The sequence below is a fragment of the Mesorhizobium sp. CA8 genome (assembly GCF_020164955.1).
Classification (GTDB): domain Bacteria; phylum Pseudomonadota; class Alphaproteobacteria; order Rhizobiales; family Rhizobiaceae; genus Mesorhizobium.
Map to the genome: position 1 here is coordinate 1 of NZ_JAIUHG010000005.1, position 54,716 is coordinate 54,716.

Annotated in this window: 64 protein-coding genes, 1 tRNA gene and 1 pseudogene (1 of these 66 running past the window's edge); 32 read left to right on the forward strand and 34 right to left on the reverse strand. The window is 62.2% G+C overall.

Features of this window, described 5'->3' with window-relative positions:
• The first annotated feature begins 664 nt into the window (after positions 1–664).
• The 15 genes from LB553_RS07130 (at position 665) to LB553_RS07200 (ending at position 12,943) form a co-directional block, all read left to right on the forward strand.
• Positions 665–1,918 carry a tyrosine-type recombinase/integrase gene (locus LB553_RS07130; protein ID WP_224511886.1) on the forward strand — a complete coding sequence of 418 codons (1,254 nt, stop codon included), beginning with the start codon at positions 665–667 and terminating at the stop codon, positions 1,916–1,918.
• On the forward strand, positions 1,915–2,895 hold the full coding sequence (locus LB553_RS07135) for a hypothetical protein (protein WP_224511887.1): 981 nt from the start codon (positions 1,915–1,917) through the stop codon (positions 2,893–2,895). Before LB553_RS07130 ends, LB553_RS07135 begins: the two co-directional genes overlap by 4 nt.
• A 78-nt stretch (positions 2,896–2,973) precedes the next feature.
• Entirely contained in the window at positions 2,974–3,180 is a 207-nt protein-coding gene (locus LB553_RS07140) for a hypothetical protein (protein WP_224511889.1), read from the forward strand.
• Positions 3,180–3,374, forward strand: a complete 195-nt coding sequence (locus LB553_RS07145; protein WP_224511892.1) for a hypothetical protein — start codon at positions 3,180–3,182, stop codon at positions 3,372–3,374. The genes LB553_RS07140 and LB553_RS07145 overlap by 1 nt, the downstream gene beginning before the upstream one ends.
• Positions 3,371–3,715: an HNH endonuclease gene (locus tag LB553_RS07150; protein WP_224511894.1), complete on the forward strand. Its 345-nt coding sequence runs from the start codon at positions 3,371–3,373 to the stop codon at positions 3,713–3,715. The genes LB553_RS07145 and LB553_RS07150 overlap by 4 nt, the downstream gene beginning before the upstream one ends.
• Entirely contained in the window at positions 3,712–4,233 is a 522-nt protein-coding gene (locus tag LB553_RS07155; RefSeq protein ID WP_224511896.1) for a hypothetical protein, read from the forward strand. Before LB553_RS07150 ends, LB553_RS07155 begins: the two co-directional genes overlap by 4 nt.
• A gap of 166 nt (positions 4,234–4,399) precedes the next feature.
• Positions 4,400–4,921 carry a hypothetical protein gene (locus LB553_RS07160; RefSeq protein ID WP_224511897.1) on the forward strand — a complete coding sequence of 174 codons (522 nt, stop codon included), beginning with the start codon at positions 4,400–4,402 and terminating at the stop codon, positions 4,919–4,921.
• Positions 4,922–5,079: 158 nt separating this feature from the next.
• The gene (locus LB553_RS07165) at positions 5,080–6,036 is read left to right on the forward strand and encodes a hypothetical protein (RefSeq protein WP_224511899.1); all 957 of its coding nucleotides are present in this window, start codon (positions 5,080–5,082) and stop codon (positions 6,034–6,036) included.
• Positions 6,037–6,538: 502 nt separating this feature from the next.
• Positions 6,539–7,012, forward strand: a complete 474-nt coding sequence (locus LB553_RS07170; RefSeq protein ID WP_224511900.1) for a hypothetical protein — start codon at positions 6,539–6,541, stop codon at positions 7,010–7,012.
• A 13-nt stretch (positions 7,013–7,025) separates the two neighbouring features.
• Positions 7,026–7,445, forward strand: coding sequence for a hypothetical protein (locus LB553_RS07175; RefSeq protein WP_224511902.1), 420 nt, complete (start codon positions 7,026–7,028; stop codon positions 7,443–7,445).
• Complete coding sequence (locus LB553_RS07180; protein ID WP_224511904.1) at positions 7,445–7,783, forward strand: hypothetical protein; 339 nt, start codon at positions 7,445–7,447, stop codon at positions 7,781–7,783. The genes LB553_RS07175 and LB553_RS07180 overlap by 1 nt, the downstream gene beginning before the upstream one ends.
• Complete coding sequence (locus LB553_RS07185) at positions 7,776–10,556, forward strand: hypothetical protein (protein WP_224511906.1); 2,781 nt, start codon at positions 7,776–7,778, stop codon at positions 10,554–10,556. The genes LB553_RS07180 and LB553_RS07185 overlap by 8 nt, the downstream gene beginning before the upstream one ends.
• Entirely contained in the window at positions 10,553–10,861 is a 309-nt protein-coding gene (locus tag LB553_RS07190) for a hypothetical protein (protein WP_224511908.1), read from the forward strand. Before LB553_RS07185 ends, LB553_RS07190 begins: the two co-directional genes overlap by 4 nt.
• The gene (locus LB553_RS07195) at positions 10,861–11,616 is read left to right on the forward strand and encodes a hypothetical protein (protein WP_224511910.1); all 756 of its coding nucleotides are present in this window, start codon (positions 10,861–10,863) and stop codon (positions 11,614–11,616) included. The genes LB553_RS07190 and LB553_RS07195 overlap by 1 nt, the downstream gene beginning before the upstream one ends.
• Positions 11,617–11,620: 4 nt before the next feature.
• Positions 11,621–12,943 carry a hypothetical protein gene (locus tag LB553_RS07200; protein WP_224511912.1) on the forward strand — a complete coding sequence of 441 codons (1,323 nt, stop codon included), beginning with the start codon at positions 11,621–11,623 and terminating at the stop codon, positions 12,941–12,943.
• A 38-nt stretch (positions 12,944–12,981) separates the two neighbouring features.
• Here the strand turns inward: LB553_RS07200 and LB553_RS07205 are convergent, their stop codons facing one another.
• The 3 genes from LB553_RS07205 to LB553_RS30670 are packed head-to-tail and all read right to left on the reverse strand — an operon-like array spanning position 12,982 to position 13,759.
• Entirely contained in the window at positions 12,982–13,140 is a 159-nt protein-coding gene (locus LB553_RS07205; protein WP_224511914.1) for a hypothetical protein, read from the reverse strand.
• Between the two features lie 56 nt (positions 13,141–13,196).
• Entirely contained in the window at positions 13,197–13,373 is a 177-nt protein-coding gene (locus LB553_RS07210; RefSeq protein WP_224511916.1) for a hypothetical protein, read from the reverse strand.
• Positions 13,373–13,759 (reverse strand): helix-turn-helix domain-containing protein, encoded by a 387-nt coding sequence (locus tag LB553_RS30670; RefSeq protein WP_224511918.1) that lies wholly within the window; start codon positions 13,757–13,759, stop codon positions 13,373–13,375. Before LB553_RS30670 ends, LB553_RS07210 begins: the two co-directional genes overlap by 1 nt.
• Between LB553_RS30670 and LB553_RS07220 the strand changes: the two genes are divergently transcribed.
• Together LB553_RS07220 and LB553_RS07225 are read left to right on the forward strand one after the other, a co-directional pair.
• Positions 13,743–14,219, forward strand: coding sequence for a hypothetical protein (locus LB553_RS07220; protein WP_224511919.1), 477 nt, complete (start codon positions 13,743–13,745; stop codon positions 14,217–14,219). The two genes, LB553_RS30670 and LB553_RS07220, sit on opposite strands and share 17 nt — an antisense overlap.
• Positions 14,216–14,473 carry a hypothetical protein gene (locus LB553_RS07225; RefSeq protein ID WP_224511921.1) on the forward strand — a complete coding sequence of 86 codons (258 nt, stop codon included), beginning with the start codon at positions 14,216–14,218 and terminating at the stop codon, positions 14,471–14,473. The genes LB553_RS07220 and LB553_RS07225 overlap by 4 nt, the downstream gene beginning before the upstream one ends.
• A 146-nt stretch (positions 14,474–14,619) precedes the next feature.
• On the opposite strand, the gene LB553_RS07230 is transcribed toward LB553_RS07225, so the two are convergent.
• Positions 14,620–14,695, reverse strand: a tRNA-Lys gene (locus LB553_RS07230).
• A 312-nt stretch (positions 14,696–15,007) separates the two neighbouring features.
• On the opposite strand from LB553_RS07230, the gene LB553_RS07235 reads away from it, so the two are divergent.
• Positions 15,008–15,463 carry a BA14K family protein gene (locus LB553_RS07235; RefSeq protein ID WP_224511922.1) on the forward strand — a complete coding sequence of 152 codons (456 nt, stop codon included), beginning with the start codon at positions 15,008–15,010 and terminating at the stop codon, positions 15,461–15,463.
• A gap of 100 nt (positions 15,464–15,563) precedes the next feature.
• Here the strand turns inward: LB553_RS07235 and LB553_RS07240 are convergent, their stop codons facing one another.
• The 16 genes from LB553_RS07240 to LB553_RS07315 form a co-directional block, all read right to left on the reverse strand.
• On the reverse strand, positions 15,564–16,040 hold the full coding sequence (locus tag LB553_RS07240; RefSeq protein ID WP_224511925.1) for a DUF6882 domain-containing protein: 477 nt from the start codon (positions 16,038–16,040) through the stop codon (positions 15,564–15,566).
• 25 nt (positions 16,041–16,065) lie between these two features.
• Entirely contained in the window at positions 16,066–17,559 is a 1,494-nt protein-coding gene (glpK, locus tag LB553_RS07245) for a glycerol kinase GlpK (protein WP_224511927.1), read from the reverse strand.
• An 88-nt stretch (positions 17,560–17,647) separates the two neighbouring features.
• Complete coding sequence (locus tag LB553_RS07250) at positions 17,648–19,372, reverse strand: ABC transporter substrate-binding protein (protein ID WP_224511929.1); 1,725 nt, start codon at positions 19,370–19,372, stop codon at positions 17,648–17,650.
• Between the two features lie 75 nt (positions 19,373–19,447).
• Positions 19,448–19,735: a DUF2160 domain-containing protein gene (locus LB553_RS07255; protein WP_224511930.1), complete on the reverse strand. Its 288-nt coding sequence runs from the start codon at positions 19,733–19,735 to the stop codon at positions 19,448–19,450.
• 3 nt (positions 19,736–19,738) lie between these two features.
• On the reverse strand, positions 19,739–20,647 hold the full coding sequence (locus LB553_RS07260; protein ID WP_224511931.1) for a carbohydrate ABC transporter permease: 909 nt from the start codon (positions 20,645–20,647) through the stop codon (positions 19,739–19,741).
• Between the two features lies 1 nt (position 20,648).
• Positions 20,649–21,515: a carbohydrate ABC transporter permease gene (locus LB553_RS07265; protein ID WP_224511933.1), complete on the reverse strand. Its 867-nt coding sequence runs from the start codon at positions 21,513–21,515 to the stop codon at positions 20,649–20,651.
• Positions 21,516–22,583: an ABC transporter ATP-binding protein gene (locus tag LB553_RS07270; protein ID WP_224511935.1), complete on the reverse strand. Its 1,068-nt coding sequence runs from the start codon at positions 22,581–22,583 to the stop codon at positions 21,516–21,518.
• Positions 22,584–22,593: 10 nt separating this feature from the next.
• Positions 22,594–23,673 (reverse strand): ABC transporter ATP-binding protein, encoded by a 1,080-nt coding sequence (locus tag LB553_RS07275; RefSeq protein WP_224511937.1) that lies wholly within the window; start codon positions 23,671–23,673, stop codon positions 22,594–22,596.
• Positions 23,674–23,712: 39 nt separating this feature from the next.
• Positions 23,713–25,239, reverse strand: coding sequence for a glycerol-3-phosphate dehydrogenase (gene glpD, locus LB553_RS07280; RefSeq protein WP_224511938.1), 1,527 nt, complete (start codon positions 25,237–25,239; stop codon positions 23,713–23,715).
• A gap of 126 nt (positions 25,240–25,365) precedes the next feature.
• Positions 25,366–26,133, reverse strand: coding sequence for a DeoR/GlpR family DNA-binding transcription regulator (locus tag LB553_RS07285; RefSeq protein ID WP_224511940.1), 768 nt, complete (start codon positions 26,131–26,133; stop codon positions 25,366–25,368).
• Positions 26,134–26,258: 125 nt separating this feature from the next.
• Positions 26,259–27,671, reverse strand: coding sequence for a pyridoxal phosphate-dependent decarboxylase family protein (locus LB553_RS07290; protein ID WP_224511941.1), 1,413 nt, complete (start codon positions 27,669–27,671; stop codon positions 26,259–26,261).
• A 59-nt stretch (positions 27,672–27,730) separates the two neighbouring features.
• Positions 27,731–28,462, reverse strand: a complete 732-nt coding sequence (locus LB553_RS07295; RefSeq protein WP_224511942.1) for a peptidase — start codon at positions 28,460–28,462, stop codon at positions 27,731–27,733.
• A gap of 133 nt (positions 28,463–28,595) precedes the next feature.
• Positions 28,596–29,390 carry a transglutaminase family protein gene (locus LB553_RS07300; protein WP_224511943.1) on the reverse strand — a complete coding sequence of 265 codons (795 nt, stop codon included), beginning with the start codon at positions 29,388–29,390 and terminating at the stop codon, positions 28,596–28,598.
• Positions 29,391–29,411: 21 nt separating this feature from the next.
• Entirely contained in the window at positions 29,412–30,353 is a 942-nt protein-coding gene (locus LB553_RS07305) for an alpha-E domain-containing protein (RefSeq protein WP_224511944.1), read from the reverse strand.
• An 88-nt stretch (positions 30,354–30,441) separates the two neighbouring features.
• Complete coding sequence (locus LB553_RS07310; RefSeq protein ID WP_224511945.1) at positions 30,442–31,854, reverse strand: circularly permuted type 2 ATP-grasp protein; 1,413 nt, start codon at positions 31,852–31,854, stop codon at positions 30,442–30,444.
• A 169-nt stretch (positions 31,855–32,023) separates the two neighbouring features.
• Complete coding sequence (locus LB553_RS07315) at positions 32,024–32,260, reverse strand: Lrp/AsnC ligand binding domain-containing protein (protein ID WP_040995065.1); 237 nt, start codon at positions 32,258–32,260, stop codon at positions 32,024–32,026.
• A gap of 211 nt (positions 32,261–32,471) precedes the next feature.
• On the opposite strand from LB553_RS07315, the gene LB553_RS07320 reads away from it, so the two are divergent.
• Entirely contained in the window at positions 32,472–32,891 is a 420-nt protein-coding gene (locus LB553_RS07320) for a DUF4864 domain-containing protein (protein ID WP_224511946.1), read from the forward strand.
• Positions 32,892–32,952: 61 nt separating this feature from the next.
• Here LB553_RS07320 and tgt read toward each other — a convergent pair whose 3' ends face one another.
• From tgt to coaD, 7 genes are all read right to left on the reverse strand, one after another.
• Positions 32,953–34,083, reverse strand: coding sequence for a tRNA guanosine(34) transglycosylase Tgt (gene tgt, locus LB553_RS07325; RefSeq protein WP_224511947.1), 1,131 nt, complete (start codon positions 34,081–34,083; stop codon positions 32,953–32,955).
• Positions 34,076–34,345 carry a hypothetical protein gene (locus LB553_RS07330; RefSeq protein WP_224511948.1) on the reverse strand — a complete coding sequence of 90 codons (270 nt, stop codon included), beginning with the start codon at positions 34,343–34,345 and terminating at the stop codon, positions 34,076–34,078. Before LB553_RS07330 ends, tgt begins: the two co-directional genes overlap by 8 nt.
• Positions 34,338–35,423, reverse strand: coding sequence for a tRNA preQ1(34) S-adenosylmethionine ribosyltransferase-isomerase QueA (queA, locus tag LB553_RS07335; protein ID WP_224511949.1), 1,086 nt, complete (start codon positions 35,421–35,423; stop codon positions 34,338–34,340). The genes LB553_RS07330 and queA overlap by 8 nt, the downstream gene beginning before the upstream one ends.
• A complete protein-coding gene (locus LB553_RS07340) occupies positions 35,423–35,872 on the reverse strand; it encodes a DMT family transporter (RefSeq protein WP_224511950.1) in 450 nt (149 codons plus the stop codon). Before LB553_RS07340 ends, queA begins: the two co-directional genes overlap by 1 nt.
• 10 nt (positions 35,873–35,882) lie before the next feature.
• Complete coding sequence (locus tag LB553_RS07345) at positions 35,883–36,395, reverse strand: peptidylprolyl isomerase (protein ID WP_224511951.1); 513 nt, start codon at positions 36,393–36,395, stop codon at positions 35,883–35,885.
• 30 nt (positions 36,396–36,425) lie between these two features.
• A complete protein-coding gene (locus LB553_RS07350; RefSeq protein WP_224512277.1) occupies positions 36,426–36,956 on the reverse strand; it encodes a peptidylprolyl isomerase in 531 nt (176 codons plus the stop codon).
• A gap of 78 nt (positions 36,957–37,034) precedes the next feature.
• Positions 37,035–37,535: a pantetheine-phosphate adenylyltransferase gene (gene coaD / locus LB553_RS07355; RefSeq protein WP_224511954.1), complete on the reverse strand. Its 501-nt coding sequence runs from the start codon at positions 37,533–37,535 to the stop codon at positions 37,035–37,037.
• A gap of 291 nt (positions 37,536–37,826) precedes the next feature.
• Between coaD and LB553_RS07360 the strand changes: the two genes are divergently transcribed.
• Positions 37,827–37,979 (forward strand): hypothetical protein, encoded by a 153-nt coding sequence (locus LB553_RS07360; RefSeq protein ID WP_095765297.1) that lies wholly within the window; start codon positions 37,827–37,829, stop codon positions 37,977–37,979.
• Positions 37,980–38,030: 51 nt separating this feature from the next.
• On the opposite strand, the gene gyrA is transcribed toward LB553_RS07360, so the two are convergent.
• On the reverse strand, positions 38,031–40,817 hold the full coding sequence (gene gyrA, locus LB553_RS07365) for a DNA gyrase subunit A (protein WP_224511956.1): 2,787 nt from the start codon (positions 40,815–40,817) through the stop codon (positions 38,031–38,033).
• A 163-nt stretch (positions 40,818–40,980) separates the two neighbouring features.
• On the reverse strand, positions 40,981–41,811 hold the full coding sequence (locus tag LB553_RS07370) for a helix-turn-helix transcriptional regulator (RefSeq protein WP_224511958.1): 831 nt from the start codon (positions 41,809–41,811) through the stop codon (positions 40,981–40,983).
• An 85-nt stretch (positions 41,812–41,896) separates the two neighbouring features.
• Here LB553_RS07370 and LB553_RS07375 point away from each other — a divergent pair, with 85 nt between their 5' ends.
• The 3 genes and pseudogenes from LB553_RS07375 to LB553_RS07385 all read left to right on the forward strand — a co-directional run bounded on the left by LB553_RS07375 (position 41,897) and on the right by LB553_RS07385 (position 43,558).
• Positions 41,897–42,427 (forward strand): hypothetical protein, encoded by a 531-nt coding sequence (locus LB553_RS07375; protein WP_224511960.1) that lies wholly within the window; start codon positions 41,897–41,899, stop codon positions 42,425–42,427.
• A gap of 32 nt (positions 42,428–42,459) precedes the next feature.
• A pseudogene (locus LB553_RS07380) lies at positions 42,460–42,836 on the forward strand (VOC family protein).
• Positions 42,837–42,928: 92 nt separating this feature from the next.
• Entirely contained in the window at positions 42,929–43,558 is a 630-nt protein-coding gene (locus LB553_RS07385) for a MarC family protein (protein WP_224511961.1), read from the forward strand.
• Positions 43,559–43,642: 84 nt separating this feature from the next.
• On the opposite strand, the gene LB553_RS07390 is transcribed toward LB553_RS07385, so the two are convergent.
• From LB553_RS07390 to LB553_RS07400, 3 genes are read right to left on the reverse strand one after another with little or no spacing between them, the layout of a single operon-like run.
• Positions 43,643–44,068 carry an OsmC family protein gene (locus LB553_RS07390; RefSeq protein ID WP_224511964.1) on the reverse strand — a complete coding sequence of 142 codons (426 nt, stop codon included), beginning with the start codon at positions 44,066–44,068 and terminating at the stop codon, positions 43,643–43,645.
• 28 nt (positions 44,069–44,096) lie between these two features.
• Positions 44,097–44,492: a DUF2306 domain-containing protein gene (locus tag LB553_RS07395; protein ID WP_224511966.1), complete on the reverse strand. Its 396-nt coding sequence runs from the start codon at positions 44,490–44,492 to the stop codon at positions 44,097–44,099.
• 33 nt (positions 44,493–44,525) lie between these two features.
• Positions 44,526–45,047: a single-stranded DNA-binding protein gene (locus LB553_RS07400; RefSeq protein ID WP_224511968.1), complete on the reverse strand. Its 522-nt coding sequence runs from the start codon at positions 45,045–45,047 to the stop codon at positions 44,526–44,528.
• 236 nt (positions 45,048–45,283) lie between these two features.
• On the opposite strand from LB553_RS07400, the gene LB553_RS07405 reads away from it, so the two are divergent.
• The 9 genes from LB553_RS07405 (at position 45,284) to LB553_RS07445 (ending at position 53,875) form a co-directional block, all read left to right on the forward strand.
• Positions 45,284–45,598 (forward strand): ArsR/SmtB family transcription factor, encoded by a 315-nt coding sequence (locus LB553_RS07405; protein ID WP_224511970.1) that lies wholly within the window; start codon positions 45,284–45,286, stop codon positions 45,596–45,598.
• Positions 45,595–46,071: an SRPBCC family protein gene (locus LB553_RS07410; RefSeq protein ID WP_224511972.1), complete on the forward strand. Its 477-nt coding sequence runs from the start codon at positions 45,595–45,597 to the stop codon at positions 46,069–46,071. The genes LB553_RS07405 and LB553_RS07410 overlap by 4 nt, the downstream gene beginning before the upstream one ends.
• 26 nt (positions 46,072–46,097) lie before the next feature.
• On the forward strand, positions 46,098–46,700 hold the full coding sequence (locus LB553_RS07415) for an ATP-dependent Clp protease proteolytic subunit (RefSeq protein WP_412033299.1): 603 nt from the start codon (positions 46,098–46,100) through the stop codon (positions 46,698–46,700).
• Positions 46,701–46,775: 75 nt separating this feature from the next.
• On the forward strand, positions 46,776–47,057 hold the full coding sequence (locus LB553_RS07420) for a hypothetical protein (RefSeq protein WP_224511974.1): 282 nt from the start codon (positions 46,776–46,778) through the stop codon (positions 47,055–47,057).
• Between the two features lie 816 nt (positions 47,058–47,873).
• Positions 47,874–50,795, forward strand: coding sequence for an excinuclease ABC subunit UvrA (gene uvrA / locus LB553_RS07425; RefSeq protein WP_224511976.1), 2,922 nt, complete (start codon positions 47,874–47,876; stop codon positions 50,793–50,795).
• A gap of 28 nt (positions 50,796–50,823) precedes the next feature.
• On the forward strand, positions 50,824–51,288 hold the full coding sequence (locus tag LB553_RS07430; protein ID WP_224511978.1) for a GNAT family N-acetyltransferase: 465 nt from the start codon (positions 50,824–50,826) through the stop codon (positions 51,286–51,288).
• Positions 51,289–51,314: 26 nt separating this feature from the next.
• On the forward strand, positions 51,315–52,118 hold the full coding sequence (locus LB553_RS07435) for a DUF72 domain-containing protein (RefSeq protein ID WP_224511980.1): 804 nt from the start codon (positions 51,315–51,317) through the stop codon (positions 52,116–52,118).
• 216 nt (positions 52,119–52,334) lie between these two features.
• Positions 52,335–52,592, forward strand: coding sequence for a hypothetical protein (locus LB553_RS07440; protein WP_224511982.1), 258 nt, complete (start codon positions 52,335–52,337; stop codon positions 52,590–52,592).
• 137 nt (positions 52,593–52,729) lie between these two features.
• Positions 52,730–53,875, forward strand: a complete 1,146-nt coding sequence (locus LB553_RS07445) for a GGDEF domain-containing protein (RefSeq protein WP_224511984.1) — start codon at positions 52,730–52,732, stop codon at positions 53,873–53,875.
• A gap of 17 nt (positions 53,876–53,892) precedes the next feature.
• On the opposite strand, the gene LB553_RS07450 is transcribed toward LB553_RS07445, so the two are convergent.
• The gene (locus LB553_RS07450; RefSeq protein ID WP_224511986.1) at positions 53,893–54,069 is read right to left on the reverse strand and encodes a hypothetical protein; all 177 of its coding nucleotides are present in this window, start codon (positions 54,067–54,069) and stop codon (positions 53,893–53,895) included.
• A 266-nt stretch (positions 54,070–54,335) separates the two neighbouring features.
• Positions 54,336–54,716 carry the 3' portion of an urea ABC transporter ATP-binding subunit UrtE gene (gene urtE / locus LB553_RS07455; protein WP_041000655.1) on the reverse strand. It continues 315 nt past the right edge of the window, so only the last 381 of its 696 coding nucleotides appear in the window; the start codon falls outside the window, past its right edge; it ends in the stop codon at positions 54,336–54,338.

The following is a 54,716-nucleotide window of genomic DNA, read 5'->3' on the forward strand; positions in this document are numbered from 1 at the left end:
TCCATGAAGAACCTGGCCCATAGCGCATCCTTTGATTCGGAGGATAAGGATGCCCCATCAAAGCCTGGGATCAAACAGTTAGGGTAAGGCAGCTCGAGCGAATCTTCATCAGCCGCTTTCTGGCTTCTGCCACACGCTTCTGTTCCAACCTTATGCGGTCGCACAGCGCAAGGTTGATCCCTACGCCGCAGTCCTCTTCCAGCATTTCCTTTGCGTGATTGAGAGAAGTCTCTGCGCGCTTTACGCTCTGCCTGGCCCTGGCCAGTTCCAAGTTCCGTACGTCCACTGTATCCGCATCCCAGATTGCGGTCCCTTCAACAACGAAACAGCCGCGCGCAAGTTTTTGTTCCGATTGCCGGGGACGCAGACGACATGTCCTGCTTCGATCGCCTGTATGGAAAGCGTCGGCAGGTTTTCTCTGGCATCTATTTGGGTGTTGAAATTTGGTGAGCGCGATGGGATTCGAACCCATGACCTACTGATTAAAAGTTCATTCTGGAGCATTTCGGCAACCTCTTGATCCTGTTCGATATTCCTCGTGTCCGCGCATTAAGCTGTTGATTCCTAATGGACATGTTTTGACAAATCATGACGCCGTGCGACAATGCCAGCATATAAACGTTCGTCGATTTGGCGGACACAGTGCGGACACGAGAACCGGGCAATGTCTCTGAAGCTCACCGATACCATCGTCGACAAACTCCCCCTTCCTTCGGCCGGCAACAAGATCACTTACGACGATGACGTCAAGGGCTTTGGCGTCCGCGTCACGGCAGCCGGCGCGCGCTCGTTCATCCTGAACTATCGCACGCGTAGTGGTCTGGAGCGTCGTTACACGATCGGCTCCCGCCCCGATTGGAAAACCGGTCCAGCCCGCGAAGAGGCTAAGAACCTCAAGAAGCAGATCGACGTCGGCGCCGATCCCATGGGTGCAGTTGCCGCCGCGCGCGATGCAAAGACCGTTGCCGATCTCTGCGACCGCTTCGAAAAGGAACACCTCACCAAAAAACGGGACTCGACTGCTCGGGATTACAAAGCCCTGATCAAGAACCACATCCTGCCGGCCCTCAAAAACAAGAAGGTGGCAGAGGTCGAGTTCACCGATATCGACGGTCTGCACCGGAAGATTTCAAAGACCGCTCCTTATCTGGCAAACCGGACTATCGCGGTCCTCTCAAAGATGTTCGGCCTTGCCATCAAATGGCGGTGGCGGACAGACAACCCGGCCAAAGGCATCGAACGCAATGACGAGCAGAAGCGCCACCGCTATCTGTCGCCGGCCGAGCTAGCGAGGCTGACTGAGGCGCTGATCACGCTGGAGGATCAACAGGCGGCAAACATCTTCCGGCTGTTGCTGCTCACCGGTGCGCGCCGTGGAGAGGTTCAGGCGGCGAAATGGGACCAGTTCGACCTTGCTGCCGGGGTATGGACTAAGCCGAGCTCGACCACCAAGCAAAAGACCATGCATCGTGTCCCGCTGTCTGCCCCCGCCCGCTTGCTGCTCACCGAGCTTCGCGGAAAGGCCAAGGATGATGCGGTGTATGTGTTCCCTGGCCGTGGTGCCGACCACCGCGTCGAAATCAAGAACGAATGGCGGGAAGCATGCATCGCCGCCGGCATCGTCACCGCCACGGCCATCGCCGATGGCAAGGGCGGGGAAAAGGTCGTGTTGACGCCATCAGCCCGCATTCATGACCTACGCCACACATATGCCTCTGTGCTGGCCAGCGCCGGCCTTTCCCTGCCGATCATCGGGGCACTGCTCGGACACTCACAGCCGGCCACCACGGCCCGCTATAGCCACCTTATGGACGATCCATTGCGGCAGGCGACAGAGCGCGCAGGATCGATTGTGATGGCCAAGGACGGCGACGACGGCGCCGAGGTCAGGCCCTTGAATGGCGTGGCTGCACGATGAAACCGCCCTTTCCGCTCGGAAGCTCATCGCCGGCTGACATTCACGCGAAGTGGCGGGAGCGGGTCCGAAGCAGCACGGTTGAACCCGATGAGCCGATGGAACAGCAAAGGGCGACGTTTCTCCGCGACCCGTCGATAGCGGAGATCCACCGTCGCAGTCCGCCCTCCGATCCGACAGAAGGCGATGAACGCCTGAACCAAATACTGGGCATGCTTAGCGCGGATGACACGGCCGGCGCCGGTTCGCCTCTCATATTCATGGTCAAGTTTCTTGAGATCGTTGACCATTTCGTCGATGGCTCAGCCCGCGAGGATTTCCGCGTCTCGCGAATGGCCGCTGCACTCGACGATATCTCGGAAGGTGCGGGGCTGCTCGCGCCCTTGCTCCGAGGGGTGGTCGAACAGCTTGATGCTATCGGCAAAGAGGTGGGCGGACCGCTTGATGAATTTGTGAATCTGTCCATCGGCAGTGACATCGATGATCTATTGCATCGAATTTCTCTGTCGGCCGGCGCTGCCAGGGGAGCCATAGTTCGAAAATATGGATCAGGCGACCCGGACTTGCCAGACAGGGGTTCGGGCGGCGGTCGCGGGATTCATGCGAGCTTATATGGGTCGCCAAAACAGAAGTTCATTCGTCATCTGGCTTTTCTCTGGCACGTGGAGGCGGGCAAGCCGCTGACGAGCACGAACACTGGACCGTTCGCTGCGTTTGTACGATTGGCCTATGCATTCGCCACAGGAAAGGACGACGAAAAGGCCCTGAAAGACGATATCGGATTGGCTGTCAACGCCATGAAGAACAGGGGGCGAATTGCCGCTAGGGCTTCTGAGCATTTCCGGAAATCGATGGAGCTTCGCGCTGCCGGAAATTTAGCCGAAGCAGACTTCATGGCTAGGCGCGCAGAGCGGTTACAGAACCGCTTGGCAATCCCACGATTTGAACGCAAAGCAAAAAGAACAACCCTCGCAAAATAGGCAGGGTTGTTCGGACGACCCGATGCTTGGCGGTAAATAGGTTCTCGCTGTCACCTCACCGAAAGGAGTGTCAGCGAAATGAGCCTACTTGACGAATACCTAGACCGCCCTGCCCTCGCGAAGGAATTGCGGGTCAGCGAGCGCACCTTGATCCGGTGGCAGCGTCTTCCCGACGGCCTTCCCTATGTCGAACTCGGCGGCCGCATTTTCTACCGCGTGCCGTCGGTCAAGGCATGGATCGAGGCGCTGGAGCGCAGGCCGAACCCTCGCCGGAGGGCCGCGTGATGACCAACAGCGGCATTGACCATCAGGACAACCCGAAAATTCAGGAAGCGGCCGAGTACCTGGCTGGCCCTTATCAACGCGAAGGTGGCCGCGCCGCTGTCCCGGAACTCCGGTCCCGGTTCGGCATTTCCGCCGCCGAGGCGATTGAGGCGATCAGGATTGCCCAAGCCATCAAGATGGCGAGGGCGACATGATGCAGACGCCTCTTGAAATGCGAAACCTCGCCGCCGGCCAGGGCAACGAGGTTTCAGATGTTCAGAACATTCCAAGCAGCAAGGAACATCAGCCTAGCGAAAAACGGCTAACCCCGCAAGCGCGATGGCAGGCCCGGAACCCGCTGAAACGCTGGTGCCACACCGCAACGGCTTCGGCCATGAAACGCGGAATTCTGGTGCGCCAGCCTTGTCAGAATTGCGGCGCCGAAAAGACAGACGCACATCACCGAGACCATCGTTTTCCTCTGTCTTGTGAGTTTTTGTGCCGGCGCTGTCATAAGGCCGAGGAACGGCGGCTGAGGCGCGAGGTGGCCGAATGAGCGCCCGAAGCTTCACCAAGGTATCGCCGGCCGTCTGGCGCTCCCGGAGGTTTATCAGCTTGCCGGACGAGGCGAAGGTAGGATTTCTGTATCTCCTCACCAATGCCCATGTGACGAGTGCGGGGGTTTACGAACTCCCGCCGGGGTATGCTTGCGCGGACCTCGGCTGGACTGATGCGGCGTATGAGAGCGTACTTCGCGAGCTGGTCGAGGTTGAGTTGATCGACCGCGACGGCGATGTGATCCTAATAGAACGCTGGTTCAAGCATAACCCGCCGACCAATGACGATCACGCCATAGGCACGCGCCGCCGGCTCCAGGCGATCGAGAGCGACCGGTTGCGAGAGAAGGCCGTCGTTGGCTTCGATGAGGTCAACGCGGCCCGCATCGAACGGGAAGCACAGAAGGCAGCGGACAAGTCCGCAAAGGCCGCTGGAATGTCCAGATCGGTAGCTGAGACCATCGGAACGACTTCGCGTCTGATGGGCACTCGACTGATGCGGCGGGGTGGACAATGACACCCTGTAGACACCCTGTAGTGACCCTGTGCACACCCTCTGTAGGGGTAGTTTTACACCCTGTCACAGGGTGTGCACACACCAAGACCAAGACCAAGACCTCAGACCGAGACCTGAGACCGGCGAAAACTTCGAGCGCCGAAAACGTCACCAACGCCGCATGGCTTTGGAGGAAGAGGAGTCCAGATCTAACCGCTGGCGCTCTTCCTCGACGGCGGCGCCCATGACGCTCCCGGTCGATCTTGCCGAGCCGGCCAGGCGTCTTCGGCGCGTCCGCGCGGCTCTCTCTGAAGGCAGGCCGATCGATCCCGAGGATGCCGGCCCACTCATTGCCGCCATCGATTCCCAACTGATCGGCGGCTCGTTCGAAGCTGAGTTCGGATTGTCGGCACCTGGGCGCGGCAAACGGAACGCTCGACGCGCGCTCCTGATCGAGGAACGCGACGATGCGCTGCGCAGCATGGCGGAGCAGATCGGCACGGAAATCGGCGATGCCAATAGCGAAGGTGTCTGGGACGTTTTCGAAGCGCTGCAAGCTTTCGCCGATTACAGATGGCCTGCCCTCCGAGACGCTGCCACTTGCCCACCCGAACTGGATGAGGCCGACGCGCTGGCCTGGACGATCCTTCAGGGCAATGGCGGCAAGCCGCCGTCCCGCCGCTGGCTGGCTGAGTTCTTCCGGCAATAGGTCACGCGGAAATCGGATTTCGGCGTGAGGCCACTTTTCAGGGTCGCGTAAACTGCCTCCAACTCAAAGGAGCACCTATGGACGACGATCTGCTTTTCTTCAACGCCAGCGACGGACCGATTTACGATCGGCTTCCCGGGCCAGGCCGCGCGAAACTCTTGGCGATGATCGAGGCCAAAGACGAGGCCCATGCGGTCCTGTCGCTTATGGGCGATAAGGTGGACGAGGCGCGGCGCCAGCTTGATGAGGCCGAACGAGACCACAGGCGGCTCGAACTGGCCATGCAGCAGGGAATGCTGCGCAAGGAAGAACACTCGGACAATGGTCGCCTAGTCCACAGCGGACCGGACGTTGAGCGATTGGCGGCGGCCAAGGCCAAGGTAGACAAGGCTCAGGCCGAGTTGAAGCGCCTCAGTGATCTGCACGCGAAAAAGCAGACGCCATGGCGGGAGCTTGCCGCGATGGTCGCGCGGCTGGAACGCTACGTTCGAGATTCCGGCAGTTCTCGCCTCACTGCGGCCGAACCTATGACGTTCAAGCTGAAGACCGGCGACAAGCTGCTTGGCGACCTCAAAGCCATTCGTGCGACAATCTCAAAACTGAAGGCCGATCGCCGCGACGTGCTGACGGCGCCTGTCCCCTCCAGCGAAGCCAAGGCATTCGCCCGCGCCTGGGTGCAAGCCGAGGCAGAGAAGGCCAAGCCCCGGCTCTATGGCATCCTCGACGGCGGCGCGCAGGCTGGCCTCGAATTTCCAGTGGAGCCGATACACGTAAATGCAAGCGTCATCATAGACGGCGGATCACATGGACAGGCGCGAGGCACAGGCGGCGCCGTCAGTGCTGTAGCGCTGCAATGCTGGATGAACCCGGATGCCATGATCGCCGCGCTCGAACGCGACATCGCGGCAATCGCCGATGACTCCCGGGCACTTGATCCGGCCGAGCGTGCCTATCGCGACAATGAGCTTGCAGGCCAGTTGCTCGAAGCAGAGCGCACCGAAGAGGCGATGGTCGAGGCCGCGCTATCGGAACGGCTTGAGGTGAAGCGCAGACCGGATGCAGATCCCCGCGCCATCCTCTGCCTTGCCGACGATCTCCCCGAGCTTCGGGATTAAGTTTCAACATGAGCATGGTGGTTAGTTCCTTCGCTATGCGGCCGGACGGCGGAAGCTGCCCGGCTTCACCGTCATTGCCTGCGTGGTTCGTCATAGCGCGTGGGCATCGCAGGCAGGATAGCGCTCGGTGCCGCCGTCCTGCCTGCACCTCCTATTGTCGACGCGTTGCCACTCCTCATCGCATCGGCAGGGCCGGATGTTTCACAGCGGTTTCATCCGGCCCACTCATTGCCACCGTGTCGGCGAAGATCGGCATGCTGGTAAGGGCTGGGTATATCTTCGCGGGTGCACCCAGCCCGCTCCATTCGAATGCCCCGGGTAAGGCAGCGACGGCTGTCTGCCTTGGTGCTAGGGCCGGGCACGCTGTTGGGCTCGGCCCGCTCCATCATCTCGAAACTTTGGGTCCTGGTCAGGCGATACATGCAATGCGGGACGGCTTAGCGCTCGCTCCCCCTAGCTACAGGATTCAGCGCTGCTCCACCACAGGGGGGCGGCCATGGGCATGACCAAGCAGATTTATTCTATCTCTGCGCTTGCTGTTGAACTCGGCCGCGACCGCCGCACGGTTGCCGGCGCGTTGGATAGAGTCGTCCCCGACGGCATGGTGAAGGGCGGTCATCGCGGCTGGTATCTGCAAACGGCGCTGAAGGCGTTGAAGGCCGAGCCGCCAAGGCAATTCGACCCTTCCGATGGTCCGCTCGGCACCATGCTCGACAGGCTGGAAAGCTGGCGCGAAATTTACTCGGGCAAGCCTTTAGACCTCAGCATAGAGGAAATGGCCGAGATCATCGGTCATCCCGCGTCCTCGGTACTGACCTGGCTGCGCGCCGGCTGTCCCTATGCGAAGCGCGGTGATTTCGAGACTGGCGACGGCTTCAAGCTTCGGGCGCCCTGGGTCGTCGACTGGCTGTGCTCAACCTCATTCATTGCCCGCAAATCGGGCGACGTGGCCAGCGCCGCAAAGCTCCAACTTTGAAAGGATTTCCGTCGTGACCATCCCGACAACTTTCCCCGCACACTGGCGCGCCGCTATCGAGCGTGGCGACGCCTCCGGCTTCACCAACCGTGAGGACATGATCGCATTCTTCACCGCGACCGATGTCCACGAAACCTTCATGAAATTCACCGGTGACGAGAAAGATCACGTCGTCGAGATGCGTAGCCAATATCACGACGAGTCGCTCGATGCCCGCCTGCGCCTCCACGCGAAGGACCGCGAGGCGGCAAAGGCTGTCATTGCGCGCAACAGGGCCAATTTCGGGACTGGCAACGCTCCCGCCGCCATCCCTCCCGCCGCCAAGGCTCCGGAAAAGCCAAAGGCCAATCCCTGGACGAAGGTGGTCGAGCACTTCAATGCAGATTTCGCGGCCGACATCTACGCCAAGCGGGCAAAAGCCAGAGGTGTCTGATGGACTGGCAAGCGCTCCTCTATAACCCGGTCTACTCGTCTCTCGGCGTGCCGGCGACACTGACGCTGTGCGGGGGCTTTCCGATCAACCTGACTGTGCTCGACAAGACGGCGCCGAAGACAATCAGCTTCAAGGGCGTCGACGTGCTCGACATCGGGCCGGCCGCCGCCGTTCGGGCCACTGACCTCGCCGACATCGATCCCGCCGACTTACGCGACGCCGAACTGACGATGAATGGGCGCTGCTGGCGCGTGGTCTCTCATCAGCCGTCCCCGGCACCGACTGGCGAGGGACAAGGCGAAATTCTCCTCCTGCTCTCGGATGACCTCCATGGCTAAAAATACGATCACGCAACGAATTGCGCTTGATGGCGGCGAGGCCATCAAAGACCAGTTGAAAGCCATGGGCGCCGCCGGCGAAAAGGCTTTCAAGGATCTTCAGAAAGCAGCAGCCGGTGCCGAATTCCAAAAATTCACCGCCTCGTTAAGCAAGGCGCGAACCGACCTCGTCGCCTTCGGCCAGAACATTGCGATCCTGGGCACAGCAATAACGGCTGCCGTGGGCGGTGCCGGCGCGGCAGTCCTGGAACTCGCATCGTCGGCCGGCGAGGCCGCAGACCAGGCCGGCAAGGCTGCGCAATCGGCCGGTGTCACGACCCAGGCTTACACCGAATTGGCCTTTGCCGCGAAGATGTCGAACCTCGAACAGGCCGACCTTGACGCCGGCATGGCCCGCCTGAACAAGACGCTCGGCGCCGCGGCTAATGGCTCGAAGGCGGCCGTCGACCTGTTCAAGCAACTCGGCGTTTCAATCCGAGATTCTACAGGCCATCTTCGCTCACCCGATGCCGTTCTGCTCGACCTGGCCGACGCCTTCAGCAAGCTCCCCGATGGTGCGTTGAAGTCGAGCCTGGCAATCCAACTCTTCGGCAAAGCCGGCGCCAAACTGCTGCCATTTTTGAACGAGGGCAAGAAGGGGTTGATAGACCTCGGCGCCGAGGCGAAGGCGCTCGGCGTGACGTTCACCGATGCCCAAGCGAAGATCGGCGACAACCTCGGCGATGCACTGGATAGTGTTGGCGCCGCCGCGCGCGGTGTGAAACTGCAGCTCGGCCTGATCTTTGCGCCGGCCATCACCCAGGCAGCGACCGCATTGACGGAGCGCATCAAGCAGCTTCGCCCCGCCATCCAGGGCTTTGCCCAGGACATCGCCGACAAGGCGCTGCCGGTCATGCTCGACTTCGTCAATGCCCTCACCGGCAACGACGCCGACGTTTCGAACAAGTGGGTGCTGGATTGGCGAGACGGCGCCATCGCCTTCGGTCAATCGATGCAGGAGGCCGCGACCATAGTCATCGCGGCGATCGACAAGTTGCGGGCCGGCCTCGATCTCACTGCTACTGCCTTGAACGACGTGTTCGGCACGAGCATTTCCGGCGACGCAATCGGCCTGGTGCTGATCGCCGGGCAGATCACCGGCGGCTTCAAGGCGCTCTATAGTTCGGTCATTGCCGCGAAGAACGCCATCGTGCTGTTGTTCAATCTGGCGAAGGCAAATCCATGGGTCGCGGCGGTCACCGTCATAGCCAGTGGCATTGCCCTATGGGCTACGCGCACCGACGGCGCGACCGCCGCGCTACAGCGGCACGAGGGATTGGTCGAGGGCGTCAAGAACGCCTATGTGCAGGCCGGCGGCGCCGTCAAAAACATGACCGACGAGATCAGGAACGGCCTGATCCTCCAGACCCGTGCCGCACTGAAAGACTTGGTCCCGGCTTTCGAGGAAGAGATCAAACGCCTTCGCGACCTGGCGGCGGCGCCAGCGAAAGAAAACCCGTTCAGTCAGGCATTGAAGGACTTCGCCAACGGCGGCAGTCTCGACGCATATCTGAAGGCGGTCGCAGAGATCGGCGCATCGAATCCCAAGCTGAACGATGCGGCCGTGGCATTCCTGAAGCTGGCCGAGGGCGCGAAGGCGCTTGAAGACAAGATCAAGCCTTCTGCCGACTTCCTCGATCTCCTCACCGGCAAGATTTCGGATGCCGATTTCAAGGCTCGCGGTGCCGCCAACGGTCTTGGAGAATTCGGCGATGCAGCCAGCACTGGCTTGAAGAAGGCGGGAGCTGCCGCCGACGAGACGAAGGGCAAGGTCGAAGCGCTCGGCCAGACGATCACCGTCATTCGCGGCGGTGGCGACAAGCTCACCTCAGAAACCTTCAATGTCGTCAACGGCGTTGCCCAGAGCGCCCAACAGGGCAAGCAGGCAATTGATGGGCTTAAGAGCAGTGTCGACGATACCAGCACCTCGGTCGACGGTGTCAGCAACGAGATCACCAACAGCATCAGCCAGATCGCGCCAGCCGCCCAGCAGGCCGCAGACGGCTTCAATAGCTCATTGGGCAATCTCGATGCTGGCGCAGCCCAGGCAGCCGCAGAAGCCATCGTGGCACCGTTCTCGACGCTACCGGGCAAGCTCTCTGCCATCCTCAGCGGCATCCGGGCTTTGCTGCAGGGCGGCTTCAGCGGCCTTCAGGGCATCGTGGCCAGCCTGGCCGCATCGATTGAAAGCGCGATTGCCCGCATCTTGGCATCCCTCCGGGCAGCAGCGGAGGCAGCACAGCGCCTTCGTGCGCAGGCCGCATCCGGCGGCTCGGACAGCGGCGGCTCGCATGGCGGCTTTGCCCGAGGCGGCCATATCGCCCATGGGCCTGGCACCGGGACCAGTGACTCGATCCTGGCCCGCCTGTCGGTTGGCGAATTCGTCATCCGGGCAAAGGTCGTGAAGGCGCTCGGCGCGGATTTCTTCGCTGCGCTCAATGCCGGTGTCATGCCCAACATCGAGGCGTTCCGGGGCCTGTCCAAGGGCTTCAGCGTCGGCGGCATCGTTGACGGCATGACCCGGCAGATGGCGATCCCAAGGTTTGCCAGCGGCGGTCTCGCCAATCTCGCGCCCGCTTCCGGCTCCTCCGGCAAGACCGTTGCCGTAAAGCTGCAATACGGCCCGACCGTGCAGGATGTCATCGACCTTATCGGCCAGGCCGACCCGGTGATGCGGTTCCAACGCTTCGCGCTCAATGAGGCGACGGCGAGCGCCGGCAGGAGGCCAAGATGATCGAGAAACCCGAAAGATGGTGGGCGCCGAAATCGCCCGAGGAAGCCGCCGAACTAGAGCAGACCCAGCAGGCCTTCAAAGCGCAATTCGGCGACTTCGCAGCCTTGCTGACGGATGGCTTCTGGCTGGGGTGTTCGCCGGATGGCCAGTACCTCGGCTTGCAATTCAAGGATTTAGACGGATCGATCCATCGACACGCGCTCCCGTGGGAAATTGTCGATGTATTCTTCACGCAGTTCTCCGTCGCGGTTGACGAGATGGGCCAGCGGCAATTCGCGCTGAAGGAACCGGAGGGCGAAGCCTGATGCTCGCACCCTATTTCCTCGGCGGCGCTGTCCGCGGACGCGCTGTCCTTGTTGGGGGCAATGCCGGCGATGGGGACGGCGGGTTTGTCGACCAGCCTGTCGTCACCACCACCTCGACGGGCGACACGACGATCAAGGGAAAGGTCAAGGCGGGTTCGTTTGGCAAGTTCGTTTTCCCGCTCGCCGCGCTAGGAGCGGGGCAGAGATATACATTCCGCTATACGCCACAGTTTTCGCAATTGTCCCAGCAAGGCAAGCTGGCAATGGTTGGGTTTGGGCTTAAGAGCAACAACGACTTCCATATCGTCGGGCTGCGCGGCGACGGCTCGACGGGGCTCAACAAATACAAAGTCTACGGTGCCGCTCCGAACGGTTGGAATAAGGACACTGGGCACACCACGGTTGATGGTGGACCAGCCGCCAATGGCACCCAGGCTGGGCCGAACTGGATCAGAATCGACATCGCGGCCGATGGCGCAAGCTACCTGTTTTCGACATCCCCAGCTAACGACAATTGGACGGCGGAATTCTCCGCCTCTGCGATGACGCCATTTGCGAATGCCTCGGCGGTGCTGACTTTCGGCATCGCGCTTTGGTTCAACAACGCAGATTCCGGACCGTTTTCAATCCTGCTTGAGCAGTTCGTCGACGCAGTTTCCTTCTCCGATCGTCAGGCGATGGTGCCGGGCGATTTCATCAATTCACAGCAAGGCCGCCAATCCATGGTGCCTGGCACCTTCATAAGCGAGGCCTGATCCGATGACCCTTCGTTACCTACGCTCTGGCGCTGCCGGTGCCGCTACTGGTGTTGACTGGGCTAACGCCTATTTGACGCTCGCTGCAGCATTGACCGCATCAGCGGCGGGCGACACGATCTATGTTTCAGAGGATCACGCCGAGACGCAGGCGAGCGGTATGACGCTCACATCGCCCGGCACCGCCGCATCGCCGGTGCGGGTGATCTGCGTCAACCATTCCGGGACCGTTCCGCCAGTCTCAGCCGATCTCAGGACAACTGCCACCGTGTCTGTCACCGGATCAACTGTCATTACATTCGGCGGCGTGTCGAGTGACACGGAATACGAGGGCATTACATTCTCGGCCGGATCGTCGAACCTAGCCACCAGAATTGATATTGCTACAAACAATATATCGGTATCACTGAAGTTCAAAAACTGCCTACTGAAACTTAATTCGACATCCACGGGTAGCATTATCAATGTTGGGGGCACGTCAACAAGAGGCTGCTTCATAGCCCTTGAAAACACGCAGCTGCAATTCGGCTCTACTGCACAATCCGTCGTCATTGCTGCCGCTTTCGTTTGGCGCGACACGGCCAGCGCGCTAGCGGGGGGTACATTCCCGACCACCCTGTTCACCAACGTCAGCAACGGAGGCGGGGAAGCTGATGTCGCCGGGGTCGACCTTAGTGCCATCACGGGAACGATATTCGGTGGCGGGGCCAATTCCGCAGCGCTCCGCTACATAATGCGGGATTGTAAGGTCAATGCTTCGGCTACGATAGGGGCGGCACCTACAGCGCGCGGGACATACAAGGTCGATTATATCCGTGCGGATTCCGGCGGCACCAATTACAAACAGGGCCGGATTACCTATGACGGGTCTACCAAGGAAGAAACGACCATCGTCAGAACCGGTGGCGCCACTGATGGCACCACGCCCCTTGCCTGGAAGATAGTCACGACCGCGAACGCCAGCCGCCACTTCCCCTATGAGACGCTTCCGATCGCGATCTGGAACGATACAACAGGCTCGAGCATCACGGCGACTATCGAGGGCATTGCCGCCTCCCTGCCGAACAACGACGAGATTTGGATCGAGGTCGAATATCTGGGGTCGTCGTCATCGCCCAAGTCGTCGTTCGTCAGGACATGCCCGGCCGACACGTTGGCCGCTGCCGCAGCAGTCACCACAAGTTCATCAAGCTGGGGCGGATCGACATCGGCGTTCAAGCTCGCGGCCACCTTCACGCCCCAACAGAAGGGCTGGATCCTCGTGAGGGTGTGTGCGGCGAAGGCGTCGGCGACGTTCTATATCGATCCGAAGATCACGCTCACCTAGGCGTTTCCATGGAAAGCCTTGGACCAATAATGGCCTGCTCAACCGGCCAGCGCTCGGCCCAGGGCAATGCCAAGGCCGATCGCAAGGCCGATGGTGAAGTTCGCCGCTACCTTCGCAGCGAACGCGCTCCAGCGGCTTCCCTGGCTCGCCTGAGAGGCTTTTAAGGCGCTGGCGATGTCGTCGAACGCGTGTTCCATTGCTGAATGTTAGATCGAAACCGCGAATCTGTGAATCCCCGGTTTGTTCCTCATAGCTACCGCCGGTCACGGAAGGTGTTCCTGGCTATCATCCATGACGGGATCGACAGGGCGGCAAAATACGCGGCGCCGACATTCTCGCCTTTACCAAGCAGGTAAATGGCGACCGCCGGATTCGCCACCGAAGCGAAGACGATGACGCAATACCACCAGAGCAAGAGTGCTCTCCCCATCAGCCTTTCCGCAGCCTGACGCCCGCGCCACCGCCTTCCCCTTCGTCGAGGAAAATCACGCCAGCATCCCGGAGGGCGCGCTCCAGCACCTCTACGGTTGCTGGTCGCGCTGCTGTTGCTCCGTTCTCGAACAGCGTCAACGTTGCGATACCTATGCCAGCCGCCTCAGCCAGCCGTTGCTGGTTCCATTTGATAAGCGCGCGCGCAGCGCGGCATTGATCCGGCGTCATTTCCATCCCCTCAAAGTAACTTATCCAATTAATTCTTGCCAGACCTATAAAAAATTTATTGACAAGGAATAAACGGATTTGCCACGCTTCCTTAGCGGCAATCACGCCGCAAAAAAAAGCCCAAAGGGGGGCAATCCTAATGTTGAAGAAAATCACCGCTCCGGCGGACGGCGGAGCTTTGCCTAAATCCAAGCTTACCGCCTTTATCGAGGCCTGCCTTGATCCTCTGCCGACCGCGGTGCTGGTGGACACCGCCTACAACACCCAGTTGAGGCGGGCGCGCAAGGCAGCTTGGCGCGAAGCGGAGCGAATGACAGGGGCATATAGGGATGCAATTAATCTTGCCAGTTATTTCCATAGGCCCGTCGTCGGCCTCGAACCCCTCCACAAGATTCTGGGTGGGGGGAGAAGGCAGGAACTTGTCGATGAATGGCGGCGGCTGACAGCTCGTCAAATTCTGACGCCGGCGCCGGACAGCAGCGCACTCAAATGGAAGCGCAGCGCTGCCAAAAGAGACCTTTTGCCGATCAGCGCCGAACAGATCGCTACGGCAATAGCTGCTGATGAGGCTTGGTTAGCCGCGCATCCAACCAAAAAGACGGGGTGGCTTCCGTGAGCGAGGCCCTTGCCGAACCAGTCGTCATTCTCGACACGTTTGTACAGGGCGTGGGTCGCGTGGAGGAGATCGCGGCCAATCTGTTCCGCGTATCCTATTACGCCACCCAGCGCGCCTATGACGGAAGCCAGGAACGCGTCTGCGTGGCTAAGTTCATCGTCACGGCCGACACGATGGTCGCGATGGCGAACGCCACAGGGGCCAGGGAAGCGGCTCGACGGTTAATGGGTGAGTCGCACTCGCCGATGAACTGAGCCGATTGCCTGCTCATTCTGAACCACCAACGGCCCGGCGGCTTCGGCTTCCGGGCCTTTTTTGCGGACATAGTGCGGACACCAAATGTCTGCGGACACAGAAAACCGCCCTCACCTGCCGCAAACACTTGATTTTGTGGGGTTTTTGGTGAGCGCGTCGGGGTTCGAACCCGAGACCTACTGATTAAAAGTCAGTTGCTCTACCGGCTGAGCTACGCGCTCCCGCGGGCTCGAAACGCCGCCCTCGAAATTGCGCGGAACATAGGGAGAGTGCCGCGGCCGGTCAACCGGAAAAAGACGGGCTTCCAAGGCGGATTTTTTGAACGGTTTCGAAGGGGCGCCGAGAGTATTTGCGAACGGCTTTCGATGCCTGCGCCAATGGCCCGACTCCGGGCTACTTCAGAAAGCCCTCAAAAAAATCCATACAATAATAATGGCCTGAAACAATGGGCTGATGGTGGAATGAGGAACCATTGCAACCGGGGGCCGTTCCGCAAAACAGGGACGACCCGTCAACCATCGAGGAGAAGATCAATGAACAAGATCGCATCGGGCCTGTTGGCAACCGCTCTCTCGGCCTCGTTCGTCGTGGCGGAGATGGTGCCCGTCAACGCCCAGCCGGCCTATGTACCGCAACCCCAAGGCCTGTCGTCAGATGTCCAGACCGTACAGTATCGGGATTGGAGAAGGCACCGTGCCTTCAACCGGGATTTCTCGCGTCGTGGTGACGCCGTCTACTGGAACGGCCATCGCGGCTATCGTGAGTATCGCCGCGGCTATCGCCGGCATGGCGACTACTGGTTCCCTCTGGCAGCTTTCGCCACCGGCGCGCTGATCACCGGCGCCATCGTCAACAGTGAGAACAACCGCGTCTATCGCGGCAATTCCCATGTCCAATGGTGCTATGACCGCTACCGCTCTTATCGCGCCTCGGACAACACCTTCCAGCCTAACAGCGGTCCTCGTCGGCAGTGCGTGTCGCCCTATTGACGGCTTCCGGTCAGTACCCAGGGCCTTGACCGACCGAGCCCGCCCCGTAGGGCGCGGGCTCTCTCTTTCTGATTTGCTTGCTTTGCAACGACGGACTTGGTCAGTTCGCCCATCGTATAGTCTTGAAAACCAAATATAGAGCGCCGCCTTCACCGCGCGGGGAGCGGTAAGCTCCAAGCGCATTGCAAACCCGCACCATCGCCGCCGTCAGTTCCCAGCCGAGTGCTTCCAGGTCACCGCCCGTATCGTCCACATAGGCTTGGGCCAGGTCGTCCACGCCCTTTTCTTCGCCGAAGGACCGCACCAGTTTGGCGTCGCTGAGAAGGTCGCCAGGCAAGTTCGAATTGGCCCACGCCCAGAGCCAATTGCCGGCCTTGCCGCTGGCGGAGTCCGCAATCTGGATTTCCGAAACGACCTTGACGCCACTCTGGTCGGAAAACACCAGCTTTCCTGCCGTCAAGTCGTAGTCGTAGCGCGACCAGCTGCCGAGGCGGAAATCCTTCGCCAGGCGCGCATTCTTGGCCGTGAGCTGTTCGAAGGCCTCATCACGCCAAGCAGGATACCAATCCGGCTGCATTCCCCTCGCCCAATCCCGTAAATCGCTATCTCACATTTAGCGTCCTGCGCACCGCATCGCGCCATCCGGCCAGTTTCGCCGAGCGCATTGCGGCGTCCATCTCCGGCTTGAAGCGCCGCTCCAGCGCCCAGCTCTTGGCGAATTCTTTCGCTTTCGGCCAGACACCCGCCTTCGACCCGGCAAGCCAGGCCGCGCCAAGCGCCGTCGTCTCCAGGATCGTCGGACGGTCGACCGGCGCGTCGAGAATGTCGGCGAGCCGCTGCATCGTCCAATCGGATGCCACCATGCCGCCGTCGACGCGAAGCACCGTCTTGGCCGAGGCGCCTTTCCAGTCCTTGCGCATCGCGTCGAGCAGGTCGCGCGTCTGGAAGGCGACCGATTCGAGTGCCGCGCGCGCAAACTCGGCCGGACCCGAATTGCGCGTCAGGCCGAAGATCGCGCCGCGTGCATCCGCGTCCCAATGCGGCGCGCCGAGGCCGACGAAGGCCGGCACCAGGTAAACCTGCTGCGCCGGATCGGCGCTCGCCGCGAGCGCACCACTTTGCTCCGCCTTGCCGATCACCTTGATGCCGTCGCGCAGCCACTGCACGGCGGCGCCCGCAATGAAGATCGAACCTTCCAGCGCATAGGTGGTCTTGCCGTTCAATCGGTAGGCGATCGTGGTCAGAAGCCGGTTCCTCGAGCGGACCAGGTCAGCGCCGGTGTTGAGCAGCGCGAAACAGCCGGTGCCGTAGGTGGACTTCATCATGCCGGGTTCGAAACAGGCCTGGCCGATGGTCGCTGCGTGCTGGTCGCCGGCGACGCCGAGGATCCGCATCTCGGCCCCGAAAAGGCTCTTCTCGGTGACGCCGAAATCATCGGCGCAGTCCTTCACCTCAGGCAGGATCGCGGCCGGGATATTCAGGATCGAAAGCAACTCGTCGTCCCAGACATTCTTCTCGATGTTGTAGACCAGCGTACGCGAAGCGTTGGTCGCGTCGGTGGCGTGCACTTGGCCGCCGGTCAATCGCCAGATGAGAAAACTATCGATGGTGCCGGCGAGCAACTCGCCGTTCTCGGCGCGCTTCCTGGCACCCTTCACCTTGTCCAGCATCCAGGCGATCTTGGTGCCGGAGAAATAGGGGTCGAGCAGCAGGCCGGTCTTCTTCGTGAATGTCTTCTCCAGCCCCTGCTTCTTCAGCTTCTGGCAGAGCGGCGCCGTGCGTCTGTCCTGCCAGACGATCGCGTTATGGATCGGCTTGCCGGTCGCCTTGTCCCAGATCACGACCGTCTCGCGCTGGTTGGTGATGCCGATCGCGGCAACATCGGATGCCGTGCGCCGGGCTGTCTTCAGCGCCGATTTCACCGTGGCGAGAACGCTCGTCCAGATGTCTTCCGGGTCGTGTTCGACCCAGCCGGAAGCCGGATAATGCTGCGTGAATTCTTGCTGGCCCGTGCCGGCGACTTTCATCTCACCGTCGAACAGGATCGCCCGGGTCGACGTCGTTCCCTGGTCGATCGCCAGCACAAAACCGCTCATTCCATCCCTCCACTTCTCATGCAACAGGGGAGACGGCCAAGCCGCCTCCCCCGCATTTCTGAATGGGCACGTATGCCCGCGCTATGTTTTACTTCTGCCAGCTCTTGACCAGCTCGTCATAATTGACGGTGACCGGCTTTTCCTTCTCGTTCTCGATCTTGAGCTGCGGCGCAAGGTTGCCCTTCGAGACGGCGTCCTTGTTCCAGTATTCGAGATCGTGCTCTTCGGCCATCTTCGGGCCGATGTCGCCCTGCACGCCGGACTTCTCGAGGCGGGAGAGAACCTTCTCCTGGTCGGCGCAGAGCGAATCCATCGCTTCCTGCGGGCTCTTGGCGCCCGAGGAGGCGTCGCCGATGTTCTGCCACCAGAGCTGCGCCAGCTTCGGATAATCCGGAACGTTGGTGCCGGTCGGGGTCCACTGCACACGCGCCGGCGAGCGGTAGAACTCGATCAGGCCGCCGAGCTTCGGCGCCCGTTCGGTGAAGCTCTTGTCATGGATGGTGGAGTCTCGGATGAAGGTCAGACCTACCTGGCTCTTCTTCACGTCGACGGTCTTCGAGACCACAAACTGCGCATAGAGCCACGCAGCCTTGGCGCGGTCGGTCGGCGTCGACTTCATCAGCGTCCAGGAACCTGCGTCCTGATAGCCGAGCTTCATGCCGTCCTTCCAGTAAACGCCGTGCGGCGACGGCGCGACACGCCATTTCGGCGTGCCGTCATCGTTCACGACCGGCAGGCCGGGCTTGGCCATGTCGGCGGTGAAGGCCGTGTACCAGAAGATTTGCTGCGCAATCGTGCCCTGCGAGGGCACCGGCCCTGATTCTGAGAAGGTCATGCCCTGCGCTTCCGGCGGCGCATAGGCCTTCAGCCAGTCGAGATATTTCTGGATGGCGTAGACCGAGGCTGGACCGTTGGTGTCGCCGCCCCGGGCGACGCAGGAGCCGACGGGACGCGACTTCTCGTCGACCTTGATGCCCCATTCGTCGACCGGCTTGCCGTTCGGAATGCCCTTGTCGCCATTGCCGGCCATCGACAGCCAGGCATCGGTGAACCGCCAGCCGAGCGACGGATCCTTCTTGCCGTAGTCCATGTGGCCATAGACCTTCTTGCCGTCGATCTCGCGGCCGGTGAAGAATTGGGCAATGTCCTCATAGGCCGACCAGTTGACCGGCACACCGAGGTCGTAGCCGTATTTGGCCTTGAAGTCCGCCTTGTTCTTTTCGTCGTTGAACCAGTCGTAGCGGAACCAATAGAGGTTTGCGAACTGCTGGTCGGGCAGTTGGTAGAGCTTGCCGTCCGGCGCGGTGGTGAACGATTTGCCGATGAAGTCGTCGACATCGAGCATCGGATTGGTGACGTCCTTGCCCTCGCCCGCCATCCAGTCTGTCAGGTTGCGCACTTGCTGGTAGCGCCAATGCGTGCCGATCAGGTCGGAGTCGTTGACCCAGCCGTCATAGAGGTTCTGGCCCGTCTGCATCTGGGTCTGAATCTTTTCGACGACGTCTCCTTCCTGGATGACGTCATGCGTGACCTTGATGCCGGTGATGGCCGAGAAGGCCGGCGCCAGCACCTGAGATTCATAGGAATGGGTGGCAATGGTTTCCGACACCACCTTGATCTCCATGCCGGCAAACGGCTTGGCGGCGTCGACGAACCACTGCATTTCCTTTTCCTGATCGGCGCGCGAGAGCGTCGACAGGTCGCCTATCTCCTTGTCGAGAAAGGCTTTTGCCTCGTCCATTCCGGCATAGGCATGGCCCGCTCCGAGCAATAGAACAAGGGCCGTCGTCGATGTTAGTAATTGCCGTCGCATGTGTCTCCTCCACTTAGGTTTCAAGTTCGATCCGAAGCGGGCCGCCAGCACGCGGCCGCTCCGGCTATTCCCCCTCTATACGTATCGGAATACGCCAATAGCGTAGACCACGGAGAGAGCGAGAGCCCACCACAGGTTGGGTCCTACCAGGCCCAGCCAAGCGAGATGGATAAAGGCGCTGCCGAGCAGCGAAACGAAGAGGCGGTCGCCGCGCGTCGTCTCGAAGCGCAGCACTCCGATGCGAGGATTGCCGCCGGGCGAAACATATTCCCAAACGCCCATGCCGCAGAGCATCAGGGCAATGACGATGAAGAAGGCGGCCGTCGGCCACGTCCACGCCATCCACGAGAAGTCGAGGTTCATGGCTTAGACCCTCCCCAGGGCGAAGCCCTTGGCGATATAATTCCGCACGAACCAGATGACCAATGCGCCGGGGATCAGCGTCAGCACGCCGGCGGCGGCGAGCAGGCCCCAGTCCATGCCGGCGGCAGAGACCGTTCGGGTCATGGTGGCGGCGATTGGCTTGGCGTCGGTCGTGGTCAGAGTGCGGGCGATCAGCAGTTCGACCCACGAGAACATGAAGCAGAAGAAGCAGGCGACGCCGATGCCGCTCGCGATCAGCGGCATGAAGATCTTCACGAAAAAGCGCGGGAAGGAATAGCCGTCGATATAGGCGGTCTCGTCGATCTCCTTCGGCACGCCGGACATAAAACCTTCGAGGATCCACACCGCCAAAGGCACATTGAACAGGCAATGCGCCAGCGCTACCGCGATATGGGTGTCGATCATGCCGAAGGCCGAATAGAGCTGGAAGAACGGCAGCGCGAACACCGCCGGCGGCGCCATGCGGTTGGTGAGCAGCCAGAAGAACAGGTGCTTGTCGCCGAGGAAGCGGTAGCGCGAGAAGGCGTAGGCCGCCGGCAGCGCGACCGCCACCGAGATCACCATGTTCATCACCACATAGGTGATCGAATTGATGTAGCCCGAATACCAGGACGCATCGGTGAAGATGATCTTGTAATTGCGCAGCGTCGGCTCGTGCGGAAAGAGCGTCAGCGAGGAGATGATCTCCTGGTTGGTCTTGAAGCTCATATTGATGAGCCAGTAGATCGGCAACAGCAGCACGATGATGTAGATCGTCGGCACGATCCACCACCAGCGCGATTCCTCGCCGCGGCGGCGCATGAGCTTCGCCACCTCGTCCTGCGACAGCGTGCTGCCCACCTCGGTCACCGCCGCTTCGCTCACGCGCGTCGTCTCGTTGGCGCTCGCCATCTCAGCGCTCCGCGTCGTAATTGGTCATCACGGTGTAGAACACCCACGACAACAACAGGATGATGAGGAAGTAGACCAGCGACATGGCCGCCGCCGGACCGAGATCGAACTGGCCGAGCGCGGTCTTGACGAGGTCGATCGACAGGAAGGTCGTCGAATTGCCGGGGCCGCCGCCGGTGACGACGAAAGGCTCCGTGTAAATCATGAAACTGTCCATGAACCGCAGCAGCACAGCAATCAAAAGCACGCGCTGCATCTTCGGCAATTGGATGTAGCGGAACACCGCCCAGCGCGAGGCGCCGTCGATCTTGGCCGCCTGGTAGAAGGCATCCGGGATCGAGACCAGGCCGGCATAGCACAGCAGCACGACCAAGCTCGTCCAATGCCAGACATCCATGACGATGACGGTGACCCAGGCGTCGAACGGATCCTGGACGTAGTTGTAGTTGAAGCCCAGCGCGTTGACATAATAGCCAAGCAGGCCGATGTCGTTGCGGCCGAACACCTGCCAGATCGTGCCGACGACATTCCACGGAATGAGCAGCGGCAGCGCCATCAGCACCAGGCAGACCGGCACGCCCCAGCCCTTCTTCGGCATGTTGAGCGCGATGAAGATGCCGAGGGGCACTTCGATCGCCAGGATGATGAAGGAGAAGATCAGGTTGCGCACCATCGCTTCCCAGAAGCGGTCGGAGTGCAGCAGTTCCTCGAACCATTCGGTGCTGGCCCAGAAGAAGACGTTGTTGCCGAACGTGTCCTGCACCGAATAGTTGACGACCGTCATCAGCGGGATGACGGCCGAGAACGCCACCAGCACCAGCATCGGCAGGACAAGGAACCAGGCCTTGTTGTTCCAGGTCTTGTCCATCTATGCCCCGATCTCGACGCGCCAGGAATCGGCATAGATGTTGATGCCGGCCGGATTGAAGCGGACTTTTGGCTCGGCCGGCACCTCGTCGTCCTCGCCGATTACAGCGGCGATCTCCCTGCCCTCGAGATTGGCGCGAACCACCTTGTGGCGGCCGACATCCTCGACCTTGCTGACCTGCACCGCCATGCCCTCGCGGCCGAGCCGCACATATTCGGGGCGGATGCCGAGCTCGACAGCTCCGGCCTCAGCCTTCGGCACGCCCGGAAGCTCGATGCGCTGCGCGCCGAGCTTCGCCGTCCTGCCGTCGAGCGACACCGGCAGCACGTTCATGCCCGGCGAGCCGATGAAGTAGCCGACGAAAGTGTGGCGCGGACGCTCGAAGAGTTCGGCCGGCGTGCCGATCTGGACGATCTCGCCGTCATACATGACCACGACGCGGTCGGCGAAAGTCAGCGCTTCGGTCTGGTCGTGCGTGACATAGACCATGGTGTAGCCGAAGCGCCGATGCAGTTGCTTCAACTGCGAGCGCAGCACCCATTTCATATGCGGGTCGATCACGGTGAGCGGCTCGTCGAACAGGATGGCGTTGACGTCGGAGCGCACCAGGCCGCGTCCAAGCGAGATCTTCTGCTTCTGGTCTGCGGTGAGCCGGCGCGCCTTCCTGTTCGCCATCGAAGCGAGATCGATCATGTCGAGCGTCTCCCGCACCTTGCGATCGACATCGGCTTCGGGCACGCGGCGATTGCGCAGTGGGAAGGCCAGATTGTCGTACACGGTCATGGTGTCGTAGATGACCGGGAACTGGAACACCTGCGCGATATTGCGCTCCTGCGTCGACAGATTGGTCACGTCCCGACCGTTGAACAGCAACCGGCCATGCGAGGGGTGCAGCAGTCCCGAAATGATGTTGAGCAAGGTGGTCTTGCCGCAGCCCGACGGCCCGAGCAGCGCGTAGGCGCCGCCATCCTCGAAGGTGTGATGCACTTCCTTCAGCGCGAAATCGGAATCCTTCTGCGGGTTGGGCAGGTAGGAGTGGCGGATGTGGTTGACCTCGATGCGCGCCATCGTTTTCTCCTCAGGCCGCCAGCTTCGACGCCGTCACGGCGCGGCCGTTCTGGTCGAACACCATGATGTGGCGCGGGTCGATGAACACTTCGACCTCGTCGTCCGTTTCGAAATCGAGAATGCCATGCGCAAGCATCACCCAGCGCGCATCGGCGAAATCCAGATGAACGAAGCTTTCCGAGCCGGTGATCTCGGTGATGGTGACCTTGGCCCGCACCGGCACGGCGCTGGCGTTCGGGCGCTCCAGCGACAAATGATGCGGCTGGAAGCCGATCGTGTAGCTTGCGTCCGGGATACCGTTGAGCTCCGGCGGCACCGGCAGCTTGACGCCGCCTTCGAGCAGGAAGTCCGATCCCTTCTTGGAGAGCACGATGGCGTTGAGCGGCGGATCGGCGAAGGTCCTTGCCGTCACCAGGTCGACCGGCTTGCGGAACACTTCGACGGTCGGGCCGAATTGCGTGACGCGGCCTTCCGAGAGCGTGGCCGTATTCCCGCCGAGAAGCAGCGCTTCGTGCGGCTCGGTTGTGGCGTAGACAAAGATGGTTCCGGTGGCGGCGAACATCTTCGGCAATTCCGCGCGCAACTCTTCGCGCAGCTTGTAGTCGAGATTGGCCAAAGGCTCGTCGAGCAGCACCAAGCTGGCATTCTTGACGATGGCGCGGGCAAGCGCGGTGCGCTGCTGCTGTCCCCCGGACAGGCTGAGCGGCGTGCGCTCGAGATAGGGCGTCAGCTTCAACAGCGCCGCCGCGTTGCGCACTTCCTTGTCGATCCTGGCCTGCTCGACGCCGGCGACCCGAAGCGGCGAGGCGATGTTCTCGTAGACGGTCATCGCCGGATAATTGATGAACTGCTGGTAGACCATGGCGACGTTGCGCTTCTGCACCTTCTGGCCGGTGACGTCCTTGCCGTCGAACCAGACCGAGCCCGACGTCGGCGCGTCGAGCCCCGCCATCAGCCGCATCAGGCTGGTCTTGCCGGAAAGCGTCGGCCCGAGGAGCACGTTCAGCGAGCCATGCTGAAGCGTCAGCGACACGTCGCGGATATGCTCCTGCGCGCCGACCGTCTTCGTCACGTTCCTCAGTTCCAGCATCACGCCTCCTCCCAGGCCTTGCGCATCAACGGACGATCCTCATTCCGCCGCCGCGACATGGCGGCTGCTCAGTCCGCGCATGAATTCTTCCAATGCCGCCGCCTGCTCGCGGCTGAAATGCAGGCCGCGCTTGGTGCGGCGCCACAGCACGTCCTCGGCGGTGACCGCCCATTCGTTTTCGGCCAGATAGCGAACTTCTGCCTCGAAAAGGTCGGCGCCGAAATTGCGGCCGAGATCGGCATTCGACTTGGCAAGCCCGAGCAGCTTTTCCGCGCGCGTGCCGTAAAGCCGGGTGAACCGGCGCGCCAGCCGCTGGTCGAGGAACGGATAGGTACTCTTCAGCCTGGCGACCTGGGCGTCGAAACCGGTCGCGGGAAAATCGCCGCCGGGCAGCGGCGCGTCATGCGTCCACGGCCTGCCACGCTTGCCGAGAAACCCTTCGATCTTCTCCAGCATCGATTCCGCCAGCCGGCGGAAGGTCGTGATCTTGCCGCCGAAAGCGTTGAGCAAGGGAGCTGCGCCCTCCCCGCCATCGGCCTTCAGCACATAGTCGCGCGTCGCTTCCTGCGCCTTGGAGGCGCCGTCGTCATAGAGCGGGCGCACCGCCGAATAGGTCCAAACGATGTCGGCGCGCTTCACCGGTTGCGCGAAATACTCGCTCGCCGCGGCGCACAGATAGTCGATCTCGGCGTCGGAGATCTTCACGTCATGCGGATCGCCCGGATAGTCGCGGTCGGTGGTGCCGATCAGCGTGAATTCTTCCTCATAGGGAATGGCAAAGATGATGCGGCCATCCTTGTTCTGGAAGAAATAGGCGCGCGGATCGTCGAACTTCTTGCCAACCACGATATGGCTGCCTTGGACAAGGCGGACATTGTGGACCTCGTTCTGGCCGACGGCGGCCGAGAGCACGTGATCGACCCAGGGACCGGCAGCGTTGACCAGAAGCCGCGCGCGCACCTCCTCGGTTTCGCCGGTAAGAACGTTCTGCACCTTGACGATCCAGGTCGCACCGTCGCGCCGCGCGCTGACAACCTTGGTGCGGGTACGAATAATGGCGCCCCGGTCGGCCGCGTCACGCGCATTCAGCGCCACCAGGCGCGCGTCATTGACCCAACCGTCCGAATATTCGAACGCCTTGCGGAACAATGGCTTGAGCGGCTTGCCGGCCGGATCGCTCGCCATGTCCAGCGTTTTCGTCGCCGGCAGCAGCTTGCGCCCGCCGATATGATCGTAAAGAAACAGCCCGAGCCGGATCAGCCAGGCAGGCCGGAGGCCCTTGGCGTAGGGAAGCACGAAGCGCATCGGCCAGATGATGTGCGGCGCGTTCTTCCACAGAACCTCGCGCTCCATCAGCGCTTCGCGCACCAGCCGGAACTCGTAGAATTCAAGATAGCGAAGGCCGCCATGAATGAGCTTGGTCGAGCCGGAGGAAGTCCCGCTCGCCAGATCGTTCATTTCGGCGAGGTAAACTGAAAATCCGCGGCCAACGGCGTCGCGAGCGATGCCGCAGCCATTGATACCGCCGCCGATGACGAAAATGTCATGGATCGGGAATGCGTCCAAAGAATCCTCCAACGATTTCGCATTGCACCATTTTTGTGTTTTTGCGAAACCGTAGCGGGATTATTTCGAACTCAAATCGAATGTCAAACGAAATATCACAGCCGCGTGAGCCACGGCGATGCGCGCCTACTCAAGCGCTGTCTCGATCAGCCGGACCTCGATCTCCTCGCAAATCCGGCGGATCGAGGCAATGTCGCAGCGGTCGGTGATGAAGGTGTTCACCTGCGAAAGATGGCCGATCCGAACCGGCGCCGTGCGCTCGAATTTGGTCCGGTCGGAGACCAGGATGACGTGGCGGGCATTGGCGATGATGGCCTGCGCCACCTTCACCTCGCGAAAATCGAAATCGAGCAGCGCGCCATCATGGTCGATCGCCGAGGCGCCTATGACGGCGTAGTCAACCTTGAACTGACGGATGAAATCGACGGCCGCTTCGCCGACGACGCCACCGTCGGAACCGCGCACCACGCCGCCGGCGATCACCACCTCGATCGTCGGGTAGATGCGCATCCTGTTGGCAACATTGATGTTATTTGTGATGACCATAAGCCCGTTATGGTCGAGCAACGCCTTGCTGACGGCCTCAGTGGTGGTGCCGATATTGATGAACAGCGAGGCATTGTCCGGGATCAGCCGCGCCGCCGCGCTGCCGATCGCCTCCTTCTCGTCGGCGGCGATCTTGCGGCGCGCCTCGTATTCCATGTTCTCGATGCCGGACGGGAACAGCGCGCCGCCATGGATGCGGGTGAGCAGGCGCTGATCGCAGAGATCGTTGAGGTCCTTTCGGATGGTCTGTGGCGTCACGTTGAAATGCGTCGCAAGGTCATCGACCAGCACCCGGCCATGATCTTTCGCCCTCTGGACGATCTCGGCATGGCGTGGCGAAAGAAACATCGCGCGTCCTCCATTTTCGTTTTTTCCGTCTATATCGGAAAACGAAAGCGAAGAAAAGGCATAAGCCGGCTAACGAAAATCAACTGATTGCAAAAGGCAAACCAGTGCGGAACACGTCTGCTGCCTCAGGATGAGCGCCGCGCAATCTCGGATATGACGTCGAACGCCGCGTCGACATCGGCCGCCGTCGAGTCGAATTGCCCCGCCTGAAAGCGGATCGCCACGCGCCCATCGACCCGCGTTTGCGTCAGGTAAATGCGGCCATCTGTGTTGATGGCGTTGACCAAGCGCAGATTGTGCTCGTCCGGGTCGGCACCTGAAGGCGCTTGGTGCCGGAACGAGAACAGCGAAAGCATTGGCTCGCTGACGAGCTCGAAATCCTCTTCCCTGGCAAGGCGCGCGGCAAGCCCTGCGCTCCAGACGACATGATTGCGGATCATGGTGCGCAGACCCTCGAGGCCATGGGCACGCAGCAGGAACCAAAGTTTCAGGGCGCGGAAGCGGCGGCCGAGCGGCACCGACCATTCCGAATAGTTGATGATGCCGTCATGACCCAGCGTCTTCAGAAACTCCGGCTTGATGGCCAGCGTGCGCACGAGATCTTCCGGTTGGCGGACGAACTGGATCGAGCAATCGAATTGCGCGCCGAGCCACTTGTGCGGATTGAAGACGATGGAATCAGCGCCTTCGACGCCGGCCCAGAAATGCCGGTACTCCGGGCAGATCATCGCCGACCCGGCCCAGGCGGCGTCGACATGCAGATAAAGCCCGTGCCGCTTCGCGACCGCGGCCACCGCCGCGATGTCGTCGGTTCCGCCGGTGCTGGTGCCGCCGACGCAGGCGATGATGCCGGCCGGCAGCAGGCCGGCCTCGCGGTCGGCGACGATCGCGGCCTCGAGTGCGTCCGTATCCATCGCACGAAAACGTCCGGAGACCGGGACGCGGACAAGATTGTCCTCGCCGATGCCGGAAACCCAGATGGCGCGGTCGATCGAGGTATGGACCTGGTCGGAGGAATAGACGCGCAGCTTCTCCTGCCCGGCCAGCCCCTTTTTGTTGCCCTGCCAGTCAAGCGCCCGCTCGCGCATGGTGAGCACCGCCGCAAGCGTCGCCGACGAGGCCGAATCCTGGATGACGCCGGAAAAGCCCTCGGGCAGGCCAAGCGCCTGGCGCATCCAGTCGACGATGCGCGTCTCGAGCTCTGTCGCTGCCGGCGAGGTCTGCCACAGCATGCATTGCGCGGCCATCGCCGAGACCAGATACTCCGCCACGACCGAAACCGGCGCGGCATTGGCCGGGAAATAGGCGAAGAAGCGCGGATGCTGCCAATGCGTCATGCCCGGCACGATCTTCGCTTCGAAATCGGCGAAGATCCTGTCCATCGGCTCGGGCAATTCGGGTGGCGAGGTCTCGATGCTCCTGAAAATCTCGCCCGGCGCGATTGCCGGCCGCACCGGGCGGTGGCGCAAGCCGGCGCGGTAATCGACGCCCCAATCGGCCGCCCGCCTCGACCAGTCGCGGAATTCCTCATTGTCCATATTTTTCCTCCCAGCGGCTGTCGAAGATAGCCGGCCGGCCGAACCGCTCTCGGAAAGCCCTACCCCGGAAAATCCGGCAGATTTGAAAAAGCGATTTTCAGCGCCTTGGACCAGCCGTCCGAAATGGTGCGGTAGTAAGGATCATCATGGCCGATCCGTCGGTTCAGCCCCACCCTGAGCGCATCCTGTTCGAGGAACAGCAGATCGAGCGGCAGCCCGACCGAGAGGTTGGATTTCAGCGTCGAATCGAACGACACCAGAAGCAGCTTCACCGTTTCGGCCAGGCTCATTGTCCGGTCATAGGCGCGGATGATGATCGGCTTGCCGTATTTCGTCTCGCCGATCTGGAAGAAAGGCGTGTCGTCGGTCGACTCGATGAAATTGCCTTCCGGATAGATCATGAACAGCCGCGGCGGGCTGCCCTTGATCTGGCCGCCGAGGATGAAGGAGGCATTGAAGTAGGAATCCGCCTTGTCGCCGTTCGGCGAGGCATGTTCTATCACTTCCTTCACCGTATCGCCGACCAGCCGCACTGTCTGGTACATGGACGGGGTTTCGAGCAGCTTCGGATGACGGTCGCCGGCGGCCTTGTTGCGTTCGTCGAGAAGGCTGACCACGGCTTGCGTCGTGGCAAGATTGCCCGCCGACATCAGCACGATGACGCGCTCGCCGGGCTGTTCCCACACATGCATCTTCTTGAAGGTCGAGATCGAATCCATGCCGGCATTGGTGCGCGTGTCGGACATGAACACGAGCCCGCGATCGATCTTGAGGCCGACGCAATAGGTCATGGTCGCTCTTCTGCTAAAGCAATTCCAGGAAAGCGGGCAGCGGTTTTCCGCCCTGAATTGCGTGAAAACAAAGAGATAGAGCGGTTCGGCGATTCTATCAAACGCTGAACCGCTCCAGCGATTCCGGAGCAGATTACTGCTCTACCGTGACGCTGACGGCAAGCTTCTCTTGCGCCTGTCCCAAGAGTATCCCCGACACCGGCGAGGCGTCGCGATAGTCGCGCCCCGTCGCCACCCGCACATAACGTTCGTCGGGAGAGATACCGTTGGCCGGGTCGAAGGCAACCCATCCGAGCCCGACGACATAGACCTCGGCCCAGGCGTGGCTCGCGGCCTGTTCGACGGCCGCATCCATCATCAGATAGCCGCTAACGTAGCGGGCGGGAAAACCGAGGGCGCCGGCTGCCGCGATGAAGATGTGGCTGTGGTCCTGGCAGACGCCGGCCTTCAGCGCCAGCGCTTCTTCCGCAGGCGTCACGACGCTGGTCGTGCCCGGCCTGTAGGCGACGCGCTCGCGGATGGCGCCCATCAGCCGGTGCAATCGTTCGATCTCGGTGCCCTGCCCGGCCGCGCCGGCAAGTTCGCGTATGCCCTCGCCGGCAGCGGTAAGCTGCGTCTGCTGTGCGAACAGCCAGAGCGGCGCAAAGCCCTGATGCGGGCCGGTCACGCCCGCCGTGTCATGCGTGGTCACGTCTCCGGCCGCCTCGACGATGATCGAGTTCTGGCCGCTCTCAGCGCTCGCAAGCCGCGTGTCATTGCCGAAATGATCGGTGAAGCGCACCTCCTCGCGCGCGCCTTCCACCTTGATCGCCCAGGGGCCGACGGTCTGCGTGCGCCCGCTGGAAGGGATCAGGCGCAGCCGCTGCAGCAGATACTGCACCGGCTGATCGTAACGGTACTCGGTGCGATGGGTGATCTTGAGCCGCATAGCGTTCGCCCTCGGCTGTACTCAATAGAACCGGTAGTCCTGGGCGATCTCGTCGCCCAGCCTGGTGTTGTCGCGAATGAACTCGTGCAGGAACTCGTGCAGGCCGTGATCGAATATGTCTTTGATCGAGCCCTTCCTGAGCATCGCCTGGATCTTCTCGGCCGTAGCATGGCAGGCATGGCGCTCGCCGTAATCGTCGGCGAGGAATTTCAAATGCTCGCCGAGGAAGCGGTAGCAGAAGGTCAGCGAGCGCGGCATGCGCACATTGAGGATCAGATAATCGGCGATATTGGTCGGCTTATAGTCGGCTTCATAAACCCAGCGGTAGGAGCGGTGCGCCGACACCGAGCGCAGGATCGACTCCCACTGGTAGTTGTCCAGCGTCGAGCCGACCCAGGACAGCGAAGGTAGGAGCACATAATATTTCACGTCGAGGATGCGCGCCGTGTTGTCGGCGCGTTCGACATAGGTGCCGAGCTGCGAGAAATCGAAAATCTCGTTGCGCAGCATCGTGCCGTAGAACGAACCGCGGATCAGCGCCGTCTCGCGCTTGATGGCATCGAGCACCGTCGGCAGGTCGCGTTCATCGACGGGCCTCGCCAGCATGCGCTTGAGCGACATCCAGGCTTCGTTGATGCTTTCCCAAGTCTCGCGCGTCAGCGCCGTGCGCACCATGCGGGCATTGTTGCGCGCTGTCTCGATCGACGACATCGTGCTCGACGGGTTCGAGGTGTCGCGCAGCAGGAAATCCGAGACGTTTGCGGCGGTGTAGTCCTGGTATTTCTGGCTGAAGGCGATATCCGAACCGGCGCTGAGCAGCACCGAGTTCCACTCTTCGGATGCATCCTGGGTGCGCGTCAGCGCCATGCGCAAGCCGGCATCGACCAGGCGCGCCATGTTTTCGGCCCGCTCGATATAGCGGTTCATCCAGTAGAGACCGTTGGCGGTGCGGCCAAGAAGCATGTCAGGCCCCTAGGGCTAGCGAATAGGGAGTAGCGAATAGCGAACAGGGAAGAATACGTTTCATAATTGTTGCGTCCCCCTGCTCGCCTCAGTCATCCAACACCCAGGTGTCTTTCGTCCCGCCGCCTTGTGAGGAATTGACCACCAGGGACCCCTCCTTGAGCGCGACGCGTGTCAAACCGCCCGGCACAATCTGGATACGATCCGAAACCAGCACATAAGGCCGAAGGTCGACATGGCGCGGCGACAGGCCCTTTTCGGTCAGGATCGGGCAGGTCGACAGCGCCAGCGTCGGCTGGGCGATATAGTTCGAGGGCTTCGCCTGCAGCTTCTTGGCGAACGCCTCACATTCCTTCTTGGTCGCCGCCGGGCCGACCAGCATCCCGTAGCCGCCCGAGCCGTGCACTTCCTTGATCACCAGCTCGCCGATGTGCTCGAGCACATATTTCAGGCTGTCCGGCTCCGAGCAGCGCCAGGTCGGGATGTTGCCGAGGATCGCCTTGCGGCCGGTGTAGAACTCGACGATCTCTGGCATGTAGGAATAGATCGCCTTGTCGTCGGCGATGCCGGTGCCAGGCGCATTGGCGATCGTGATGTTGCCGGCGCGGTAGACATCCATGATGCCCGGCACGCCAAGCGCGGAATCCGGCCGGAAGGTCAGCGGATCGAGGAAGTTGTCGTCGACGCGCCGGTAGAGCACGTCGATCTGCTTGTAGCCTTCCGTGGTTCGCATCGCGACATGGCCGTCGACGACGCGCAGATCCTGCCCTTCCACGAGTTGCACGCCCATCTGGTCGGCAAGGAACGCATGTTCGAAATAGGCCGAGTTGTAGGAACCCGGCGTCAGCACCGCGATGGTCGGCGTGCCCTTTGCGCTTTGCGGCCTGACCGCGGCCAGCGACTGGCGTAGGAGTTGCGGATAATTCTCGACCGGCCGAACCTTGATTTTCTGGAACAGCTCCGGAAAGAGCTGCATCATCGTCTCACGGTTCTCCAGCATGTAGGAGACGCCCGACGGCGTGCGGGCATTGTCCTCCAGCACGTAGAACTCGTTCTCCGAGATGCGGACGATATCGACGCCGATAATGTGGGTGTAGACGCCGGCCGGCGGCCTGACCCCGATCATCTCGGGCAGGAAGGCCTCGTTCCTGGCGATCAGATCCTTGGGTACGCGCCCGGCGCGCAGGATCTCCTGGCGGTGGTAGATGTCATCGAGAAAGGCGTTCAGCGCCTGCACGCGCTGCTCGATGCCTTGCGTCAGCCGGCGCCATTCCTGGCCAGAGAGGATGCGCGGGACAATGTCGAAAGGGATCAGCCGCTCGGACGCTTCCTGCTCGCCATAGACGGCAAAGGTGATGCCGGTCTTGCGGAAGACGCGCTCGGCATCCTGCATCTTCTGGGTAAGCCTGGCCGGGTCCTGCTCCTTCAGCCAGCGATCGTAAGCCTCATATGGTCTTCTCAATCCGGAGACTTCCGGAAGCATTTCGTCGAACGCTGCCAATCGCGTACTCCCCTCTGAGGTCATTTCACTGGCCCCGCCGGAGAAAATCAAGCGCAATCGGTGATTTAGGAAGCCGTGACGGCCACTCTATGCAAATTGCCTAAAATCAAGGCATGGACAGCAAGGCCGGGTCAGCTCCTGCTTCCCGGAGGGGCACAGACAGGCCCGGTCAGAACGCCCGGAAGGTCACGATGGTGAAGGTGTCCTTGATTCCAGGCAGAATCTGCACCCGCTCGTTGACGAAATGGCCGACGTCTTCCTCGTCGTCGATATAGAATTTGGCAAGCAGGTCGTAATTGCCCGCGGTCGAGTAGATCTCGGAGGCGATCTCGGCATCGGCGAGCGCGCTGGCGACCTCATAGGACTTGCCCAGGTCGCACTTGATCTGCACGAAAAATGCCTTCATTGCCCGGTCCTGCCAGCCTGCTTCATGAATAAGCGGCCCTTGTGGCAGACTGCTGCCCGGCTTTCAAGCTTCACGCGCCGCGCACCTCGAAGAGCACCTGATCCCGCTTCCCCACGCCGAAATGGCGAAATCTTCGCAACCCGATGAAACCACGCCATGCCGCGACGCGTGTGTTAGAATCGTTCGCCAAGCGAATTCCGGGAGGCAGGCCATGCGCCGCGCATTGTTCGCACTAGCACTTGTTCTGATGTTGATAGGCTCGCTTGCTTTCGCCGGCGACGCCGAGATCAAGGCCGCGCAGACGGTCATCGACAGCCAGTTGAAAGCCTTCATCGCCGATGACGGCGCCACCGCCTACAGCTTCGCCGCGCCGAACGTGAAGCAGATCTTTCCGAGCGTCGACACCTTCATGAACATGGTGACGAATGGCTACGCGCCGGTGCGCAAGCCCCGATCCTATTCCTTCGGCAAGGTGGAGGAGACCGCGCCCGGTTCGATCGTCCAGCAGATGCTGATCGTCGGGCCCGACGGCAAGGATTATGAGGCGGTCTATACGCTGCAGCGGCAGGCGGACGGCAGTTTCAAGATCACCGGCTGCAGCCTGCGCGCTGCGACCTCGGTCAGCACCTGAGCAATATCGGGAAAATGCGAAGCGATTTTGCGTCCGCAATTGCGTCAAAACAAATGCGGCGTCAAAGCGCCGGAATATCGCCCCGGATCCAACCTTCGGTGATCTCGGCGGCGCGCGCTTCGAAGGCTTGCGCCTCGATGGCTGCCCGGATGTCCTGCATCAGCTTCTGATAGTAGGACAGATTGTTCCAGGTCAGCAGCATGGCGCCGAGCGCTTCCTGCGAGCGCACCAGGTGATGCAGATAGGCGCGCGAATAATCGCGCGCGGCCGGGCAATCGCTTTCCTCGTCGAGCGGCCGCGGATCGTCGGCATGGCGGGCATTCCTGAGATTGACCTTGCCGCGGCGCGTGTAGGCAAGGCCGTGGCGGCCGGCGCGCGTCGGCATCACACAGTCAAACATGTCGATGCCGCGCGCCACCGATTTCAATATATCGTCCGGTGTGCCGACGCCCATCAGGTAGCGCGGTCTGTCGGCCGGCAGCTCCGGGCAGGTGATGTCGAGCATCTCAAGCATCACCGATTGCGGCTCGCCGACCGCCAGCCCGCCGACGGCATAGCCCTTCAGATCCATCGCCTTCAGCGCCTGCGCCGAACGCACGCGCAGCGGCGCGCTGTCGCCGCCCTGGACGATGCCGAACATCGCCTTGCCCGGCTGGTCGCCGAACGCCGTCTTGCAGCGCTCGGCCCAGCGCAGCGACAATTCCATGGCGCGCTCGATCTCCTTGGGCTTTGCCGGAAGTGCCGTGCACTCGTCGAGTTGCATCTGGATATCGGAATCGAGCAGTCCCTGGATCTCGATCGACCGTTCCGGTGACATTTCGTAAGCTGCGCCGTCGATATGCGAGCGGAAGGTGACGCCCTGTTCGGTCAGTTTCCTGAGCTTCGACAGCGACATGACCTGGAAGCCGCCGCTGTCGGTCAGGATCGGATATGGCCAGCGCGCGAACTCATGCAGGCCGCCGAGTCTGGCCACGCGCTCGGCGCCCGGCCGCAGCATCAGATGGTAGGTGTTGCCAAGGATGATGTCGGCGCCGAGGCCGCGCACCTGATCCATATACATGGTCTTGACCGTGCCGCCGGTACCGACCGGCATGAAGGCAGGCGTGCGGATCTCGCCGCGTGGCATCGAGACGAGGCCGCGCCTGGCCTTACCATCGTTAGCAAGCACCTTGAAGGAAAAAGTCTTAGCCATTGAATTCCTTGTCGTGCACCGGCGCCCCGGGCGCCTGCTCGTCGAGCGACTGCCGGTAGCGGATGCAGCCGCGCATGAATTTCGGCCATGGCGGCACGGCGATCGACGGCTCGGTCTTTTCCGGCAAAAGGTCCCAGAGATCGGGATGATGCCAGCACAGATCATGCCCGGTCGTGTCGCGATGCGCGCGGATGCCGGCACGCAGCTTCTTCACCTCCGCGATCAGCGTATCGCGGTCCATTTTCTCGAGATCATCATCCATCGCTCGTCTCCGCTCGGTAAAGCAGGCTGGCGTCGCCATAGGAATAGAACCTGTAGCGGTTCTCGACGGCATGCGCATAGGCGGCACGCATCGTCTCGAGCCCGCTGAAGGCCGAGACCAGCATGAACAGCGTCGAGCGCGGCAGATGGAAATTGGTCATCAGCATATCGGCCGTGCGGAAGCGATAGCCGGGCGTGATGAAGATGTCGGTGGGTCCGGACCAAGGCTCGATCCTGCCGTCCGCGCGCGCCGCGCTCTCCAAGAGCCGCAGCGACGTCGTGCCGACGCACACGATCCGCCCTCCCCGCGCCTTGGCCGTGTTGAGCGCCCCCGCCGTTTCCGGGCTCACCGAACCGGTCTCGGCATGCATCTTGTGATCGGCCGTGTCGTCCGCTTTCACCGGCAGGAAGGTGCCGGCGCCGACATGCAGCGTGACGAAGCGGCGCTCGACGCCCCTAACGTCGAGCGCGGCGAACAGCTCCGGCGTGAAATGCAGGCCGGCGGTTGGGGCAGCGACCGCGCCCTCTTCCCTGGCATAGATGGTCTGGTAATCGGCGCGGTCGCGCTCGTCGTCATCGCGCTTCGAGGCGATATAGGGCGGCAGCGGAATATGGCCGACAGCGTGCAGCGCCTCGTCGAGGAACGGCCCGGAAAGATCGAAGCCGAGCAGCGCCTCGCCCCCCTCGCCCTTTTCGAGCACCGTGGCGTCGAGCTGGCCGAGGAAGCAGGAATTCTGATCATGGCCGAAATGGATACGGTCGCCGGCGGCGATGCGTTTTCCCGGCCGCATGAAGGCCTGCCAGCGGTCCGGCGCCACCCGCATATGCAGCGTCGCCTCGACCTGCGCCACCGCCTCGCCGCGCTTGCGCATGCCCTTGAGCTGCGCCGGAATAACCTTGGTGTCGTTGAACACCAGCACGTCGCCTTCGCGAAGCAGCGACGGCAGATCGGAGACGACACGGTCCTGCAATGGTTCGCCCGGTTTGACGACAAGCAGCCGGGCGCTGTCACGCGGCTCCGCCGGGCGAAGCGCGATGCGCTCCTCCGGCAGGTCGAAGTCGAACAGGTCGACGCGCATCAGTAGAGCCGGATGAGCAGCGCCCCGGCAAGCAAGAGCACGGCGCCGGCGACGCGGCCAAACGAGATTTCGCGCACCGCCACGCCAAGGAAGCCGGCGCGGTCGATCAGCATGCCGGCGATCAGCTGGCCGGCGACCAGGAAGGCCATGAGCGCTGCCGCGCCGATACGCGGCGTCAGGATCGTCGACAGCGTCACATAGAAGCCGCCGAGCATGCCGCCGGCAACGAACAGCCAGGGCGCCGGCGCTTTCCAGTCGAGCGAGATGCCCTGCAGCTTCACCACCGCGACGGCGATGATGCCGAGCACGATGGCGCCGGAAAGGAAGGAGAATGCGGCGGCCGCGACCGGAAGGCCGAGGCCCTTCGCCAATTGCGAATTGATCGGCGCCTGGATGGCGATGAAGGCGCCGGACAGGATGCCAAGCAGGGACCAGACAGCGCCCATCATCGTTCCGCCCTTACTTGACGTCGGCCGCGACCTTCAGCGACACGATCTTGTCGGGATCCTGCACCGGCTCGCCGCGCTTGATCTTGTCGACATTCTCCATGCCTTCGATGACCTGGCCCCACACCGTGTACTGGCGGTTGAGGAAGGCGGCGTCGTCGAAGCAGATGAAGAACTGCGAATTCGCCGAGTTCGGGTTCTGGGCTCTAGCCATCGAGCAGGCGCCGCGGCCGTGATTGGCGTTGGAGAACTCGGCCTTGAGGTCCGGCTTGTCGGAGCCGCCCATGCCAGCGCGCGTCGGCGCATAGGTGGGCTTCGAGGAATTGCCGAACTTGACGTCGCCAGTCTGCGCCATGAAGCCGTCGATGACGCGATGGAACACCACGCCGTCATAGGCGCCTTCGCGCGCCAACTCCTTGATGCGGGCGACGTGCCCGGGCGCCAATTCAGGGTACATCTCGATGACGACCGGGCCCTTGGTCGTTTCCATGATCAGCGCGTTCTCGCGGTCCTTGATCTCAGCCATGTCGGAAAATCCTTTTGAAAATTGAGGGAGTTACTTGCTATCGGCGGCGATGCGGACCTTGATCATGCGGTCGGGGTCGGGGACCGTGCCGTTGTCGGCCTCGTCGCCCTTCTTGATCTTGTCGACGAGGTCCATGCCGCCGACCACCTTGCCGACGATAGTGTACTGGCCGTCGAGGTTCGGCGCCGGCGCGAACATGATGAAGAATTGCGAGTTCGCCGAATTCGGGTCCTGCGAGCGGGCCATGCCCACCACGCCACGCGTGAACTGCTCGCTCTGCGAGAACTCGGCCGGCAGGTCGGGAAGATCCGAACCGCCGGTGCCGACGGCTTGCGGGTTGAAACCCTTCTTCATGTTGCCGAACTTGACGTCGCCGGTCTGCGCCATGAAGCCGTCGATGACGCGGTGGAAGGCGACATTGTCATAGGCGCCGTCACGCACCAGCTTCTTGATCTGTGCGACATGCTTGGGCGCCAGATCGGGGCGCAAAGCGATGGTCACGTCGCCATCTTTCAGCGTGATGATCATGGTGTTTTCCTTATCGGCGGCGACGGCCGGCATGGATGCCGCGAAAAGGCCGGCAAGCACGACAAGGAACGAAGCGAGCTTCTTCAGCTGCATAGGGATCTCCGGGAAAGCCTATTTGGTGAACTTGGCGTTGAGCGCGCCGGCGACGGCCGCTGGCACGAATGGGCGGATGTCGCCGCCCATCGAGGCAATCTGGCGCACGAGTGTGGCGGTAATGGTGCGCACCGAGGGGCTCGCCGGCAGAAAAACCGTCTGCAGTTCCGGCGCCATCGTCTCGTTCATGCCGGCCATCTGCATTTCATAGTCGAGGTCGGTGCCGTCGCGCAGACCCCGGATCATGATCGAGGCGCCGTGCTTGCGGGCCGCATCTATGACCAGCCCATCGAAGGAAACGACCTTGATGCGACCGCCGTCGCGGCCGAACTCGTTCTTGGTTGCCGCCTCGATCAGTTCCACGCGTTCCTCGAAGGAAAACAAGGGCTTCTTGCCTGGATGGATGCCGATCGCGGCGTAGACGGTGTCGGCCACCGCCAGCGAGGCTTTCAGCACGTCAAGATGGCCGTTGGTCAGCGGGTCGAAGGAGCCGGCATAGAGGGCGGTGCGTTCGGTCATGGCAGGCTTCTAGAGCAATTCCGGGAAAAGTGTGAGCGGTTTTCCGTCCGGAATTGCGCAAAACAAAAACATGGAGCGGTTCGCCGTTTCCTTGAAACCGTGAAACGCTTTAGCGAGCCTCTCCAACAAAGGCAAATCCTGTCGATTGCGCGACCGTGAACCTTCTCGCGCCGATGAACGACAGATGATCGCGGCAATCACGAACGTTTCACTCAGCGTTCACTAGGTTGCCGCTTCAAGGGATGAAACCAAATCCCCATGTCATCGTTGTAAGCCCAGGAGAACACGCAAATGCTGATCTACATGCTTGCCACTGCAATGACCATCGTGATGCTGATCGCGACTGCGTTCGGGTTGCATCAGGAAGCAGCTCGAGTGCGCGTCAAGGCCAATACCAAGCGGCTCGATGGGTTCGCTCATCGCAACGTCTACCGCCGCCACTAATCACCGCTATCTTCGCACCGGCCCTGAGGGCCGGTGAAGCCTGGACGGAACCTACTCGCCTTCGCCGACCTCGTCGGTGCCAGTCTCGCTCGAAGCCACGTCTTCGACCTCCTCATCCGACTGCGGCTCCGAAATCCGCTCCACCGACACAACTTTCTCGCCTTCGGCCGTGTTGAAGATCGTCACGCCCTTGGTGGCCCGGCTGGCGAAGCGTATGCCGTTGACCGGTACCCGGATGACCGTGCCGCCGTCCGAAACCAGCATGATCTGATCGTCATTGCCGACCGGGAAGGTCGCGACCAGCCGGCCGATCTCGGCCGTTTTCGACACGTCGGTGGCGCGGATACCCTTGCCGCCGCGCCCCGTCAGGCGGAAGTCGTAGGACGACGAGCGCTTGCCGTATCCATATTCGGTCACCGTCAGCACAAGCTTTTCATGCGCCTTGAGGAACTCATAGCGCTCCTCGGAAAGCTCGGCCTCCTCGCCGACCTCCTCGTTGGTGAGCGCGATCTCCTCTTCCTCGCCGGCTCCGCCGGCGGCAAGCCTGCGCTCCGCCGCGGCACGCTTCAGGTAAGCTGCGCGCTCGGCGGGGGATGCATCGACGTTCTCGATGATCGACATCGAGATAATGCGGTCGGTCTCGGCCATGGTTATGCCGCGCACGCCGACGGAATTGCGGCTCTGGAAGACGCGCACGTCGGAAACCCGAAAGCGGATGCACTGGCCGGAATTCGCCGTCAGGAGCACGTCGTCATTGTCGGTGCAGGTCTCCACGCCGAGGATCTCGTCGCCCTCTTCCTCCAGCTTCATGGCGATCTTGCCGTTGCGATTGACCTGGACGAAGTCGGACAGCTTGTTGCGGCGAACGGTGCCGCGCGTCGTCGCGAACATCACGTCCAGCTCGCCCCAGCTGGTCTCATCCTCGGGCAGCGGCATGATGGTGGTGATGCGCTCGCCCTGCTCGAGCGGCAGCATGTTGATCAACGCCTTGCCGCGCGATTGCGGATTGCCGATCGGCAGCCGCCAGACCTTCTCCTTGTAGACGATGCCGCGCGAGGAGAAGAACAGCACCGGCGTGTGCGTGTTGGCCACGAACAGCCGGGTGACGAAATCCTCTTCCTTGGTCGACATGCCGGAGCGGCCCTTGCCGCCGCGCCGCTGCGCCCGGTAGAGCGAGAGCGGCACGCGCTTGATGTAGCCGGAATGGCTGACGGTGACGACCATGTCCTCGCGCTGGATCAGGTCCTCGTCTTCCATGTCCGCACCGCCGTCGGAGAGTTCGGTGCGGCGCGGCGTGCCGAATTCGTCGCGGACCGCGATCAGCTCGTCCTTGACGATCTGCTGGATACGCGCGCGCGACGACAAAATATCAAGGAAATCAACAATCTCGGCGCCGATCTTGTTCAACTCGTCGGCGATCTCGTCGCGGCCGAGGGCGGTCAGGCGTTGCAGGCGCAGGTCGAGGATGGCACGCGCCTGTTCCTCGGAGAGATTGTAGGTGCCGTCCTCGTTGATGCGGTGGCGCGGATCGTCGATCAGCTTGATCAGCGGCGCGACGTCGTGCGAGGGCCAGCGCCGCTCCATCAATTGCTCGCGCGCCGTCTGCGGGTCGGGCGCGGTGCGGATCAGCTTGATTACCTCGTCTATGTTGGCGACGGCAATCGCAAGGCCAACAAGGACATGGGCCCGCTCGCGCGCCTTGCGCAGCAGGTATTTCGTGCGGCGGCTGATCACCTCCTCGCGGAAACCGACGAAGGCTTTCAGCATGTCGATCAGCGTCATCACTTCCGGCTTACCGCCGTTGAGCGCCACCATGTTGGCGCCGAACGAGGTCTGCAGCGGCGTGAAGCGGTAAAGCTGGTTGAGGATGACGTCGGCGACGGCCTCGCGCTTCAGTTCGATGACGACGCGATAGCCCTGACGATCGCTCTCGTCGCGGATGTCGGAAATGCCCTCGATGCGCTTTTCGCGCACCAGTTCGGCCATCTTCTCTATCATCGCCGCCTTGTTCACCTGATAGGGTATTTCGGTGACGACGATGGATTCACGGTCGTTTCCGCGCTTTTCGATCTCGACGCGACCACGCATGACGATCGAGCCGCGGCCGCTGGAATAAGCGCTGTATATGCCGGACCGGCCAAGGACGATGCCGCCCGTCGGGAAATCCGGGCCGGGCACGATCTCCATCAGTGCCGGCAGGTCGATGGCTGGATTGTCGATGATCGCCATCGCTCCGTTGCACACTTCGGCCAGGTTGTGCGGCGGAATGTTGGTGGCCATGCCGACGGCGATGCCACCCGAACCGTTGACTAGAAGGTTCGGGAAACGCGCAGGCAGTACCTTAGGCTCTTGTTCGGCGCCGTCATAATTGTCCTGAAAATCGACCGTTTCCTTGTCGATATCCCCCAGAAGCTCGTGCGCGACCTTGGTGAGCCGCGACTCGGTGTAGCGCATGGCCGCAGGCGGGTCGGCGTCGATCGAGCCGAAATTGCCCTGCCCGTCGATCAGCGGCACGCGCAGCGACCAGTCCTGCGCCATGCGAACCAGGGCGTCATAGATCGAGGCGTCACCATGCGGATGGTATTTACCCATCACGTCGCCGACGATGCGCGACGATTTCACATGCTTGCGGTTCCAGTGGTAACCGCCTTCCTGCATGGCATAGAGGATGCGCCGGTGCACCGGCTTCAGGCCGTCGCGCACGTCGGGCAGCGCGCGGCTGACGATCACGCTCATGGCGTAATCGAGATAGGAGCGCTGCATCTCCTCGATGATCGAAATCGGCTCGATGCCGGTGGGGCCGCCATCCGGCCCGCGCGGTGTCTTCTGGTCGGTCAAATCAGGTCACAGTCCAGTCGGGAATCACTCACCACTTATATAGGATGCGGGACTGAAACTCCAATGGCGGAGGCACTTTTCCAAAGACGATTTCGGCGGCAATTTCAAATGGATATCGCTGATTGCGACGATATGGCCAAGCTCGGTTTCGCTTCGGCTGGCCTCAGCGCCCTCTGGTCCGTCTGGCGCGATACGCGCCGGGGGCCTCCCCCATCTCGCGCCGGAACCGACGGTTGAAGGTCGACAGGTCGTTGAAGCCCTCGTCGAAAGCGATCGTCGAGATCGTCGCGTCCGAGCAGCGCAACCGCACTGCGGCGCGGTGCAGTCTGGTCCTGAGCAGAAACTGGTAGGGCGTCAAGCCGGCCACCTGCCGGAAAATGCGCAGGAAATGATACGGACTGGTCGCCGTGCCGTCGGCAAGCTCGGTCAGCGAAAGCGGCCGCTCGGCATTGAGTTCGATCAGCCGCACCGCTTCGGCAACCCGTTTCTGGTCGCGGCGGCTGGGCGTTCGGGTCGCGGCGGCAGATCCGGCCGCAGCCGCGGCGACCGCGCCGGCGATGCGCAGGCCGAGTTCCTCGAACGCGTCGCTGTCGCCTGTCTCCCGCGCCGCCTCCGCCTCGGCGAGCAGAGGCGTCAGCGCCGGCAAGGGCGGCAGGCGCGGATCGGCAAAGCCGAGCCGTTTCGCGCCCGGCACATCGGCCACGACCCGCTCCATATAGGCTGGGGTAAAATGAAACGAGAGGCAGCGGTCGCCGGCGCCATGCTCATGCCCGCATTCATAGCAGGCGCCGGGATTGCCGAGCAGGATGGCGCCTGGCGCCAGCATCGTCGTGCCTTGGCGCGTGCGATAGCGGAACGTGCCCCTGGTCACTGCGGCAACGCAAAAGCTGCGATGCTCTTCCTCGAATGGCTTGTCGCCGGCCACGGCCGTGCACACCACGTCGGACACCTGCCAACCATGCCCGGAAGCCAGAGTTTTCTGCGCTGTCGTCATGCCCGAAAGATAGCAATTTTTCCCAAGCGACGAACCCTGTCATGCCCCTATTGCTAGCCCTCTCCTGACAAACGAGGCAGCAACAATGACCGACCCCTTTGCCGAGGCCCTGCACAGCGACGGTCCAAAACCGGACCTTGCCGAAAAGCTGAAACTCTATGGCCGCTTCATCGGCGCCTGGACGTTCGACGCCACGCGCATTCTCGAGGATGGGACCAGGCTTACAGGTCGCGGCGAGGTGCATTTCGGCTGGGTTCTGGAAGGCAGGGCCGTGCAGGACGTCTGGATCCTGCCCGCCCGCGACGCAGGTCCCTCCCCGGCGCTCGGGCCATGGACCTTCTACGGCACGACATTGCGCGTTTACGATCCCGGCGCCGACGCCTGGCACATCTTCTGGAGCGACCCGCGCAACCAGTATTACAGCCGGCAGCTCGGCCGCGCCGAGGATGACACCATCGTCCAGGTCGGCGCCGACGGCACGGGCGCGTCTGTACGCTGGAGCTTCTCGCAGATCACCGAAAACTCGTTCCGTTGGCTGGGCGAGCGCTCGCATGATGGCGGTGCAACCTGGCGCATGGAGGTCGAGTTTTTGGCTCGCCGCACGACTCCAGCCTGAGCAACCAACCATTTGCAATCATGGAGGAAACAATGCTTGACCATGTCTCGATCGGCGTCCGTGACGCCGGCACTTCGAAACGCTTCTACGACGCTGCGCTGAAACCGCTCGGCTATTCCTGCTCAGCCAGTCGCCCGGTTCACTCGGTTACGGTGGTGACGCAGTCCAGCTTAGGGTGAACGATGCCGGGCGGCCGGTACCGGCCGACGCAGACTCCGGCCTGCATTTCTGCTTTTCGGCGCCGACCCGCGCCAGCGTCGACGCCTTCCATGCGGCGGCATTGCGTGAGGGCGGCACGGACAACGGCCAGCCCGGACTGCGCGCGGCATATGGCGACAATTACTATGCCGCCTTCGTTGTCGATCCGGACGGTTACCGGCTGGAAGCCTATTGCAGCCATGCCGAATAGCCGACTGAATTACCTCCCGCCTGTTTCCACCGCTCGGGCTTTGTTCTACCAATTGCGGGGCCTGGGCCTCGCCCGGCGGGAGGGGACCAGCGATGCCGAGTTTCGACAGCCTGTTCAACGCCTTCGTCACCATTCTGGTGACCATCGACCCGCCGGGATTGGCGCCGCTCTTTCTCGCCGTGACGCGCGGCATGAACCGCGAGGAGCGTCAGCAGGTTTCGGTGCGCGCCTCGGTGATCGGCTTCCTGGTCATGGCGCTGTTTGCACTTGCCGGCGCCGCGATCCTGTCGGTGTTCGGCATCACGCTGCCGGCCTTCCGGGTGGCCGGTGGCTTCCTCTTGTTCTTCATCGCCTTCGAAATGGTGTTCGAGCGCCGACAAGACCGCAAAGAGAAGATCGGCGACGTCGCCATCACCAAGGACATGATCCACAACATCGCCGCCTTCCCGCTGGCGATCCCGCTGATCGCCGGCCCCGGCGCGATTTCGGCGACGGTGCTTTTATCAGGACATTTCGAGGGCTTTGCCGCCCAGGCAGCGCTGGTCGGCATCATCTTCATCTGCCTGGTCATCACTTATCTGGTGTTCGTGCTGTCGGAACGCATCGACCGCATCCTCGGCCAGACCGGCCGCTCGATCCTGACCAGGCTGCTGGGCGTCATCCTGGCGGCGTTGGCAGTCCAGTTCGTGGCCGACGGCGTTCGGGCGCTGATGGCGGCCTGACCGGCTGCGAGGCAGCCCACCTACTGCCCTACTGCCCTACTGCCCTACTGCCCTACTGCCCTACTGCCCTACTGCCCTACTGCCCTACTTGACCGCCGTCTCGACCACCTCGAAATCGTGGGTAATCGTCGCTGTCTTGGCCATCATGGCTGACGCCGAGCAATATTTCTCGATCGACAGATCGATCGCCCTTCTTACCTTGTCGTGCGACAGCGCGCGGCCCTTGACGATGAAATGCATGTGGATGCGGGTGAACACTTTCGGGTCGGTCTCGGCCCGGTCGGCGTCGAGCTCGACCACGCAATCCTCGACCGCCTCCCGGCCTTTCTCGAGGATGTGGACGACGTCATAGGCCGAGCAGCCGCCGGTACCGATCAGCACCAGCTCCATCGGGCTCGGTCCAGGCGTCTTGCCGTCCGGCCCGTGCGCCGTGCCCAGCACGACCTTATGGCCGCTGCCGGACTCGCCGACAAAGGTGCGTTCCTCGACCCATTTGATGCGTGCTTTCACCTTGATCTTCCTTACGAGGTTCCGTCGCCTACTGACCGAACACGACCGCATGCATGATCCGGCCAGGCAACAGCGTGAAGATGCCGGCGCCGACCAGCGCGAACAGATAGAGCTTGATCATGGCGCCGCGACGCGCGGCGACCTTATGCGCGTGCGCATACCATGCCGCCAGCGGTACCGTGACCAGCACCAGGATCGACAAAAGATGGATCGGGCTGAACAGACCGATGAGCCGGATCTGCTGGATCCAGAAGCTCGATATCGCGACCAGCATCAGCGCCACCCAGGCATAACCCAGCGCGCGGTGACGCGCAGTACCCTTCGGCAACGCCAGTTGGGCGCCGCCGATAGCGAGGGCGGCGAAGGCCGCAAAGGCATGCCATGGAATGGGAGGCGGCGCCGACAGGAGCGGTCCGAGCGACATCGCGCCTTCCCTCAAATGCCCGTTTCGAAGCGGTTAGAACGGGATCTCGTCGTCCAGCTCGCGCGACGAGCCGCCACCGCCGCCGCCCCTGGGGCCGCCACCACCACCGCGGCTGAGACCTTCATTCGGACCGGACTGGCCGAAATCCGAACCGCGGCTGCCGCCGCCGGAATAATTGCCGACCTGGCCGCCGCCGCCCTCGCCACGCGCGTCGAGCATCTGCAATTCGCCACGGAATTTCTGCAGGACGATTTCGGTCGTGTAGCGGTCGTTGCCGGTCTGGTCCTGCCATTTGCGGGTCTGCAGCTGGCCCTCGACATAGACCTTCATGCCCTTCTTCAGATACTGCTCGGCCACCTTGGCGAGCTGATCGTTGAAGATGACGACATTGTGCCACTCGGTCTTGTCCTTGCGCTCGCCGGTGTTCTTGTCGCGCCAGCTTTCCGACGTGGCAATGCGGATGTTGACGACCGGATCGCCGGAATTCAGGCGGCGGATTTCAGGGTCCGCCCCGAGATTGCCCACCAGAATGACCTTGTTGACGCTACCCGCCATCTTACTTCTCCGCGCTCATCCGAAACGAATTCAAGTCGCTCACCTTACAGCCTTCGGGCCGCCGCCGCCCGCAAAGGCCGGCTTTTCCCACAAGGTTTTTCGTTCTCTTTTCGTTCTATTCTTGATCACCCTTTCTGTCAAGAAATGTCAGCAAAGGCGGGGTTTGAACATGCACCTCTATATGGCGATCAAATAGAGGCTTGCCAAACCAATAAGTATCGACTTATGCTTTATCCATGATCGAAGCAGAGATTTTTCGTGCGCTTGCCGACCCTACCCGTCGCGCCGTCTACGAGCGGCTGACCGCCAGCGAGATGAGCGTGACCGAGCTGCGCGCCGGTATGAGCGTGTCGCAGCCGGCGGTCTCGCAGCACCTCGCCGTGCTGCGCGGCGCCGGCTTGGTGGTCGAGCGGCGCGCCGGCCGCAATGCCTATTACCGTGCCGATCCGCAAGGGCTCGACCCGCTGCTCGGCTGGATCGAACGCTACCGCGCCTTCTGGCCGGAACGCATCGAGAAGTTGAAGACGGTTCTGAAAGGAATGGACCAATGACGGCTATCGAAAACCCGACGGTCAACGAAGCGCCGCTCAGCTTCGAATGCGACCTTCCAGATCCGCCGGAAAAAGTCTGGCGGGCGCTGACCGAGCCGGAGTTGCTCGCCGCCTGGATGATGCCGAACGACATCGAGGCGCAAGCCGGCGCGCGCTTCGCCTTTGCCGGACCGCATGCGCCGATCGAATGCGAGGTGCTCGAGGCCGAGCCGGGCAGGCTGCTGCGCTATTCCTGGCGCGAGGGGCCCGGCGCGAAAGATGCGGACCAGCTTCCCGCCTTTGACAGCATCGTCACTTTCACGCTCGCCGGCACCGCCTCGGGCGGCACGCATCTACGCATCGTGCATGACGGTTTCGTGCCGGCCACGCAGCCTCTCGTCGCTGTTTCCGGCGCCGGTTGCGGGCTTTCGCTCGACGCGCGCAGGAATCCGACCGCCGCCAACGCGCCCTGCATGATGCTGCGCGCGGCCTGATCAAGAGAGGACCGAGGAAAACAGTCATGAGCATTGCCAATCTGGTGCCTATGGTCATCGAGCAGTCGAGCCGCGGCGAACGCTCCTTCGACATCTTTTCGCGGCTGCTGCGCGAGCGCATCGTCTTCATCAATGGCGAGATCAACGACAACGTCTCGGCGCTGGTCTGCGCACAGCTCCTGTCGCTGGAATCGGACCATCCCGACAAGGAGATCTCGCTTTACATCAACTCGCCGGGCGGCATGGTGACCAGCGGCTTCGCCATCTACGACACGATGCAATACATCTCCTGCCCGGTTTCGACGGTCTGCATGGGCTTTGCCGCCTCGATGGGCTCCTTCCTGTTGATGGCCGGCGAACCGGGGCGTCGCATCGCGTTGCCCAACACCAGGATCGTGCTGCACCAGCCGCTCGGCGGCTTCCAGGGCCAGGCCTCGGACATTCAGCGCCACGCCGAGGACATCGTGCGCACCAAGCAGCATATGACAGAGCTCTACGCCAAGCACTGCGGCCGGACCTATGATGAAGTCGAGCGCACGCTCGACCGCGACTATTTCATGAGCGCCGCGGAAGCCAAGGAATGGGGCCTCGTCGACCACGTCTACGACACGCGCAAGAAAGCGGCCTGACGTTGCGGGCAGGCGCGCGGCAAATTGATCGCCGCGCGTCTGGCATTGCTCTAGCCGCCTCCCTATAGTCCGCGCATGATCAGGTCCGTTCAGCCCAGACATCTATGCGCCGCCCTCGCCGCGCTTGCCGGCATGCTGACGGCCGGCGCTGCGCTTGCCGACGACGGTTCGGCGCAGAAACTGCCTGGCGTCAGCGGCGACTACCGCATCGCCAAGCCGGCGCCGCAGCCGGAACCCGATGACGCGCTGCCGGCCGGCAGCGACGGTTCCTTCAAGATCGGCAACACCGATGTCAGGATCGGCGGCAGCATAACGATGGACATGGCGACGGGCGGCGCTCGGATCCCGAACCACTGATCCCGAGCGGGTCACACGCGAACACCACAAAATGTTAGCCCCATCCCTGCTGTGCAGACGGATGGGGCTTCATGGATCTGAAATCCAACTTTAGCCGGGAATGGACTGCCGGCGTTCTGTTTCGGATGCAACGCGGCGTTCCGCCGACGATCCGACTATCGTCTCTGATTGTAGGGAATCGGCAGGGCACGGTTTGTCGGGCCGGCGTTTCAAGTCTGCCCTGGCACTTATGCCCGCCGCGGCTCCATCTCGGTGTGGAGCCTCAAGGGACTGTCCGGTGGCGTCATGCTCCGCTCCTTATGTCCGTTGCGACAATGTCGTTCGAAGCGCTAATCGCTATCGCCTGCGGCGTCTCGCAGGCCGCCAGTTGCGCGGCGAGGCCATCGAAAGACGGCCGGCTTCGTTGACGATTTGAGACTGCTCCCGTGAGTCACCGGCGTCAACAGTTGAATAGCCGGTTACCGAAAAATGTGATCGCCTGGAGGTTACGTACGGGTAAGTCGGGTGGCTCCGCGGAACGAGGCGGCATCGGCGGCACGTGTCTCCACAAAATTTCGGGCGACCGTTCCACGGCACTCAGCGCGCTTGTTTCCACAGCGCTTTGTGCGACTGTTTCCACAGCGCTTTGTCAGGAGCGTGTTCGGCCTTTGTTCTTTCCGCTTGCCGGCCCGCGCGAAAGGCGGTTAAACCCATGATCGGCTTCTTCCGTCGAGATTGTGGCGTCTCTCGACGTGGCGGCGAAAATACCTACATAGGGGATGGCCGGGACGAACCCGCCCAATCCAGCAAATTCCAGATCTGAGGCGGCGACCGGCGATGGCCGACCAAAAATACCTTTCCATTCGCGGGGCGCGCGAACACAATCTCAAGAACGTCGATCTCGATCTGCCGCGCGACAGCCTGATCGTCATGACTGGACTATCGGGCTCCGGCAAATCGTCGCTTGCCTTCGACACCATCTATGCCGAGGGCCAGCGCCGCTATGTCGAAAGCCTGTCGGCCTATGCCCGCCAGTTCCTGGAGATGATGCAGAAACCGGACGTCGACCAGATCGACGGCCTGTCGCCCGCCATCTCGATCGAGCAGAAGACCACCTCGCGCAACCCGCGCTCGACGGTCGGCACCGTCACCGAGATCTACGATTATATGCGCCTGCTCTTTGCGCGCGTCGGCATCCCCTATTCGCCGGCCACCGGCCTGCCGATCGAGAGCCAGACGGTCAGCCAGATGGTCGACCGCGTGCTGGCGCTGGAGGAAGGCACGCGCCTATTCCTGCTGGCGCCGATCGTGCGCGGCCGCAAGGGCGAGTACCGCAAGGAACTCCTGGACCTGCAGAAGAAGGGCTTCCAGCGCGTGAAGGTCGACGGCGTCTTCTACGAGATCGCCGATGTCCCGGCACTGGACAAGAAGTACAAGCACGACATCGACGTGGTCGTCGACCGCATCGTCGTGCGCGGCGATCTGGCGACCAGGCTCGCGGATTCGATGGAGACCGCACTGAAGCTCGCCGAGGGACTGGCTGTGGCAGAGTTCGCCGACCGGCCGCTCGATGCCAGCCTGACCGGCGAGGACTCGGTCAACAAGTCGAAAAACGAGACGCATGAGCGCATCCTGTTCTCGGAGAAATTCGCCTGCCCGGTGTCCGGCTTCACTATTCCCGAGATCGAGCCCAGGCTGTTCTCCTTCAACAATCCGTTCGGCGCCTGCCCGACCTGCGATGGCCTCGGCAGCCAGCGCGCCATCGATCCCAACCTCGTCGTGCCGGACGAGAACGTCTCTTTGCGCGACGGTGCCATCAGCCCGTGGGCGAAGTCGACCTCGCCCTATTACGCGCAGACGCTGGAAGCGCTGGGCAAGGCCTATGGCTTCAAGCTCGGCGACAAGTTCAAGGATCTGAGCGCCGAGGCACAGAAAGCCGTGCTGCATGGTACCGGCGAGCGCGAGATCACCTTCCAGTATGATGACGGCCTGCGCTCTTATAAGACGACCAAGACTTTCGAGGGCGTCATCCCCAACCTAGACCGGCGCTGGAAGGAAACGGAATCGGCCTGGATGCGCGAGGAGATCGAGCGCTTCATGTCGGCCACTCCCTGCCCCGCCTGCAACGGCTACAGGCTGAAGCCGGAAGCGCTGGCGGTGAAGATCGCTGGCAAGCATATCGGCGAAGTCACTGAGATGTCGATCCGCAAGGCCGACCAGTGGTTCACCGACCTGCCGGCGCAGTTGAACGAGAAGCAGAACGAGATCGCGGTCCGGGTGCTCAAGGAGATCCGCGAGCGGCTGCGTTTCCTCAACGATGTCGGCCTCGACTATCTGACGCTGTCGCGCAACTCCGGCACGCTGTCGGGCGGCGAGAGCCAGCGCATCCGCCTCGCCTCACAGATCGGCTCGGGCCTCACCGGCGTGCTCTATGTGCTCGACGAGCCGTCGATCGGCCTGCACCAGCGCGACAATGCGCGCCTGCTCGATACGTTGAAGCACCTGCGCGACATCGGCAACACGGTGATCGTGGTCGAGCATGACGAGGACGCCATCCTGCATGCCGACTATGTCGTCGACATCGGCCCCGCCGCCGGCATCCATGGCGGCCAGATTATCGCGCAGGGCACGCCGCAGCAGATCATGGCCACACCCGCCTCGATCACCGGCAAATATTTGTCGGGCGAACTCGAAGTGGCGACGCCGGCGGTGCGCCGCGAGGCGAAGAAGAACCGGCGCATCAAGGTGGTCGGCGCGCGCGGCAACAATTTGAAGAACGTGACGGCCGCAATCCCGCTTGGCACCTTCACCGCGGTCACCGGCGTGTCCGGCGGCGGCAAGTCGACTTTCCTGATCGAGACGCTGTTCAAGGCCGCCTCGCGCCGCATCATGGGCTCGCGCGAGCATCCGGCCGAGCATGACCGCATCGAGGGGCTGGAATTCCTCGACAAGGTCATCGACATCGACCAGTCGCCGATCGGCCGCACGCCGCGCTCCAACCCGGCGACCTATACGGGTGCCTTCACGCCGATCCGGGACTGGTTTGCGGGGCTCCCGGAGGCCAAGGCACGCGGCTACCAGCCCGGCCGCTTCTCCTTCAACGTCAAGGGCGGCCGCTGCGAGGCCTGCCAGGGCGACGGCGTGATAAAAATCGAGATGCACTTCCTGCCCGATGTCTACGTCACCTGCGACGTCTGTCACGGCAAGCGCTACAACCGCGAGACGCTCGACGTGCAGTTCAAGGGCAAGTCGATCGCCGACGTGCTCGACATGACGGTCGAGGAAGGCGTCGAGTTCTTCTCGGCGGTGCCGGGCGTGCGCGACAAGCTGGAGACGCTGAAGCAGGTCGGCCTCGGCTACATCCATATCGGCCAGCAGGCGACGACACTCTCCGGCGGCGAGGCGCAGCGGATAAAACTCGCCAAGGAACTGTCGCGCAAGGCGACCGGCAAGACGCTCTACATCCTCGACGAGCCGACCACCGGCCTGCACTTCCACGACGTCGCCAAGCTGCTCGAAGTGCTGCACGAGTTGGTCGACCAGGGCAACACGGTGGTGGTGATCGAGCACAATCTCGAAGTGATCAAGACCGCCGACTGGGTGCTGGACCTCGGCCCCGAAGGCGGCGACGGCGGCGGCGAGTTGGTGGCGTCGGGCACGCCGGAAGCGATCGTGCGCGAGAAGCGCAGCTACACCGGCCAGTTCCTGAAGGAGCTGCTGGAGCGGCGCCCCGGAGGCAAACGCGAAGCGGCGGAGTGAGCGCGCATTTCGTCGGGAGGGCGCTTGGATGACAATTAGAAGAGCGCTTTCCGGTGATCTTCCGGCCGTTGCCGCGCTGACCACGGCCGCCTATGCGCCCTACACCGCTCTGTTCGGCACCCCGCCGATTCCGGTGACGGAAGATTACGCGCCGCGCATCGAGCGCGGCGAAATCTGGCTGCTCGAAGAGGATGGAGGACTGGCCGGGCTGATCGCCCTCGAACAGCATCCCGACCACGCCATGATCTTTAGCGTCGCCGTCGCGCCGGCCTTCCAGGGTAAAAAGCTCGGCATCAAACTGCTCGACTTCGCCGACGAGCAGGCGCGGTCGTGGGGCGTGCCGGAGGTGCGGCTTTACACCAATTCGCGCATGGAGCGGAACATCGCGCTCTATTCCGCCTACGGCTATCGCGAAACGGGTCGCCGCGCCAACCCACACCGGCCAGGATGGACCCTGGTCGACATGGTGAAGCCGGTCGATCGAGCCGCCTGATCACATTTGAACGGAGGAGGACGACAATGAGCCAAGGAAAAATCCGCTCCGGCATGGGCGGCTGGACTTTCGAGCCCTGGGACACCTCCTTCTACCCGGATAAGCTTGCCAAGGCCAAGCAACTCCACTACGCCAGCCGGCAGGTCCCGACCATCGAGGTCAACGGCACCTATTATTCCAGCTTCAAGGAACCGACCTTCGCCAAATGGGCCAACGAGGCGCCGGAAGGCTTCGTCTTCTCGCTCAAAGGCAACCGCTTCGTCACCAACCGCCGGGTGCTCGGCGAAGCGGGCGAATCTATGATGCGCTTCCTGGGCTCCGGCGTTGCCGCGCTCGGCGAGAAGCTCGGCCCGATCCTGTGGCAGTTCGCGCCGACCAAGAAGTTCGACGCCGACGATTTCGAAGCTTTCCTGAAACTTCTGCCCGAGAAGCAGGACGGCGTGCCTCTGCGCCATGCACTCGAGGTGCGGCATGACAGCTTCATCGTGCCGGAATTCCCGGCGCTCGCCCGAAAATACAAGGCCGCGATCGTCTACGCCGACCACGCAAAATATCCGGCGATCGCCGATATCACCGGCGACTTCGTCTATGCGCGGCTTCAGACCGGCAGCGACGACAACCCCGATTGCTACACGCCGAAAGGCCTCGATGAATGGGCGGGACGGGTGAAGATCTGGGCGGAGGGCAAGCAGCCCGCCGACCTGCCACGCGCCGATCCCAAGACGGATGCGCCGGTCAAGCCGCGCGACGTGTTCGTCTACTTCATAACCGAGGGCAAGGTGCGCGCCCCCTTCGGCGCCATGGCCCTGATGAAGCGGGTGACCGATTGAAGCCAGCCTTCACTCCGGTCATATCCTTTTGTTCGAGCATCGGATCCTGCCTGCCTGGTGTCGGCTGCGCCTTGCGTCCGGCAGTTCCGTCGGAACTTACGGGGCGTCTTGACCGTTTTGCCTTTCTCGCCGGGAGCAGGTTTCCATAGCGGTTGAGCGTCGCGGAACAATGGCCCGGGCTCCGGCATCGGGAGAGCCCGAAGAAAGCGAGGTGATATGGCTGTCATCCTCATCGGGGCATTGCTCATTGTCGCCGGCATTGTGTACATGGCGGGTGCGGTCCTCAGGCGCGGGAAACTTAGCGATCCGGCACCTGCTGCCTCGGATCGCCCGATGCCAAACCTTACAACGCCTGGCCCGACGCTTGAGCCACGCCGGCGCGGCCTCGGTTTCCTCGGCCTGTCGCAGAATTGGCCGGGTCTGGTGATGATGGGGGTCGGCATCATCCTGCTATTGTTGGTGGCGGTCCTCTGACGCCTGTTGGTGGCGGTCCTCTGACGCCGCGGAATTAATGGCATCTTCACCGGTATCGTAACGTAATCGATACTTCCTTGCCGCACTAATGTACGCACGACAGGTTGCAGAGACCCGGCGGCGGCAAGGGCGAGTGCATGCTTCTCGACTACAATTCATTGCTGCTGGCCGTCGGCTTCTCCGCAGCCTGCCTCAGCCTCACCCTGTTCGGAACCTGGCTGACCGCCCGTTCCGACAGGTTCCTGCTGACATGGGCGACCAGCGTGCTGGTGGTGGTGGCGGAGGTTTTTGTTTATGACGCCTATATCGATGCGCCCGGAACAACCCTCGGCATCCTGGCGCTGGCGCTGCTGCTGTTCGGCTTCTCGGTGATGTTGGGCGCCGCCCACCAGTTTCGGACTGGACGCTCGCCGCTGCCGCGCATCACGCTTGGCACTGCCTTCTCCTTTGCGCTGGCGTTACCGCCAATGGCGCTCGGCTATGACGGTCTGGGCTTCATGCTTGAGAATTTCCTTGCCGCGCTACTCCTATTCGGCACGGCGCATGAATATTGGAAGGGTCGCGAGGAGGCTCCGGCGCAACTCGTGGGCGTGGCGCTGCTCTATTCGTTGACCGCTGTTTCCTTCGTGCTTTGCGCGGCCGTGCTGGCTTGGGACGGCAAACTCGTCCTCGGCCACGCGCCGAGCAACTGGGCGGAGGATCTGAGCTTGGTCATCGTCATCGCCTCGATGACCGGCATCGGCGCGCTGTCGCTGGCGCTCAACCAGGGGCGGCTCGCGCGCCACCACAAGCATGAGGCCGAGACCGACGTGCTGACCGGGCTGCTCAACCGTCGCGCTTTGTTCGACCTGCACGGCAAGACGCCGGTCAGCGCTTTCACGGCGGTCGTGGTGTTCGACCTCGACGGCTTCAAGGCGATCAACGACCAGTTCGGCCATGCCGCCGGCGACGAGGTGCTGAAGGTTTTTGCCCAGGTGCTCTCCGCCGACCTGCGCCCGAACGACTCCGTCGCCCGCATGGGGGGCGAGGAATTCGCGATGGTGTTGAGGCGCACCTTGCCAGAGACAGTCGAGGCGACGGCCGAACGTGTCCGGGCCGCGTTCGCCGCGCGCATTGTTGAGACGGAGACCGGCCCGTTGCGCTGCACCGTCAGCGCCGGCTTCGCCTTCGGCAACAGCGATGGCGTGAGCTTCGACAAGGTACTCAGCGCCGCCGACAAGGCGCTCTATGCCGCCAAGCGCGGCGGCCGCAACCGCGTGCTCGACTTCCGCCGTGCCGGTTGAGGCTTGGGGCATCGCCCTCAGTGGTGGGCGATCACTTCGTTGAATGCGTCGAGATCGACGTAGAAGACCTTGGTCATTTCACCCAGCAGATCATCCTCCTCATAACCTTGTGACATCAGGATGTTGATCGCGGTCATGATATCGACTCGATCGGTGAGCCGCCGCTTCTGATAGTCCTCGACAAAACGTTCCATCGCCGTCCCCTGGCACGAATCCTTTTGGACGCGTTGACCGACAATCACTGGGGAGGAAAACTAGGCAGGCTTGCTTGCGTGGAACTTGCGCGCGGTGTCCGCGCGCCTTCCCCCTCATTCGCAACTGATACGGAAAGCGGCCGACTCACCAAGGCCAAGAAAAGACTAGCATGCGATATCCAACGCACCAGAGCTGGGCTGGGCCAGCGGAGAGAAATACTGGGCTTGCTGCCGCCTGCGATGTGAGCGAAGTCGAGAAAACGATTCTAGACTGTCAGAAACTTTCGCACATCCGCGCGGTCCAGATCTTCGGCGGGGCCGGTATGCACGATCTGGCCGCGATCCATGATGTTGACCTCGTCGGCAAGTTCCCGGCAGAAGTCGAGATACTGCTCGACCAGAAGCACGGCGATCCCCGCCTGGTCGCGGAGATACCGGATGGCGCGGCCGATATCCTTGATGATCGACGGCTGGATGCCTTCGGTCGGCTCGTCAAGCACCAGGAGCTTGGGTCGCATCACCAGCGCTCGCCCGATGGCAAGTTGCTGCTGCTGGCCGCCGGAGAGATCGCCACCGCGGCGGCCGAGCATCTGCTTCAAGACCGGAAACAGCTCGAAGACATGGGCCGGAATGTTACGGTCGGCGCG

Coding starts and splice junctions, on each gene's coding strand:
- LB553_RS07295 (WP_224511942.1), bottom strand. CDS start 28,462: ATGACCTATTGCGTCGGCCTCAAGATCGATCGCGGGCTCGTGTTCATG.
- LB553_RS07345 (WP_224511951.1), bottom strand. CDS start 36,395: ATGGCTGAGATCAAGGACCGCGAGAACGCGCTGATCATGGAAACGACC.
- LB553_RS07300 (WP_224511943.1), bottom strand. CDS start 29,390: ATGCGGCTCAAGATCACCCATCGCACCGAGTACCGTTACGATCAGCCG.
- tgt (WP_224511947.1), bottom strand. CDS start 34,083: ATGGCTAAGACTTTTTCCTTCAAGGTGCTTGCTAACGATGGTAAGGCC.
- LB553_RS07435 (WP_224511980.1), top strand. CDS start 51,315: ATGAGCCAAGGAAAAATCCGCTCCGGCATGGGCGGCTGGACTTTCGAG.
- LB553_RS07270 (WP_224511935.1), bottom strand. CDS start 22,583: ATGGCGCGCATCGAGGTCAACCACATCCGCCACTCCTACCTGCCCAAC.
- LB553_RS07265 (WP_224511933.1), bottom strand. CDS start 21,515: ATGGACAAGACCTGGAACAACAAGGCCTGGTTCCTTGTCCTGCCGATG.
- LB553_RS07235 (WP_224511922.1), top strand. CDS start 15,008: ATGAACAAGATCGCATCGGGCCTGTTGGCAACCGCTCTCTCGGCCTCG.
- LB553_RS07410 (WP_224511972.1), top strand. CDS start 45,595: ATGACGGCTATCGAAAACCCGACGGTCAACGAAGCGCCGCTCAGCTTC.
- LB553_RS07195 (WP_224511910.1), top strand. CDS start 10,861: ATGCTCGCACCCTATTTCCTCGGCGGCGCTGTCCGCGGACGCGCTGTC.
- LB553_RS07330 (WP_224511948.1), bottom strand. CDS start 34,345: ATGGATGATGATCTCGAGAAAATGGACCGCGATACGCTGATCGCGGAG.
- LB553_RS07135 (WP_224511887.1), top strand. CDS start 1,915: ATGAAACCGCCCTTTCCGCTCGGAAGCTCATCGCCGGCTGACATTCAC.
- LB553_RS07205 (WP_224511914.1), bottom strand. CDS start 13,140: ATGGAACACGCGTTCGACGACATCGCCAGCGCCTTAAAAGCCTCTCAG.
- LB553_RS07155 (WP_224511896.1), top strand. CDS start 3,712: ATGAGCGCCCGAAGCTTCACCAAGGTATCGCCGGCCGTCTGGCGCTCC.
- LB553_RS07185 (WP_224511906.1), top strand. CDS start 7,776: ATGGCTAAAAATACGATCACGCAACGAATTGCGCTTGATGGCGGCGAG.
- LB553_RS07190 (WP_224511908.1), top strand. CDS start 10,553: ATGATCGAGAAACCCGAAAGATGGTGGGCGCCGAAATCGCCCGAGGAA.
- LB553_RS07320 (WP_224511946.1), top strand. CDS start 32,472: ATGCGCCGCGCATTGTTCGCACTAGCACTTGTTCTGATGTTGATAGGC.
- LB553_RS07200 (WP_224511912.1), top strand. CDS start 11,621: ATGACCCTTCGTTACCTACGCTCTGGCGCTGCCGGTGCCGCTACTGGT.
- LB553_RS07250 (WP_224511929.1), bottom strand. CDS start 19,372: ATGCGACGGCAATTACTAACATCGACGACGGCCCTTGTTCTATTGCTC.
- LB553_RS07290 (WP_224511941.1), bottom strand. CDS start 27,671: ATGGACAATGAGGAATTCCGCGACTGGTCGAGGCGGGCGGCCGATTGG.
- LB553_RS07375 (WP_224511960.1), top strand. CDS start 41,897: ATGACCGACCCCTTTGCCGAGGCCCTGCACAGCGACGGTCCAAAACCG.
- LB553_RS07170 (WP_224511900.1), top strand. CDS start 6,539: ATGACCAAGCAGATTTATTCTATCTCTGCGCTTGCTGTTGAACTCGGC.
- LB553_RS07415 (WP_412033299.1), top strand. CDS start 46,098: ATGAGCATTGCCAATCTGGTGCCTATGGTCATCGAGCAGTCGAGCCGC.
- LB553_RS07130 (WP_224511886.1), top strand. CDS start 665: ATGTCTCTGAAGCTCACCGATACCATCGTCGACAAACTCCCCCTTCCT.
- LB553_RS07210 (WP_224511916.1), bottom strand. CDS start 13,373: ATGGGGAGAGCACTCTTGCTCTGGTGGTATTGCGTCATCGTCTTCGCT.
- LB553_RS07285 (WP_224511940.1), bottom strand. CDS start 26,133: ATGTTTCTTTCGCCACGCCATGCCGAGATCGTCCAGAGGGCGAAAGAT.
- LB553_RS07350 (WP_224512277.1), bottom strand. CDS start 36,956: ATGCCGGCCGTCGCCGCCGATAAGGAAAACACCATGATCATCACGCTG.
- LB553_RS07385 (WP_224511961.1), top strand. CDS start 42,929: ATGCCGAGTTTCGACAGCCTGTTCAACGCCTTCGTCACCATTCTGGTG.
- LB553_RS07430 (WP_224511978.1), top strand. CDS start 50,824: ATGACAATTAGAAGAGCGCTTTCCGGTGATCTTCCGGCCGTTGCCGCG.
- LB553_RS07360 (WP_095765297.1), top strand. CDS start 37,827: ATGCTGATCTACATGCTTGCCACTGCAATGACCATCGTGATGCTGATC.
- LB553_RS07180 (WP_224511904.1), top strand. CDS start 7,445: ATGGACTGGCAAGCGCTCCTCTATAACCCGGTCTACTCGTCTCTCGGC.
- LB553_RS07260 (WP_224511931.1), bottom strand. CDS start 20,647: ATGGCGAGCGCCAACGAGACGACGCGCGTGAGCGAAGCGGCGGTGACC.
- uvrA (WP_224511976.1), top strand. CDS start 47,874: ATGGCCGACCAAAAATACCTTTCCATTCGCGGGGCGCGCGAACACAAT.
- LB553_RS07305 (WP_224511944.1), bottom strand. CDS start 30,353: ATGCTTCTTGGCCGCACCGCCAACGGTCTCTACTGGATGAACCGCTAT.
- LB553_RS07140 (WP_224511889.1), top strand. CDS start 2,974: ATGAGCCTACTTGACGAATACCTAGACCGCCCTGCCCTCGCGAAGGAA.
- LB553_RS07220 (WP_224511919.1), top strand. CDS start 13,743: ATGTTGAAGAAAATCACCGCTCCGGCGGACGGCGGAGCTTTGCCTAAA.
- LB553_RS07400 (WP_224511968.1), bottom strand. CDS start 45,047: ATGGCGGGTAGCGTCAACAAGGTCATTCTGGTGGGCAATCTCGGGGCG.
- LB553_RS07445 (WP_224511984.1), top strand. CDS start 52,730: ATGCTTCTCGACTACAATTCATTGCTGCTGGCCGTCGGCTTCTCCGCA.
- LB553_RS07395 (WP_224511966.1), bottom strand. CDS start 44,492: ATGTCGCTCGGACCGCTCCTGTCGGCGCCGCCTCCCATTCCATGGCAT.
- LB553_RS07405 (WP_224511970.1), top strand. CDS start 45,284: ATGATCGAAGCAGAGATTTTTCGTGCGCTTGCCGACCCTACCCGTCGC.
- LB553_RS07145 (WP_224511892.1), top strand. CDS start 3,180: ATGACCAACAGCGGCATTGACCATCAGGACAACCCGAAAATTCAGGAA.
- LB553_RS07340 (WP_224511950.1), bottom strand. CDS start 35,872: ATGATGGGCGCTGTCTGGTCCCTGCTTGGCATCCTGTCCGGCGCCTTC.
- LB553_RS07240 (WP_224511925.1), bottom strand. CDS start 16,040: ATGCAGCCGGATTGGTATCCTGCTTGGCGTGATGAGGCCTTCGAACAG.
- coaD (WP_224511954.1), bottom strand. CDS start 37,535: ATGACCGAACGCACCGCCCTCTATGCCGGCTCCTTCGACCCGCTGACC.
- LB553_RS07450 (WP_224511986.1), bottom strand. CDS start 54,069: ATGGAACGTTTTGTCGAGGACTATCAGAAGCGGCGGCTCACCGATCGA.
- LB553_RS07255 (WP_224511930.1), bottom strand. CDS start 19,735: ATGAACCTCGACTTCTCGTGGATGGCGTGGACGTGGCCGACGGCCGCC.
- LB553_RS07315 (WP_040995065.1), bottom strand. CDS start 32,260: ATGAAGGCATTTTTCGTGCAGATCAAGTGCGACCTGGGCAAGTCCTAT.
- glpK (WP_224511927.1), bottom strand. CDS start 17,559: ATGAGCGGTTTTGTGCTGGCGATCGACCAGGGAACGACGTCGACCCGG.
- queA (WP_224511949.1), bottom strand. CDS start 35,423: ATGCGCGTCGACCTGTTCGACTTCGACCTGCCGGAGGAGCGCATCGCG.
- LB553_RS07420 (WP_224511974.1), top strand. CDS start 46,776: ATGATCAGGTCCGTTCAGCCCAGACATCTATGCGCCGCCCTCGCCGCG.
- LB553_RS07440 (WP_224511982.1), top strand. CDS start 52,335: ATGGCTGTCATCCTCATCGGGGCATTGCTCATTGTCGCCGGCATTGTG.
- LB553_RS07150 (WP_224511894.1), top strand. CDS start 3,371: ATGATGCAGACGCCTCTTGAAATGCGAAACCTCGCCGCCGGCCAGGGC.
- LB553_RS07370 (WP_224511958.1), bottom strand. CDS start 41,811: ATGACGACAGCGCAGAAAACTCTGGCTTCCGGGCATGGTTGGCAGGTG.
- LB553_RS07275 (WP_224511937.1), bottom strand. CDS start 23,673: ATGCTGGAACTGAGGAACGTGACGAAGACGGTCGGCGCGCAGGAGCAT.